This is a genomic window from Actinokineospora diospyrosa (assembly GCF_024171925.1).
In the GTDB taxonomy this organism is placed as follows: Bacteria; Actinomycetota; Actinomycetes; order Mycobacteriales; family Pseudonocardiaceae; genus Actinokineospora; species Actinokineospora diospyrosa.
In genome coordinates this window covers 1-57,671 of the sequence record NZ_JAMTCO010000006.1, presented here as the reverse complement: position 1 = coordinate 57,671, position 57,671 = coordinate 1, and the positions used below count along the sequence as shown (strand labels likewise).

42 protein-coding genes (1 of these 42 running past the window's edge) are annotated in these 57,671 nt (G+C 69.8%); 19 read left to right on the top strand and 23 right to left on the bottom strand.

Annotation, left to right across the window (positions count from 1 at the left end; genetic code table 11):
- Window positions 1-609 carry the final stretch of an FAD-dependent oxidoreductase gene (locus LV75_RS12135; RefSeq protein ID WP_253886951.1) on the top strand. The gene continues 741 nt to the left of window position 1, outside the view, so the window shows 609 of its 1,350 coding nt (coding positions 742-1,350); the start codon falls outside the window, past its left edge; it ends in the stop codon at window positions 607-609.
- A gap of 48 nt (window positions 610-657) precedes the next feature.
- Here the strand turns inward: LV75_RS12135 and LV75_RS12130 are convergent, their stop codons facing one another.
- From LV75_RS12130 to LV75_RS12105, 6 genes are all read right to left on the bottom strand, one after another.
- Window positions 658-1,416 carry a carbohydrate ABC transporter permease gene (locus LV75_RS12130; protein ID WP_253886950.1) on the bottom strand — a complete coding sequence of 253 codons (759 nt, stop codon included), beginning with the start codon at window positions 1,414-1,416 and terminating at the stop codon, window positions 658-660.
- Window positions 1,416-2,309, bottom strand: a complete 894-nt coding sequence (locus tag LV75_RS12125; protein ID WP_253886949.1) for a carbohydrate ABC transporter permease — start codon at window positions 2,307-2,309, stop codon at window positions 1,416-1,418. The genes LV75_RS12130 and LV75_RS12125 overlap by 1 nt, the downstream gene beginning before the upstream one ends.
- A complete protein-coding gene (locus LV75_RS12120; protein WP_253886948.1) occupies window positions 2,306-3,544 on the bottom strand; it encodes an ABC transporter substrate-binding protein in 1,239 nt (412 codons plus the stop codon). Before LV75_RS12120 ends, LV75_RS12125 begins: the two co-directional genes overlap by 4 nt.
- A 117-nt stretch (window positions 3,545-3,661) precedes the next feature.
- Window positions 3,662-3,799 carry a hypothetical protein gene (locus LV75_RS12115; RefSeq protein ID WP_253886947.1) on the bottom strand — a complete coding sequence of 46 codons (138 nt, stop codon included), beginning with the start codon at window positions 3,797-3,799 and terminating at the stop codon, window positions 3,662-3,664.
- Between the two features lie 67 nt (window positions 3,800-3,866).
- Window positions 3,867-4,187 carry a DUF3040 domain-containing protein gene (locus LV75_RS12110; RefSeq protein ID WP_253886946.1) on the bottom strand — a complete coding sequence of 107 codons (321 nt, stop codon included), beginning with the start codon at window positions 4,185-4,187 and terminating at the stop codon, window positions 3,867-3,869.
- 81 nt (window positions 4,188-4,268) lie between these two features.
- Window positions 4,269-4,817 carry a TetR/AcrR family transcriptional regulator gene (locus LV75_RS12105; RefSeq protein WP_253886945.1) on the bottom strand — a complete coding sequence of 183 codons (549 nt, stop codon included), beginning with the start codon at window positions 4,815-4,817 and terminating at the stop codon, window positions 4,269-4,271.
- 125 nt (window positions 4,818-4,942) lie between these two features.
- Between LV75_RS12105 and LV75_RS12100 the strand changes: the two genes are divergently transcribed.
- The 4 genes from LV75_RS12100 to LV75_RS12085 are packed head-to-tail and all read left to right on the top strand — an operon-like array spanning window position 4,943 to window position 8,429.
- A complete protein-coding gene (locus tag LV75_RS12100; RefSeq protein WP_253886944.1) occupies window positions 4,943-5,758 on the top strand; it encodes an ABC transporter permease in 816 nt (271 codons plus the stop codon).
- Window positions 5,759-5,775: 17 nt separating this feature from the next.
- On the top strand, window positions 5,776-6,798 hold the full coding sequence (locus LV75_RS12095) for a taurine ABC transporter substrate-binding protein (RefSeq protein WP_253886943.1): 1,023 nt from the start codon (window positions 5,776-5,778) through the stop codon (window positions 6,796-6,798).
- On the top strand, window positions 6,791-7,561 hold the full coding sequence (locus LV75_RS12090) for an ABC transporter ATP-binding protein (protein WP_253886942.1): 771 nt from the start codon (window positions 6,791-6,793) through the stop codon (window positions 7,559-7,561). Before LV75_RS12095 ends, LV75_RS12090 begins: the two co-directional genes overlap by 8 nt.
- A gap of 10 nt (window positions 7,562-7,571) precedes the next feature.
- Window positions 7,572-8,429, top strand: a complete 858-nt coding sequence (locus tag LV75_RS12085) for a TauD/TfdA dioxygenase family protein (protein ID WP_301319097.1) — start codon at window positions 7,572-7,574, stop codon at window positions 8,427-8,429.
- A gap of 864 nt (window positions 8,430-9,293) precedes the next feature.
- Here the strand turns inward: LV75_RS12085 and LV75_RS12080 are convergent.
- Together LV75_RS12080 and LV75_RS12075 are read right to left on the bottom strand one after the other, a co-directional pair.
- Window positions 9,294-10,547, bottom strand: a complete 1,254-nt coding sequence (locus LV75_RS12080; protein ID WP_253886940.1) for a M20 family metallo-hydrolase — start codon at window positions 10,545-10,547, stop codon at window positions 9,294-9,296.
- Complete coding sequence (locus LV75_RS12075) at window positions 10,544-11,533, bottom strand: pyridoxal-phosphate dependent enzyme (protein WP_253886939.1); 990 nt, start codon at window positions 11,531-11,533, stop codon at window positions 10,544-10,546. Before LV75_RS12075 ends, LV75_RS12080 begins: the two co-directional genes overlap by 4 nt.
- A 92-nt stretch (window positions 11,534-11,625) precedes the next feature.
- Between LV75_RS12075 and LV75_RS12070 the strand changes: the two genes are divergently transcribed.
- Window positions 11,626-12,540, top strand: a complete 915-nt coding sequence (locus LV75_RS12070) for a LysR substrate-binding domain-containing protein (RefSeq protein ID WP_253886938.1) — start codon at window positions 11,626-11,628, stop codon at window positions 12,538-12,540.
- A gap of 78 nt (window positions 12,541-12,618) precedes the next feature.
- Here the strand turns inward: LV75_RS12070 and LV75_RS12065 are convergent, their stop codons facing one another.
- Window positions 12,619-13,914 (bottom strand): hypothetical protein, encoded by a 1,296-nt coding sequence (locus LV75_RS12065; RefSeq protein WP_253886937.1) that lies wholly within the window; start codon window positions 13,912-13,914, stop codon window positions 12,619-12,621.
- A 71-nt stretch (window positions 13,915-13,985) separates the two neighbouring features.
- On the opposite strand from LV75_RS12065, the gene LV75_RS12060 reads away from it, so the two are divergent.
- Window positions 13,986-14,864 (top strand): sugar ABC transporter substrate-binding protein, encoded by an 879-nt coding sequence (locus LV75_RS12060; protein ID WP_253886936.1) that lies wholly within the window; start codon window positions 13,986-13,988, stop codon window positions 14,862-14,864.
- A 571-nt stretch (window positions 14,865-15,435) separates the two neighbouring features.
- Here the strand turns inward: LV75_RS12060 and LV75_RS12055 are convergent.
- Window positions 15,436-18,834 (bottom strand): hypothetical protein, encoded by a 3,399-nt coding sequence (locus tag LV75_RS12055; protein WP_253886935.1) that lies wholly within the window; start codon window positions 18,832-18,834, stop codon window positions 15,436-15,438.
- A 260-nt stretch (window positions 18,835-19,094) separates the two neighbouring features.
- Between LV75_RS12055 and LV75_RS12050 the strand changes: the two genes are divergently transcribed.
- Window positions 19,095-19,643: a hypothetical protein gene (locus LV75_RS12050; protein WP_253886934.1), complete on the top strand. Its 549-nt coding sequence runs from the start codon at window positions 19,095-19,097 to the stop codon at window positions 19,641-19,643.
- A 1,047-nt stretch (window positions 19,644-20,690) separates the two neighbouring features.
- Here the strand turns inward: LV75_RS12050 and LV75_RS35470 are convergent.
- Entirely contained in the window at window positions 20,691-22,385 is a 1,695-nt protein-coding gene (locus LV75_RS35470) for a choice-of-anchor P family protein (protein WP_253886933.1), read from the bottom strand.
- A 335-nt stretch (window positions 22,386-22,720) separates the two neighbouring features.
- On the opposite strand from LV75_RS35470, the gene LV75_RS12040 reads away from it, so the two are divergent.
- Window positions 22,721-24,103 carry a lamin tail domain-containing protein gene (locus LV75_RS12040; protein ID WP_253886932.1) on the top strand — a complete coding sequence of 461 codons (1,383 nt, stop codon included), beginning with the start codon at window positions 22,721-22,723 and terminating at the stop codon, window positions 24,101-24,103.
- Between the two features lie 136 nt (window positions 24,104-24,239).
- The gene (locus tag LV75_RS12035; RefSeq protein ID WP_253886931.1) at window positions 24,240-24,605 is read left to right on the top strand and encodes a nuclear transport factor 2 family protein; all 366 of its coding nucleotides are present in this window, start codon (window positions 24,240-24,242) and stop codon (window positions 24,603-24,605) included.
- A gap of 4 nt (window positions 24,606-24,609) precedes the next feature.
- Here LV75_RS12035 and LV75_RS12030 read toward each other — a convergent pair whose 3' ends face one another.
- A complete protein-coding gene (locus tag LV75_RS12030; protein WP_253886930.1) occupies window positions 24,610-25,410 on the bottom strand; it encodes a helix-turn-helix domain-containing protein in 801 nt (266 codons plus the stop codon).
- An 882-nt stretch (window positions 25,411-26,292) separates the two neighbouring features.
- On the opposite strand from LV75_RS12030, the gene LV75_RS12025 reads away from it, so the two are divergent.
- Window positions 26,293-26,790 (top strand): hypothetical protein, encoded by a 498-nt coding sequence (locus LV75_RS12025; protein ID WP_253886929.1) that lies wholly within the window; start codon window positions 26,293-26,295, stop codon window positions 26,788-26,790.
- Between the two features lie 20 nt (window positions 26,791-26,810).
- Here LV75_RS12025 and LV75_RS12020 read toward each other — a convergent pair whose 3' ends face one another.
- The 3 genes from LV75_RS12020 to LV75_RS12010 form a co-directional block, all read right to left on the bottom strand.
- Window positions 26,811-28,301, bottom strand: coding sequence for a hypothetical protein (locus LV75_RS12020; protein ID WP_253886928.1), 1,491 nt, complete (start codon window positions 28,299-28,301; stop codon window positions 26,811-26,813).
- Between the two features lie 418 nt (window positions 28,302-28,719).
- A complete protein-coding gene (locus LV75_RS12015; protein ID WP_253886927.1) occupies window positions 28,720-30,504 on the bottom strand; it encodes a leucine-rich repeat domain-containing protein in 1,785 nt (594 codons plus the stop codon).
- Between the two features lie 365 nt (window positions 30,505-30,869).
- Complete coding sequence (locus tag LV75_RS12010) at window positions 30,870-34,991, bottom strand: CHAT domain-containing protein (RefSeq protein ID WP_253886926.1); 4,122 nt, start codon at window positions 34,989-34,991, stop codon at window positions 30,870-30,872.
- A gap of 56 nt (window positions 34,992-35,047) precedes the next feature.
- Between LV75_RS12010 and LV75_RS35465 the strand changes: the two genes are divergently transcribed.
- Window positions 35,048-36,181, top strand: a complete 1,134-nt coding sequence (locus tag LV75_RS35465; protein WP_253886925.1) for a toll/interleukin-1 receptor domain-containing protein — start codon at window positions 35,048-35,050, stop codon at window positions 36,179-36,181.
- Window positions 36,182-36,226: 45 nt separating this feature from the next.
- Here LV75_RS35465 and LV75_RS12000 read toward each other — a convergent pair whose 3' ends face one another.
- From LV75_RS12000 to LV75_RS11980, 5 genes are all read right to left on the bottom strand, one after another.
- A complete protein-coding gene (locus LV75_RS12000) occupies window positions 36,227-39,538 on the bottom strand; it encodes a signal peptidase I (protein WP_253886924.1) in 3,312 nt (1,103 codons plus the stop codon).
- A 79-nt stretch (window positions 39,539-39,617) separates the two neighbouring features.
- The gene (locus LV75_RS11995; protein ID WP_253886923.1) at window positions 39,618-39,779 is read right to left on the bottom strand and encodes a hypothetical protein; all 162 of its coding nucleotides are present in this window, start codon (window positions 39,777-39,779) and stop codon (window positions 39,618-39,620) included.
- 123 nt (window positions 39,780-39,902) lie between these two features.
- Complete coding sequence (locus LV75_RS11990) at window positions 39,903-41,060, bottom strand: actin cross-linking domain-containing toxin (protein ID WP_253886922.1); 1,158 nt, start codon at window positions 41,058-41,060, stop codon at window positions 39,903-39,905.
- A 234-nt stretch (window positions 41,061-41,294) separates the two neighbouring features.
- Window positions 41,295-43,304: a N,N-dimethylformamidase beta subunit family domain-containing protein gene (locus LV75_RS11985; RefSeq protein ID WP_253886921.1), complete on the bottom strand. Its 2,010-nt coding sequence runs from the start codon at window positions 43,302-43,304 to the stop codon at window positions 41,295-41,297.
- A 156-nt stretch (window positions 43,305-43,460) separates the two neighbouring features.
- Window positions 43,461-44,240, bottom strand: coding sequence for a CmcJ/NvfI family oxidoreductase (locus tag LV75_RS11980; protein WP_253886920.1), 780 nt, complete (start codon window positions 44,238-44,240; stop codon window positions 43,461-43,463).
- Window positions 44,241-44,340: 100 nt separating this feature from the next.
- On the opposite strand from LV75_RS11980, the gene LV75_RS11975 reads away from it, so the two are divergent.
- Entirely contained in the window at window positions 44,341-45,495 is a 1,155-nt protein-coding gene (locus LV75_RS11975; RefSeq protein ID WP_253886919.1) for a winged helix DNA-binding domain-containing protein, read from the top strand.
- A gap of 1,036 nt (window positions 45,496-46,531) precedes the next feature.
- Here LV75_RS11975 and LV75_RS11970 read toward each other — a convergent pair.
- Both LV75_RS11970 and LV75_RS11965 read right to left on the bottom strand, forming a co-directional pair.
- A complete protein-coding gene (locus LV75_RS11970; RefSeq protein ID WP_253886918.1) occupies window positions 46,532-47,917 on the bottom strand; it encodes a cytochrome P450 in 1,386 nt (461 codons plus the stop codon).
- Between the two features lie 141 nt (window positions 47,918-48,058).
- The gene (locus LV75_RS11965; protein ID WP_372504170.1) at window positions 48,059-49,402 is read right to left on the bottom strand and encodes an MFS transporter; all 1,344 of its coding nucleotides are present in this window, start codon (window positions 49,400-49,402) and stop codon (window positions 48,059-48,061) included.
- Between the two features lie 172 nt (window positions 49,403-49,574).
- Between LV75_RS11965 and LV75_RS11960 the strand changes: the two genes are divergently transcribed.
- Together LV75_RS11960 and LV75_RS11955 are read left to right on the top strand one after the other, a co-directional pair.
- A complete protein-coding gene (locus tag LV75_RS11960; protein WP_253886916.1) occupies window positions 49,575-49,955 on the top strand; it encodes a MarR family winged helix-turn-helix transcriptional regulator in 381 nt (126 codons plus the stop codon).
- Between the two features lie 34 nt (window positions 49,956-49,989).
- Complete coding sequence (locus LV75_RS11955) at window positions 49,990-52,158, top strand: tetratricopeptide repeat protein (protein WP_253886915.1); 2,169 nt, start codon at window positions 49,990-49,992, stop codon at window positions 52,156-52,158.
- Window positions 52,159-52,214: 56 nt separating this feature from the next.
- On the opposite strand, the gene LV75_RS11950 is transcribed toward LV75_RS11955, so the two are convergent.
- Window positions 52,215-53,762, bottom strand: a complete 1,548-nt coding sequence (locus LV75_RS11950) for a fibronectin type III domain-containing protein (RefSeq protein ID WP_253887283.1) — start codon at window positions 53,760-53,762, stop codon at window positions 52,215-52,217.
- Between the two features lie 385 nt (window positions 53,763-54,147).
- Between LV75_RS11950 and LV75_RS11945 the strand changes: the two genes are divergently transcribed.
- From LV75_RS11945 to LV75_RS11930, 4 genes are all read left to right on the top strand, one after another.
- Window positions 54,148-54,885 (top strand): GON domain-containing protein, encoded by a 738-nt coding sequence (locus LV75_RS11945; protein ID WP_253886914.1) that lies wholly within the window; start codon window positions 54,148-54,150, stop codon window positions 54,883-54,885.
- A 272-nt stretch (window positions 54,886-55,157) separates the two neighbouring features.
- Window positions 55,158-55,937: a peptidase M10A gene (locus LV75_RS11940; RefSeq protein WP_253886913.1), complete on the top strand. Its 780-nt coding sequence runs from the start codon at window positions 55,158-55,160 to the stop codon at window positions 55,935-55,937.
- 80 nt (window positions 55,938-56,017) lie between these two features.
- Window positions 56,018-56,365, top strand: a complete 348-nt coding sequence (locus LV75_RS11935; RefSeq protein WP_253886912.1) for a metalloregulator ArsR/SmtB family transcription factor — start codon at window positions 56,018-56,020, stop codon at window positions 56,363-56,365.
- Window positions 56,362-56,850: an SRPBCC family protein gene (locus LV75_RS11930; RefSeq protein WP_253886911.1), complete on the top strand. Its 489-nt coding sequence runs from the start codon at window positions 56,362-56,364 to the stop codon at window positions 56,848-56,850. Before LV75_RS11935 ends, LV75_RS11930 begins: the two co-directional genes overlap by 4 nt.
- Window positions 56,851-57,671: the final 821 nt, after the last annotated feature.

Sequence of the window (57,671 nt, the reverse complement as noted above, 5' to 3'; positions counted from 1 at the left end):
CTGCAGGAGTGGGCGATCCGCGATGTCGGGACCCGGCCGCGCAGGCTGCACCTGCACTTCTTCCACGCCCCGGCCGCGATCCTGGGCGCCGACGGCAAGGTCACCGGTCTGCGCACGGAGCGCACCGAGCTCACCGGCGACGGCACCGTGCGCGGCACCGGGGTCTTCCACGACTGGGACGTGCAGGCGGTGTACCGGGCGGTGGGCTACCTGTCCTCGCACCTGGCGGACCTGCCGTTCGACCACGTGTCCGGCACCGTCCCGCACAACCAGGGCCGGGTCCTGGACCTCGACGACGACCTGGTGCCCGGCGCCTACGTGTCCGGCTGGATCAAGCGCGGCCCGATCGGCCTGATCGGGCACACCAAGGGCTGCTCGTCGGAGACCGTGGCGTCGCTGCTGGCCGACGCCCCGACGCTGCGCCCGGCGCAGCACCCGGACCCGCGCGCGGTCGTGGCCTTCCTCAACGAGCGCGGCATCGAGTTCACCACGTGGCAGGGCTGGAAGAACCTCGACGCCTACGAGCGGGCACTGGGCGCGCCGCACGGCCGCGAGCGCATCAAGGTCGTGGACCGCTCGGAGATGCTGCGGGCCTCGCACCAGGCTTGACCGGTTCGGTGGCCCCGCCCGCGCATCGGCGGGGCCACCGATCACCAGCTATTGGCCGGAGAGCCCGGTTTCCGCCACGCCGCGCACCAGGTAGCGCTGGAGGACGGCGAAGACCAGCACGACCGGCAGCAGGGACACCGCCGCCGCGGCGAACAGCAGCGGGATCCGCGGGTTCTGGGCGGTGAGCAGGCTCGACAGCGTGACCTGCACGGTCCACGTCGACGAGTCCTGCGCGATGACCAGCGGCCACAGGAACTGGTTCCAACTGCCGATGAAGTCGATCACGGCGATCGCGGCGAGCAGACCGGTCGAGTTCGGCACGACCACCCGCCAGTAGACGCCCCACCGGGAGAGCCCGTCGAGCCGGCCCGCCTCCTCCAGCGGCACCGGGAAGTCCAGGAAGTACTGGCGGAACAGGAAGACATTCACGGCGCTGAACAGCCCGGGGACTACCAGTCCGCGCAGGTCCGACAGCCAGCCCAGGCTCGACACGACGACGAAGGTCGGCACGAAGGTGACCGCGGCGGGCACCATCAGCGTGGCGACGACCGCGTAGAGGACCTTCGGCGCGTGCCGGTACGGGATCCGTGCGAGCCCGTAGCCCGCGAGCGAGCACAGCACCACCTGACCCGCGGTCTGGGCCACCGCGACCACCGTCGAGTTCAGCAGGCTGCGCACGAACGGGACGTCCCGGTCGTCGAACACGTCCCCCAGTGCCGACCAGCCCTCGCGGACCAGCACGGCGAACGGCAACAGGAATAGCACCGCGGTCACCACAACGGCCGTCCACCGCGCGAGCGAGCGCATCAGTCCGCCCTCCGCAGCACACGACCGGACAGCAGTGTCACCAGCGCGATCACCAGGGCGAGCACGACCGCCCCCGCGCTCCCCCGCCCCAGGTCTTGGCCGCCGGGGCCGAGCGAGGTGTAGTACAGGTACACCAGGGGCGGCCGGGCGAACGGCGGGTAGCCGCGCGAGTCGCCGAGGATGTTGTAGAACTCGTCGAAGGCCTGGTAGGCGTTGATCAGGTTCAGCGTGAGCACGGCGATCAGCGCGCCGCGCAGGCCGGGCAGGGTGATGTGCCGGAACGTCTGCCACCCCGGCGCGGCGCCGTCGATCCAGGCGGCCTCGTACAAGTGCGCGGGGATCCGTTGCAGCGCGGCGAGGAACAGGATCACGTAGAAGCCCAGCTGCAGCCACAGCCGGGCGGTGATCAGGACGACCCAATACAGCGGTGGATCCACGGTTCCGGTCCAGGCCAGCGGTTCGGCACCGAACCAGCCGAACACGGTGTTCGCGATCCCACTGTCCACACCGGAGAACAGCGACATCTTCCACACGAGCGAGGCGACCACGTAGGAGCACGCGAACGGCAGGAAGTACACCGACCGGAAGAACGCCCGCGCGACCCGGATCTGGTTGACCAGCAACGCGAGCGCCAGCGACAGGACGACGGTGGTGGGGATGATGAACGCGGCGAACACGGTGAACGTGCCGATGCTGTCGAGGAAGGCGCGGTCGGTGAGCACGTCGACGTAGTTGGCCAACCCGACGAACTCCGTTGGCGTCACCGTGTTGCGCGCGTCGAAGACGCTGAGGTAGCCGCTCCAGGCGATCGGCAGGTAGGTGAAAGCCAGCAGCCCGAAGGCGAACGGCCCGACGAACAGCCAGAACGTGAGCGCGGTGCGGCGGGTGGTCACCGGTCCAACCGCGCGATCTCGTCCCGGGCCACCTCCAGCGCCGCGCGCAACTCCCCCACCGGTTCCGCACCTTGCCTGGCGATCCGCGACACCGCGTCCGACAGCGCGGTGTTGGCGCGCGCGGACCAGCGGGCCGGACTGGCGATCCGGCCACCGCGGGTGACGAACTCGACGATTTGCTTGCCCGGCCCGTCGCGCAGCGGCCCCGCCTGAGCGGCCAGACTCGTGCGGGCGGGCAGGTGCGCACCGAAGGCGGTGGCGAACTCGGTCTGGTAGTCGGTCTTCTCCACCCACAGCCACTTGACGTACGCCTTCGCGGCGGCCACATCCGCACTACGGGCGTTGACCATCGCGCTGTAGGCGCCCACCGGCACCGACTCCGCTCCCGAGGCGTCCAGGCGCGGGAACGGGAGCACGCCCACGTCGTCCCCGTGCGCGGCGAGGATCTTCGGCAGGTTCCACAGCCCGGTCCACTGCATCGCGGCAAGACCGTCGACGAACGCGCCGGGGTCGGACCAGTCCGCGGGCGCGCCGAGCAGCAGGGACGGGTTGAGCTCGCGTAGCTTTCCGAACACGGTGGCCGCGCGCGGATCGTCGAACCCGGGCGCCTTGCCGTCCTGGGACAGGAAGTCCAGGCCAGCTGACCACAGCAGCGGCGCCGTGAGCACGCCGACACCACCATCGTTGCCCGCGAACAGGCCTTTCACGCCGCCTGCGGTCAACCGCTTGGCGGCATCGACCAACTCGTCCACCGAGCGGGGCGGGGTGACGCCCGCCTTCTCCAGCAGGCTCCGCCGGTAGTAGAGGACCTGGGTGTCGATGGCCTGCGGTATGCCGTAGAGGTGGCCGTCCACGGTCTGGGACTCCAGCAAGGCGCGCACGAAGTCGTCGCGGGTGTCGCCCAGCACGTCGTCGAGCGGCACGACCTGCTTCTGCCGCACCCAGTCGACCTTGACCTGGGCCTCGAAGACGTCCGGGACCGCGCTGGTCTGCAGCGCCGTGACGATCTTGGAGTCGTAATCACCGGGGTTCCACTGCACCTCGACCTTCGCGCCCGGGTAGGCAGCCGCGTATCGCCGCACGGCGTCCTGGACGCCGTCCTCCCCGTACGCGTGGTACCAGTGCCGCAGCGTGCCGTCGGTGGACCCACCACGGCCGGTGTTGGACCCGCACGCGGCGAGCCCCAACAACCCCGCGACGACAAAGAACGACCGGCGACCGACCTCAACACCCATGCCACCCTCCCCAGATCTCGACCTGAGGGGGATTGTCGAACCCCGGTGATCATCTGTCGACTTTTCCCACCAGGAGGACCCCCGAGGTCCCTCCCAGCGGGAAATGTGCCTAGCCCACTAGCCCTGCGCGGACACCTCGGGCGCGGCGGACTCGGTGGTGGCCTCAGCGGCCTCCGGGGCGGGATCGGGCGCCAGGTCGGCCTGCAGATCGATGAGACGGGTACGACGCGGGTTGGCTACACCAGTGAAAGACATGTCCCTGATGTACCAAGTGCGCCCCGGGACCCAAACGTTGACCCCGGTCACTTTTGATCTTGGTCACTCACCTGGGCAGGCGCGATCCCCACCCGTCCCCGCCATCGCGGCTGGTCCGAGGCGCCGCGACCGGCAGGAGGAGGAACAGCACCGAACCGACCATGGCGCAGATCACCAGCAGCGGGAGTCCCAGCAGCAGCCCGATCGGCGCCAGCAACGCCGTCGCGGCCGCGAACCCGCGCCCACCGCGGATGCTGGGAACACCGCGCCACACCCGCGGCGCGGCTCGCCGGAACTTGAGGACGATGTCCGGGTCGTCCTGACCCAGGCGTTGCTCGATAGCGGCCAACTGGCGCTGTTCGTGAGCGCTCAACCCCCGAGTACCCATGGTCTCCACCACCCTCACCGGACCGGCTTATGCAGCAGAGATGCCCCGGGTCACGACCGGTGAAACGCCCCGTTGATCTGTTCACCCGCTCCGGAGCACCCGTCGCAGCGGATCTTCGAAGTCGGCGCGGGTGGGGCGGGCCGGGGACACCAGCGCTTGGAAGAGCAAGCCGTCGAACATCGCTGTCATGGCGGTCGCGGTGGGGCGGTCCATGTGCGCGCGGAAGACCTCGGTGAGCATCGCGTCCCACGACGTGCTCGCGGCGCGCAGACCGGGGCGGCGCAGCGCGGCGCTGTAGAGCTCGTAGGCCGAGACGCTGGTCGCGCGGTGGCGGGTCGCGAGGGTGACCAGGAACTCGGCGAGCTCGACCGGGAGGTCGGCCCCGGGGGTGAGCGAGTCGGCCCAGCGGCGCAGCCTGCCGACGTTGCGCTCGGCCACCGCCCGCACCGCGGCCTCGAGCAGCTCGTCGAGGTCGGCGAAGTAGTAGGTGGTGGACCCCAGCGGCACCCGCGCCCTGGCCGCGGCGGCGCGGTGGGTCAGGGCGGCCAGCCCGGACTCGGCGATGACCTCGACCGCCGCCTCGACGATCCTGGCCCGGCGCAGCGGGTCGCGCCTGCGCGGCGCTGCCATGAGAACTCCTTCCGCGCAAGGGCTTCCCGGCGGACTGTCCACCCTGCGGAACGCGCCGGGACGCCGAGTGTACTTCTGTACATTCCGCACCGAGATCGAGATCCCCACCGAAACCAGGAGTTCCCATGGCCGAAACCCGTTCAGCGGCCCGCCCGCTGTCCGGAACCCACGCCGTGCTGGTGCGGCTGGCCGCGGTCGCCGTGCTGCTCGCGATCTGGGAATTGTTGGTACTGGCCGAGTTCTGGCCACCGGCGATCCTGCCCGGCCCGGCCAAGGTCTGGGAGCAGCTGCTGGCCACCTCCGACGCGGGCAACGGCCAGGGCGGGTACGCGGGGTCCACTTTGGTCGAACGGCTCGGGGTCAGCCTGCGCCGGGTCGGCTACGGGTCGGCCTACGGCGTGCTGATCGGGATCGGCCTGGGGCTGGTGATGGGGCTCGTGCCGGTGGTGCGGGCGATCACCGAACCGTTCGTCACGTTCCTGCGCGCGCTGCCGCCACTGGCCTACCTCAGCCTGCTGGTCATCTGGTTCGGCATCGACGAGGAACCGAAGGTGTACCTGCTGATGGTCGCCGCCTTCCCACCGGTCGCGGTGGCCACGGCGGCGGCGGTCACCGGGGTGAACAAGCAGTACGTGGAGGCGGCGCACGCCCTCGGCGCCAACCGCGCCAGGGTCGTCACCACCGTGGTGCTGCCCGCGTCCGCACCGGAAATCCTCACCGGGGTGCGACTCGCGGTGGGCATCGCCTACAGCTCGGTGGTCGCCGCCGAGACCGTCAACGGCGCGGACGGCATCGGGGGCATGGTCCTCAACGCCCAGCGCTACAACCAGACCTCGGTGGTCCTGCTCGGGCTCGTCGTCATCGGCGTCACCGGGCTGCTCATCGACTCCGCCATCCTCGCGCTGCAGCGCTCGCTGTCACCGTGGCGAGGACTGGCATGACCACCACAGGAGAACCCATGTCCGTCACCCGTCGATCCGTCTTGTCGCTGTTCGCCGCGGCGCCGCTGCTGGCCGCGTGCGGCGTCGGCGGCTCGTCGTCGGGGTCGGGATCGGGCGAGCGCAAGAAGGTCCGGATCGCCTACCAGAGCTTCGCCGACAGCACCCTGCTGGTGAAGGACCAGCGCACGCTGGAGAAGGCGCTGCCCGGGCACGACATCACCTGGACCTCGTTCGACTCCGGCGCCAGCATCAACACCGCGTTCCTCGGCGGCGCGATCGACCTCGCGGTGATCGGCAGCAGCCCGGCCGCCGCCGCGCTGTGCCCGCCGCTGAGCATCCCGTACCAGGTGATCGAACTGCTCAACGTGATCGGCGACAGCGAGGCCCTCGTGGTGCGCAACGCCAGCGGTATCACCGACATCAAGGGGTTGGTCGGCCGCAAGGTCGCCGCGCCGTTCAGCTCCACCGCGCACTACAGCCTGCTCGCCGCGCTGCAGCAGGCCGGGGTGGACCCGGCGTCGGTGACGCTGGTCGACCTGGAGCCGCAGAACATCCAGGCCGCGTGGCAGCGCGGCGACATCGACGGCGCCTACGTGTGGACGCCCGCGCTGAGCGTGCTGCAGAAGGACGGCAAGACGCTGACCGACAGCGCGAAGCTGGCCGCGGCGGGCAAGCCGACGCTGACGTTCACCGTGGCGCGCAAAGAGTTCATCGACGGCAACGCCGAGGTGGTCGACAAGTGGCTGGCGGCGACCGACGCCGCGATCAAGCAGATCAAGTCCGACCCGAAGCCAGTCGCCGAGGCGGTCGCCCGCCAGATCGGGGCCAGCGTCGAGGACGCGCTCTCGCAGCTGAAGCAGAACATCTACCTCGACCACGCCGAGCAGCGCACACCGGAGTACTTCGGCACCCCGGAGGCGCCCGGCAAGCTGGCCGACCAACTGCTCTCGGCGGCGCAGTTCCTCAAGGAGCAGAAGAAGGTCGACACGGTCCCGGACCTGGCGACCTTCCGCGCCGCGCTGCGGGTGCCCCGTGGGTGAGGCGCTGGCCGAACTGGTCGGCGTCGAGCACAGCTACCGCACCAAAGGCGGTTCCGTCCCGGCGCTCGGGCCGCTGGACCTGCGGGTCGAGGCGGGCGAGTTCGTCGTGGTGGTCGGGCCGTCGGGGTCGGGCAAGAGCACGTTCCTGCGGGTGGTGTCCGGGTTCGAGCACCCGACCAGCGGCACGGTCCGACTCCTGGGCAGGCCCCCGGTCCCCGGTCGCGACATCGGCGTGGTGTTCCAGCAACCCCGGCTGTTCCCGTGGCAGACCGTGGGCGACAACATCGGCACCGCGTTGCGCTGGGCCGGTGTCCCCCGCGCCGACCGTCCACAGCGGATCGTCGAGCTGCTCACCCAGGTCGGGCTCGGCTCACTAGGTCCCCGGCGGACCTGGGAGATCTCCGGCGGGCAGCAGCAGCGGGTCGCGATCGCGCGAGCTCTGGCGGCGCAACCCCGGTTGTTGCTGATGGACGAGCCGTTCGCGGCGCTGGACGCGATGACCCGGGAACGGCTGCAGGAGGACGTGCGGACGCTGACCGACGAGGGCTCACGCGGGGTCGTGTTCGTGACCCACAGCGTGGACGAGGCCGTGTTCCTGGCCAGCCGGATCGTCGTGCTCACCGACCGGCCCGGCCGGATCGCGCTCGACCTCCCGGTGCCACTGCCCCGCTCGGGTATCACGGCCGATGAACTGCGCGGCTCGGCCGAGTACGCCGCCCTGCGCGGCGAGGTGGCCACCGCCGTCCGTTCCGTCGCGGTCTGAGGAGACGCAGATGACGACATCGCTCCCGCCAGTAGTCCTGGACCGGCTGACCCCGGCCCTGGGCGCCCGGGTGGACGGCATCGACCTCAACGAGGTGCGCACCAGGGAGGACGGCGCGCTGCTGCGAGCCGCGCTGGCCGAACACAAGGTCCTCGTGTTCCCCGGCCAGTCCCTCACCCCAACCGCGCACCGCGACTTCGCGGCCGCGCTGGGCGAGATCACTCCGGCGCACCCCATCGTGCCGGGCTTGGACGCGGACCACCCCGAGATCTACGTCCTCGACAGCAGGGACGGCGGCAAATCACCCGTCTGGCACACCGACGTCACGTTCATGCCGCGTCCACCGCTGGGATCGGTGTTGCGCGCCGTTTCGTTGCCTCCCAACGGGGGTGACACGTTGTGGACCGATCTGGAGGCCGCTTATCGGTCGTTGTCGCCGGTGTTGCGAGAGTTGGCTGACAAGTTGACTGCGCTTCACGATGGTCGGGCGGACTTTGAGTCGTACTTGCGGGATCGGCTTGGTGGGGAGGGGAGCACTTGGGAGGGAGAGCGGGTTCGGTCGCTGGAGCCGGTGGTCCATCCGGTGGTGCGGGTACATCCGGAAACGGGGCGGCGGAGTCTGTTCGTGAACCCGGGGTTCACCACGCGGTTGCTGGAGGTCAGTGAGTCGGAGAGCCGGTCGTTGTTGGGGATCTTTTTCGCTGCGATTGGTCGGCCGGAGTTCACTGTTCGCCATCGGTGGGCGGATGGGGATGTGGTGGTGTGGGACAACCGGAGTACGGCGCATTATGCGGTGGATGATTATGGGGATGTGGAGCGGGTGATGCATCGGGTTACGTTGCGGGGGGATGTGCCGGTGGGGGTGTGAGGGGTTGCTGGAGTGTGGGCCTTCGGGTCGGCCTCGTCGCCTGGCGGCGACCTCGGCCACCGGATCGGACGCCTCGTTGCCTGGCGGCAACATCGGGCCCGATCCGCGACAATGCGAAAAGCTCGATGGGGTGGACCTGTTTTGCGCGGGGCCCCTACGACACCCGTGGCAGGACCGCAAAGCAGGGGCCCAAAAGCAGGCCCTGCCGCTGAACGACGCTACGGGTGCCGTCCCCCCACACAAAACAGATCCACCCCATCGAGCACCTGGCACCAGCGACTCCGACTGTCCACGCGCTGAGAAAGTGGGCTGAGGCGGACCTGACGGCAGCTGGGTTGGCACCGTCGGGTCCGAGTGTCCACGAGCCGATGAAGTGGGCTGGGCCCGGCCTGACGGCAGTCGGGATGACACCGCTGCGTCCGTGGGTCCAGGGGGCTGGGTTGGGTGGGCTGATAGGTGGTTGTCCACAACGTGCTCTGCTGTCCACAGGCCCCAATCACCGCCCCGGTTTTGTCGGGTTTCCTCGGTAGGCTGTATATCGGGGGCTCTTGCGGCAGATGATCTTGTGCGGGGCGGGCAGTCCCAGCGGCTTCCGGGTGTCCAGTGGTCAACTAGGTCTCCCACCCGCTCTTCGGAGCCGTCGGTGCCAACTGCTCGATGGGGCGGACTTCCTTTGCGCGGGGGGGACGACACCCGTAGCGTTTCCTCGCGGCAGGGCCAGTCTTTTCGGCCCCTGCTTTGCGGACCTGCCACGGGTGTCGTAGGGGCCCCGCGCAAAACAAGTCCGCCCCATCGAGCCCACCGCACCACCAGGACCGGGCCGCGAGGTTGCCGCCAGGCAACGAGCAGGCCCCCTCGCTCGGGTCAGGGTTGATTTGCCAGGTGCAGAACGGCGTTGGCCAAGACGTCTGTCCCGTCGGCGCATGCGGCTGGGGTTGAGTGTTCTCGTGGCGTGTGGCTGATTCCGCCGTTCTCGCCTGCTACGAACACCATCGCGGTTGGGCAGAGGGCGGCGATTTCTTGGGCGTCGTGCCCTGCGCCGGACATGGTTCGGACATAGGGCAGGTCTAGGTCGTCGGCTGTGCTCGCGAGGAGGTTTTGGATGGCTGGGTCGAACGGGACCACGGGGGTCTTGGCCATTCGTTCCCAGGTGGCGGTTACGCCGTGTTGGGTGGACAGGGTGTGGACGTAGGTGGCTAGGTGGGATTCGGCGGCGGTCATGTGGGTGTTGTTGGGGTTTCGGAGGTCGATGGTGATCGTCGCCGTGTGGGGGATGACGTTGGTTTGGCCATCGCTGACAACAAAGTTTCCTACTGTGGCGCGGAGCTGACCGAATTCGCCGCTGTCGCACATGCGGCGGGCTTCGACCACGACGGAGGCGGCGACCAGGCCTGCGTCGTGGCGGGCGGGGATGGGGGTGGTGCCCGCGTGGGCGGCCTCGCCGTGGAGGGTTAGGCGTTGCCAGGAGATGGATTGGACGCCTTCGACTATGCCGATGGTGACGCCCGCGGTGGACAGGATGGGGCCTTGTTCGATGTGGCACTCGATGTAGGCGTGCGGGATGGGGCGGCGTTCGTGGGCTTCGCCGTCGAAGCCGATGCGGATGAGTTCCTCTTCGACTGTCTTGCCGTCGTTGTCGGTGAGTTTGTGGGCGTGCTCGAGTGGGATGCGCCCGGCGGTCACGGCCGAGCCGAGCATGTCCGTGCCGAAGCGGACGCCTTCTTCCTCGGTGAAGAAGCCGACCTCGATGTCGCGCAGGGTTTCGATGCCCGCGTCGTCGAGGGTGCGCATCACCTCGATGCCGCCCAGGACGCCGAGGGTGCCGTCGAAGGCGCCGCCGGTGGCGACGGTGTCGATGTGGGAGCCCATCAACACGCAGGGCAGGGACCGGTCGCGGCCTGGTCGGGTGGCGTAGACGTTGCCGATGCGGTCGACGCGGACTTCCAGTCCGGCCTCGACCATCCACGCCACGCACCGGCGGCGGGCCTCGGCGTCCGCGTCGGTCAGCGCCAGGCGCCGGACGCCGCGCAGGCCGGTGGCCTCGTCGTCGTAGGCGCCGATCTCCTTGAGTTCCATCAGGGTGGCCCAGAGCCGGTCCCGGTCGATGCGGATGGTCATCGGGTGCGTCCTTCCGTGCTGAGCAGGACAACGACGGCGTCCGGTGCGAGGTCCACCCGCCGGGCGCCCGCGAGGGACGCCGCGCCGCTGGGTCCCGAGGAGACGCCGAGCCTTTCAAGGTCGTCGACAGCGCGCAGTGCTTCGGCATCGCTGACGGCGACAGCCAAGTCGCATCCGGCGCGCAGCACCGGCCACGCGGAGCCGGAGACGGTGCCGCAGTTGAGCCCGGCCATCACCGTCGTGCCGGTCGGCACGGTCACAGGGCGGCCCGTGCTCAGGCTCGTGAGCAGGCACGCGGCGGTGTCGGGCTCGACGGCCAGCACGCCGGGGTGCGCGGTGCCCGGCCGCCGGTAGTGCCGCACGACGGCCTCGGCCAGCGAGCCGACGCCGACCGGGACGACCACCAGGTCCGGTGGTGCCGCCAGTTGGGCGTCGACCTCGCGCACCAGGGTCTGGTAGCCCTCGACGATCCACGCGGGCACCTGCTCGTAGCCGTCCCAGGCGGTGTCCTGGACCAGCGCGCGGTCGGACCGCTCGGCGAACTCGGCGGCGCGGCGGACCGCGGTGTCGTAGTTGCCGTCCACCCGCACGACGTCCGCGCCCTCCCCGGTGATCCGGGCGGCAGTCGCCTCGGACACCACTCCCGGCACGAACACCGTCGCGCCGACCCCCAGGTCAGCCGCCACCCGCGCGACCGCGCGGCCGTGGTTGCCCTCGGTCGCGGTCACCAGTCCCACACCCGGCCGCTGCCGCAGGACCTGCGAGCACGCCCAGGAGGCGCCGAGGACCTTGAACGCGGGCAGCCCCAGCCGTGACGACTCGTCCTTCACCCACACCTGCGCGACGCCGAGTTCGGCCGCGAGCGCGGGAAGGGGCACCAGCGGTGTGGGGGCGTACCCGAGCAGCGACCGGTGGAACGCGTGCGCCGCGCCGGACACCTCCGGGCCGGTCCAGTCCCGGGCTCTCGGCGAGTGGTACCAGGTCATACCGACCATCGTCGCCCCGCGGACTCAACAGGTCCAGCGCGGAAACCAGGACGATAATGTTAAGTGAACCTGATGCTTCCCGAGGAGGTGCGGTGCTCGACCTTCGACGCCTGCGGTTGCTGCGCGACCTCGCCCGGTTGGGCACCATCACGGCCGTGGCCGAGGCCCGGTCCTACAGCGCGTCCGCGGTCTCCCAGCAGCTGTCCGCGCTGGAGAAGGAGACCGGAGTGCGGCTGCTGGAGGCGGCGGGCAGGCGGGTCCGGCTGACGGCGCAGGCCGAGGTGCTCGTCGCGCACGCCGAGGTGCTGTTGGCCGAGGTCGAGCGGGCCGAGGCGGCGCTGGCCCGCTCGCGGCACGAGACCGTCGGCACGCTCCGGGTCGCCGCGTTCCAGACCGCGGTCCTCGCGCTGGTGCCCACCGCGCTCACCCGGTTGCGGCGGCGGCACCCGGGGTTGCGGGTCGAGGTGACGGAACTGGAGTCCGAGGTCGCCCTGCCCGCGCTCGTGGCGGGCGAGTTCGACCTGGTGCTGGGCGAGGAGTACCCCGGCCACCCGCTCCCCCGCCCGCGCGAGACCGAACGCCAAGACCTGCTCACCGACGAACTCCGCCTGGTCGTCCCGCCCGGTTGGCGCGAACGCTCCCTGCCCCGCCTGGCGTCGCGGCCGTTCGTGCTGGAACCCGCGGGCACCATCGCCCGCGAGTGGGCCACCGCAGCCTGCCGCCAAGCGGGCTTCGAACCCGACGTCCGCTACACCTCGACCGACCTGCTGATCCACCTGCGCTTCGTCGAGCACGGCCTCGCCGCCGCCCTCCTGCCCGACCTCGCAGGCGCCACCCACCACGCGGCCGTCACGACCCGCCGCCTCCCCGGCCGCCCAGAGCGCGCGATCTTCGCCACCACCCGCCAAGGCGCATCCGGCCACCCCGGTGTCGAGGCCTTCACCGCCGCCATCCGCACCCCCGCGGACGCGACCAGCAGCCCCGAACCCGGGACAGCACGCCACTGAGCCCACGACGGCTACCGGCGCCGTTCTACCACCAGCAGCCGATTCCCGACGGCATGTCTATCGTCCACATCGGACGATCTAGCCGCACGCCTTCCCGGGGCGGCACCAGGTCAGCTCGGCGCCCAGCTGGGAGTGCGCCGCGATCCCGTCGGCGAAGTAGAAGAGGGACAACCGCTCGCCCGCGGCGATCTCCGGGGTCGTGCTGGCGGTGACGTCGGCGGTGGCTCGCTGGTTGAGGATCGACAGCAAGCGGATCCGGGCCTCGCCGGTGCCGGTGGTCCACACGGCTGTGCCGTCGTCGGCGACGCGCAGAGTGCCGCGCCCTTCCCACGTTCCGGTCAACCCGGCCTCGGCGGCGGAGCGCAACGGACCGCACCGCGCGCTCGAGTCAGCCGGGTGCCACGTCCCCGCGTTCAGGTCGGCGCAGTACAAGGCGCTGACGGCTGTGGTGCCGGTGGTGCGGAACGGGCGGCCGTTGTCGTCGATCACCGTTTCGCCGCGGCGGGTGCCGGAGGTCCAGGTGACGCGCAGGCGCCACTCCACGTCGTCGGTGGACACGTTCGGGGTGATGAGGAACTGCTCGACCTCGGACTCGTTGACCTGGAACGGGAAGCTCGGCGCAGGAACTTTCTCCCCGCCATCCGCACCGGGCAGGCCCACCGCGGCCGCGCTCGGCTTGTTCAGGTCGACACCGAAGCTGCGCGGTGTGACATCACCACCGCACGGGGTTTCCAGCCACACCCCCGTCGACGCGGGCCGCCGCGACACCACTTCCGCGCGCATGGACTGCAACACGACCGCGGCGGGCAGAGAACCCTGCAGCGTCACCGAGACCAGACCCTGGTCGGCCTGCGTGGCACCCTCCGGTCGGTCGCTCACCGGCACCGGCCCCGCGGGGGTCGGCACCACCCAGCCGCCCGCGCACTTGCTGCCGGCACCAACCGTGACCACCGCGCGCAACTCCGGCTCCTCGGCCCGCGTCAGCACCACCACGGCCAGCGTCGCCACCCCGGCCACCACGACCACGACACCGGCCACCGCCAGCCGCACCCACACCGGCAGGGCGACCGCGGTGGAGTTCATGGTGACCGGCCCGGTGATCGTGCCCGCCTGCAGCACCTGCCCGTCGACCCGGCCCGTCACCGTGTTGCGCACCGAGCCGCCACCCCCGGGCGCGCGCGTCGAGGCCACCAGCGCCCCGATCGCGACCAGCAGCCCGGCGATGCCCGCGACCCAGCTCAACGCCTCCAGCACCGGCCGCAACGGGTGATCGCGGTTGGTGAGCCACACCGGCACCCCGAACCGCACCACCGCCCAGGTGGCGCCCCCGACGACCAGCGCGCCAACCCCGACCCGAACCGCCCGACCAGCCACCCGACCCCCTCCGACCGGCTAGATGATCGCACCCGGCCACCCGCCCCCGCCGCCACGGGCATACTCGACCGATGACCGGTGCACCGCGGCGCGCGTTCCTCGTGGTGTCGGCGCTGCGCGGCAAGTCCTGGCTGTGGACCCTCGTCGGCCACCTGCACGACGTGCTCGACCGCGACGGCACCGACCTGGTCTTCAAGGCCCCGCACCGCGACTACGACGTGCTGGGCACCCGCAGGCTGCTGCGCGGCATCACCCACCGCGGCGACGACCGGTGCGGGTTCATCATGGTGACCGACCCCGCGCGACTGGAGCCCGCCCTGCACGAGTTCAGCGCCGACCTCGACGGCCCGGTGGTCTACCTCGACGTCGAACCGTTCACCCGCGAGGACGACTACCCACCCCGCACCGGCTTCGTCGGCTACTCGGCCCGCGAGATCTGCCAGACCGCGGGCCGGTGGCTGGCCCGCACCCTGCCCCACCCCGAGCCGTCGGTGCACGTGGTCGCCAGCCGCGAGCACCGGGGCAGGCAGGACGGGTTCGTCGAGGCCCTCCGATCAGCCCGGCCCGCCGCCCGCCTCTCCCTCGACGACACCTGCGCCTTCACCCGCGCGCTCGCCCAGGACTCGGTCCGCGCCCGCCTGCGCGCAGGCCCCCTCGACGCCGTGTTCTGCACCAATGACGACATGGCCCTCGGCGCCGTCGACGCCCTGCGCTGGGCCAACCACGACCACACCACCGTCACCGGCGTCGACGGCGCGGCCGACGCCCTCGCCCTGATCGACGCGGCTGACAGCCCCCTGCGCGCGACCGTGGTCCAGGACTCCTACGCCATCGCCGAGGCCGCGGTGGACCTCATGCACCGCCTCCTGGACGGCCGCCCCGCGCGGACCCGCACCTACCTCGAGCCCTTCATCCACCTCAACCGCACCCGCGAATCCACCCCGGCCTGACTCACCAGCGTGCCGCTCGCTCTCGACCCGAGTTGTCCACAACGGCTTCAGCTGTCCACAGCTTCCCCGGATGCCTCTTGACAAGGCCCAACAACCGATATGCTGTATGTGGGTGGCCCCCCGGGTGGGCGGGGGTCTGCCGTCCGGGGGGTGGGGGTTCGAGCAGGGATTTCGGCGGGCTTGCAGTCGCTTGTCTGTGACGGCTGCCGTCGCCTTCCAGCCAAAGGGCTCGAGTACTGAACGGTGTCGTGCCCGGCTGGCTGATCAAGAGGCCCGCGGCATGCCGTGTCGCCGAGGGCGGCGGCTAATTCGAGTTCGCCTTCGCCGAGTTCAGCACTGCGGAACCCGCCTGCCGGGTCGTCAGAGGGGTCGTCGCCCTGGGCCTCGACGCGGAGTTCGGCGCGAGCGTCCAGAAGACCGAAGGCCATTGGGCCAATCGCACTGAAGGCCGTCGTGGTCAGCGATGGCGCGCTTGCGACTCAACAGGAGGTCGTGCACCTACCGGGCCGCGACCGGAGGCGCTCGTGGGGCAGGACGTGTCGCTGCGGGTGGAGGGTGGGCATCGCCCGGGTCAGGGGTTTGGTTCGGCGCTGCGGGAGTCGAGGAACACCAGGGTGCCGTTGGGTTCCACGGCCATGATGGGGAGCTTGCGGCCGACGGCGTTGCCGGTGGTTCCGTCGATGGTGAAGGTGCCGCCCGCGCCCCGCACGGCGTTGCGTTCGCGGTCCGAGCGCCCCAGTTCGGCACGGATGGACTTGCGGTTCGGCAGTTCGCCCGCCGCCAGGCCGTTCATCGAGCGGCTGATGGACTCCGCGGCGGCGAGGGTCGCGTCGTGCATCATCACGCCCCAGCCGTCGTCGAGGTCGGTGGGGTCGAAGCCGAGGCGGTCGAAGTCGGCGGTCAGGGTGTCGAACTCCTTGATGCCCGCCTTGCGCGCGGCCTCGGGGTCCACGTGCGGGGTGTAGCGGATGGCCAGGCCCGGTTCACCGGCCTTGGGGCGCAGGTCGGGCCTGGTCCGCAGCATGGACGCGTCGGAGCCGGTGGCCAGGGTGATGGTCCGGTCCAGGGCGCAGCCGCGGGTGCGCAGGTTGGCGATCAGGTCGTCGAGCAGCACGGCCCGGCCCGCGTAGAGCACGGTGTCGGGGGCGCCGTCGCCGCACAGGTCGCGCATGATCTCGCGGAACTGGGTGTCCAGCGACGCCTCGGTGTCGAACCGGCTCTTGACCGAGATCGACACCTTGCCGCGCGCGGCCGCCGCCTCGAACTCCTCGCGCAGCGACGAGGTGTAGAGGTCGCTCTCATCGCTGTCGTAGACCAGCATCGCCTTGCGCACAACGGGTTGCGCGAGGTGTTCGGCCAGGACCGTTACCTGGTCGCGGGTCGTGGTGCTGACTCGGGTGAACCCCTTGATGTAGCCGGGTGTCCCGCCGTTCTCCGACGGCGACAGCTCGGCGAAGCGCGCCGCGGTCACCACCGAGGCGACCATCGGGATGTCCACACGGGACAGTTCGACCGCGGTGTCCCTGGCGTTCTTCGTGCTCTGCCCGACCCCGACGACGCCGACCAGGTGCTCGTCGTCGGCCAGCTCGACCAGCTGCTCGACCACCGCGCGCCATTCCTGCTGCCTGCTACCCGGGTTGGCCAGTAGCAGCCGCACCTTGGGTTCGCGCTTGTCCTTGTTCGCCGCCACCTGAGCGGCGTGCGCACCCTCCAGCTGGGCCCGGATACGGCCCCAGGTAACACTTCCGCCGACCGGGTTGGGCAGCAACGGGGTCAGCACGGCGAGCGTCACGTACGGTGAGCCCGCCACGCGCTCGTTCTCCGCGAAGATCTTGTCCTGCACGGTCCGCAACTGCTCGTCGAACACATAGGACCCGTCCGTCACCCCCACGCATTCGCCGTCAACCTGGTAAACACCCTCCGCGCAACGGGAAATCCGATCCCAGGCGAAGAGACCACCCGCGGCGACCAGGGCCAGCGCCACGGCCGCGGCCACCACCCGCAGCCGCAGCCGCGACCGCTTGGTGGCCGGGGGCAACGGCGGGACGAACGCCACCGGGCTGTCCGCGTAGCGCGTGGTCCGCGCTCCCCTGCTCTCCGACCGGGCCCGGTTCGCCACCCGGTCGACCGCCTCATCGAAGTCGCCCCGGACCACGCGCCGGTCGGCGGCGAGCTCCCGCAACTTCTTGAGCCCGCTCTCGCGCATCGCCACGCGTGCGGTCGTCGAGTACTCCTCGGCCAGCCACAGCGCGACCACCGCCTCGGCGATCAGCCGCCGCGAGCCGTTGGCCTCGTCGGTCCAGCCGACCGCGTCCAGCAGGCGGTAGCGGTTCACCTGGCCGCCGTCGAGGTCGCACGGCGCCGCCACGACGGTGTCCAGTTCGGCGAACCACGCCTTGGTCGCCCGCAGCTTGGGCTCGAACCAGCCCACGACCGAGGTCAGGTCGTGCGCGGCGAGCGCGTGGTAGCGGCGGTGCGTGGTGGCGCCGTTGTCGCGCAGCCAGGTGTGCACCGCGGTCCACCGCCGCGGTGTCTGTGCGAGCCGGTACAGCAGCAGATTGCGCAACGCGGGCAGCATCACCTGGCGGCCTGCGGCGTCCTTGACCTGCAACTCCTGGGCGACGGCCGCGCCGTCGGGCGCCGCGTCGGCGAACCGGGTCAACACGGCGGCCGCGTCGATGTGCGGGGCGGCCGCGCACAGCTCCAACCAGGCGACGAGCTCGTCGGGCGGCGACTCGCCGAGGAAGTCGCGCAGCATCCGCTCCGCGAGGGTGATCTGCGCGGCGCCGACCGGTCCCCGCCACCGCTCACCGAGCAGGTCGCGCGGCGAGGTGGCCTGGCGCAGGTGCCCGGTCGCGCCTACCAGCAACGCGGTCGCGCCGGGGTGGCCGCGGGTGAAGCGGTGCACCGACTCGGCCACGTCGCGGCGCGCGTTCAGCATCGGGTTGCCCACCTCGGAGACCAGCTGGGTGACCTCCTCCAGCGTCAGGTCGCGCAGGGCGATCGGGTACGCGTCGGCGTAGCGGGCATCGGTGGCGCGCTGCTCGTAGTCCGCGCGCCCGGCCTCCTCGGCGGTCGGCAGCGGGTCCTCCCCCGCGATGTGCTGGGCGACGGTGCCCGAACTGGTCGCGACCACGGTGAGCGGGTCGGCGTCGCGCCGCCGCGCGTCGGCCAGCGCGTTGTAGAGCAGGCGACCGGACTCGGTGTCGATGTTGTCCAGCAGCACGACGCAGTTGAGCGACCAGGTGCGCACGCCCCGGTGCGAGGCGAACGCCGCGCGCAGGTCGGCCAGGAACGCCGACCACAGCAGCTCCGCGGCCTCGGTGCGGTCGCCCTCGCCCGCCTCCGCCCTGGTCAGCCGGTGCAGGCGGATCAGCTCGTCGTAGGCCCGGTCGCCCTCGCCGTAAAACTCCAGCCCGTCCCCGAGCACGACCCGCCTGCCGCGGCGCCAGCGGACCAGCCCGCGCAGCAGCAGGTCCGGCATCAACCGGACGACCCCCTCCGGCACGCCGGACAGCCCCGCAGCGACCTGACCCACCTGGTCCTGCAGGAACGCCCGCAGCACGTCGATGTGGCGCAACCGCTCGAGCGCGCGGCGGATCGAGGTCCGGTCGGCCGCCAGGTTCGTCAGCGTCAACGGCTCGGCGATCGCGGCCTGCGCGGTGACGAAGCGGGGGAAGGGGATCGTGCCGTAGCCCGCGGCCGTCCGGTTGAACTCGAAGGTGAGGAAGGACAGCACCTCCCACGGGACCGCGTCGAGCAGCTCCCCGCAGTCGATGCGCGCGTAGGGCACGTTGCCCTCGAGCTCGGCCCGGACCGCGTCGAGCAGGCCCGTCTTGCCGCTGCCCTTGGGCCCGGCGAACACCACGATCGGCGAGCGCCGGGTGCTCGGCCGCCCCTTCACCAGCGGCCGCTCCACGAACTCCCGCACCAGCGCGATCGCCCGTGTCCTGCCCGCGAGCTCACCCATGTGCCACAACCCTCCACCGCAGACCGGGTGGACATGGTCCCGACCGCGCGCCACCCCTGTCCGGACCTTGGCGCACGGCCACCTGAACGGCCCAATCCGGCCGCCGCGCCAGACATTCGTCCACTAGGGATGGTGGTCAACTCCCGGCCAGATGCCGCCACACCCGGTTAAGGCGCCCGTTGCGCTCTGGATGAACACACCGCCGCCGGTGGCGTCACGTGATTAGGCTGGGTGGCCTCAACGGGGGTGGAGGACAGCGGATGCGGCCGGTGTGGGCGGAACGACTCGACGAGGGCTTTGACCAGCACCTGAGGACGCACCACGAGAGCCTGGCGACAACTCTCGGCGACATCAGCCCGGTGGCGTTCGCATGCGCGGTGTGGCGACTGGCGGGGCCGCCCACCGCCGACCCCGGGTACCTCCACCGGCATCCCCGCGTGCTGACAGCCGTGTTCACGCCGAGCGCGTGGGACGGCACCCTGACCGCCTCCGCCACCCTCGCCGCACCCTGGCCCGCCGCGATCGCCTGGCCCCGGGACTGGGTCGCCGACCGAGGCTGGCGAGACTGGCCCTCGCTGTTCGGCCAATACGTCGACCCAACCGCGCGCGACATAGCCGCCGTCCCACACCTGCGGTCGACCCTCCTGGTGGAAGCACCGGTACCGTTCACCGACCTCCCACCAGCCCCCGAGTCCGCCGCCGCCGTACCGGAAGCGGCGAGGTTGGCGTTGGCGGTGCTGGTGCGCGAGGCAAGCGCCCTACTCACCCCAATCCTCACCCGACTCGACGCGGCGACCAGGCCGGGCTAGCACCCTTCTGTCCGAATAGGACGAAAGCACCGAGACGGCGTGTCCGGCAAACGCTTGCTGAGCGGTCAAGAGCTGATCGTCCCAGACAGCCGCGTGGTTGTGTCACCACCTAGCCAGCCCCTGCCGCCGATGCCAACCCCCGGCGTACCCAAGATCATCTGCCACAAGAGCCCCCGATATACAGCCTACCGAGGGAACCCGACAAAACCGGGGCAGTGATTGGGGCCTGTGGACAACAGAGCACGTTGTGGACAACCACCCGCCAGCCCACTCAACCCAACGCCTGGACACTCGGAAGGTCCGGTGCCAGCTCGCCTGCCGTCAGGACCGCCCCAACTCACCTGATCAACCCCTGGACACTCGGACCCAGTGGTGCCATCCCAGCTCCCGCCAGGTCTGCCCCAACCCACCTGGCCAGCCCTTGGACACTCGGAACAGCCGGTGCCAACCCAGCCCGCCCTCGGCTGCCCTGCCAACCCAGCGCATGGACACTCGGACCCGTCGGTGCCAACTGGCCTGCCGTCAGGTCCGCCCCAGCCCACCTGCTCAGCGCCTGGACAGTCGGACTCGCTGGTGCCAACTGCTCGATGGGGTGGACCTGTTTTGTGTGGGGGAGCGGCAGCCGTAGCGTCGGTAGCGGACAGGGCCATGCTTTTCGGCCCCTGCTTTGCGGTCCTGCCACGGGTGTCGTAGGGGCCCCGCGCAAAACAGGTCCACCGCATCGAGCAGAGCTCGAAAAGTCGCGGATCGGGCCCGAGGTCGCCGCCAGGCGACGAGGCCGTCCACCGGAGCCGAAGGCGGAGGCCCCGAAGTTCTTGCCCCGCATCCCCAGCCACGGCCTACGCCAAGATCAACCTGATCGAAAGCCCCCAAATACACAGCCTACCGAGACCCACCGACACAACGGGAGCATCAACCAGCGCCCTGTGGACAGCAGAAGGCGTTGTGGACAACCAACCCCACACACCTGCCGCCACAACCCAACCACGCAAGATCAACCCGATTGATCACGAGCGGTGGCGAGAATCCCCCGCCACCGCTCGTCCATCAGATCCCGCAAGGCGATCCAAGACCCGCCCGCGCGTGACCAACCACAATATCCGTCCCCGCGATCAGTCTAATATGGAGCGCGTTCACCGTGATGCCATTCGCCCGGCGGACTTGCTCATTGGTCGTAACCGTCCCCACCAACGGGATGCTGATGTTGACCGACGTAGTGGGAACGACGAGCCTGCCCGCGACCCGAAGGTTGGACAGCGCACTGGAGCCGGACACCGCGATCGCACCCGTGGGCGTCGTAGTCGCGACAGCCTCAGCGCGGAGTTCGTCGGCGGTGATCAGGCCGCTGAGGAGGTTGAGCGCCGCTGTGTGCGTGGTGGCGCGAGCAGTGCGCAGGCCGTCGGGGCCGACGGAAGCGACCGCGTCGTTGGCGATCACGGCCGTGGTGCCGATCGGCGGCAGAGGTGCGTCAGCCAGGGTCGCGCTGTCCGAGCCGGGCGTGGTGGTGCAGGTCAGGTCGGCCGGAGCGATCGGCGGTAGCGGGCCGAGCAGGGTGGACACGCGGGTCGCGTGTGCGTGGGCGTCGAAGGTGTACGCCGGGCCGACGACCCGCAGGGTGGAGCACGACGGCGGGTCGAGGCCGACGAGCGGGGTGACGTCGCCCGCGCAAGTCGTATAGGTGCCAACGGTTTGCGGGCGGACCGGGACGGTGATGGTGCACGACGCGGCGCCTGCTGGGAGTGTGGCGGTGGTGTACAGGTTGGTGGCGCCGCTGGTGCCGAACACCGGGTCGGCGCAGGTCGTGTCAGCCGCGGTCGTCGAGGCGTTGAGGCCCGGCGGCAGGCTCAGCCGCAACGACCAACCCGCCTTAGCGCTCAGCTCACTGGTGTTGGTCACGGTGAGGGTCAACGTGGACGTGCTCCCGACCACCACCGGGGTGGTCGCGTAGGCGAGGTCCAGCCGAGGGGTCACGTCCAGGACGCGGATGTTGTCGAACGCGCCGTCGTTGCCGTTGCCGCTGGGCTGGTCGTTCACCAGGCGCAAACCGACCGACGTACCGGAGAACAGCACGGGCGCGTCGCTGTGGAAGGTGCCGACCGACGTGCCGTTGACCACGGTCGTCGCGTCAACGCAGGGCACGATCGGCCGCTCGAACGCGGGCACCGCCGTGCCGCCGTCGAGCAGGTAGAAGGCGTAGCGGGCGTTGTCGGCGTAGCAGTTCTGCTCGGCGACGTCCACGGAGAACGCCACGAACCGGTTCGTCGCCGACAGCGGGATCGGGGTGACGCTCTGCAGTTGCGTCTTGCCCGCGCCAGGGTCGCTGTGCGTGTACGCGGTCACCGCGTGGTTGGTCGCCCCGGTGCCGTCCGACCAGTCCCCCAGCACCCTGGCCAGGTCCTTCACCCGCGGCCACCACCCGCCGCACCCGGCGCCCGGCGGATCGTTGAGCTGGTTGAGCGGCGAGGCGATGATGCCGTTGCACGAGGTCAACCACGCGGGATCGGCGGTGTAGGTCTGCCCCAGCGGCGCGGGCCCGGTGTAGTCGTCCACCCACGTGACCGCGGCACCCTGGCCGTTCTCAAACCCCTCTTCGAACACCACCGTCGGCGCCAACGGAACCCCCGGCGCCGCAGCGGACGCAGCGGGCACAGCGACGGCGGGCGTGGCCACCACAACCAGGCCGGGCAGGCTCAACAGGGCCGCAGCGACCACAGCACCCCATCGACGACGAGAGACGTCCACGACCGAACCTCCCAAAGCATCGGCGCGAACCGGGTACACCCGGCCCGACGGTTCATCGCGCCGCGCCGGGCGCTGGTTGCACCAGGTGGACGGTCCTCACCCCACCGGGTCGGACGTTCACCCGGGCCCGCAGGCCGCCACCACCGCAACGCCTGTGGAACCCGGGTGCGTTGCTCTCTTCGAGTCCCCGGTCGGGTGGTGCCGCGCGATCACGTCACCGCCGCCGCACCAGTTCGCGGTCCGTTCACACGACGATCATGTGCGGGAGAGGGGCTGTTGGGTCGGTGTCGGGAAGGTCGGGAGGCCCTGTCGGATCGACTTCGAGGACGGCTCTCGTGACTGACGTTCGCGTTTCCCGGCCGCGCCTGCGGGCGATCGCCGCGGCGTGCGCCGCGGTGGTGCTCGGTGCGCTCGCCGCGCCCCAGGCGCAGGCCGCCCCCGCCGACGACATCCGGATCAACGAGGTGGTGACCACCGGCGACGTCAACGACTCGATCGAGCTCTACAACAAGGGCGCCGCCACCGTCGACATCTCCGGCTGGGTGCTCAAGGACGACAACAACAGCTCGTCCTACAAGATCCCCGCGGGGACGACGCTCGCACCGGGCGCCGCGCGGGCCTTCGACGTGCACGACAAGTTCGGCCTCGGGTCCGACGACGACGCCCGGCTCTACCTCGCCAACGGCACCACGCTGGTCGACAGCGTCAACTGGAGCAGCCACTCCGACCCGTCCTGGTCGCGTTGCGCCGACGGCACGGGCACCCTGCGCGCGGCCGCGCTCACCCTCGGCGGCCTCAACGACTGCGTCGCCGCGACCGCGTGGCCCGGCAGCGGCTCGGTGTCCAACGCCGACGCGGCGAACGTGTTCGGGTCCGACCTCAGCGGCCTCTACCAGGAGGGCGGCGTGCTGTGGGGCGCGCAGAACTCCGGCAAGCTGTGGCGGCTGGTCCCCAACGGCACCGGCGGCTGGACACCGGCCACCGGCTGGCTCTCCGGCAAGGCGCTGCGGTTCCCCGGCGGGACCGGCACCCCGGACAGCGAGGGCGTGACCGTCACCGGCTCCGGCTCGGCGGGCGGGGTCTACGTCGCCAGTGAGCGCAACGGGTCGGGGTCGAGCAGGCTGTCGGTGCTCAAGTACGACGTGAGCGGGTCGGGCAGCTCGCTGACCGCCACCAAGGAGTGGAACCTGACCTCCGGCCTGCCCGCGGTCGGCGGCAACCTCGGCTTCGAGGGGATCACCTGGATCCCCGACGCCACGCTGACCGCGGCCGGGTTCCGCGACGAGTCCACCGGCGCGGCCTACAACCCGGGCCTCTACGGCGCGCACACCGGCGGCGTGTTCTTCGTCGGCGTCGAGGGCACCGCCCTGGTCTACGGCTACGTCCTGCAGGACTCCGGCACCGCGACCCGCGTCGCGTCCATCGCCACCGGCCTCGACGGCGTCATGGAACTCCAGTGGGAGCCCCAGTCCGCCCGGCTCTGGGTCGTCTGCGACGACACCTGCGACGGCGAACACCGGACCCTGGCGATCAACCCTTCCGGTGTGTTCGCCACCACCGCCGTCCACAACCGCCCCAGCGGCATGTCGAACCTGAACAACGAGGGCTTCACCCTGGCGGGCTCCAGCGAGTGCGTCGGCGGGTCGAAGCCGGTGTACTGGGCCGACGACAGCAACACCGGCGGCCACGCACTGCGCAAGGGCACCATCAACTGCTGACCGATCCGGCGCGCGGCGAACTCCCTTTCGCCGCGCGCCGGGTATTACCTCCGGGGTAATCGACGTCGAGTCTTCCTTCGACAAGACTTCGTGAAGACACCGGCACCGGGCCGGGATTCGAGTCGGGAGAATTGCCGTGAGCGACCTCAACGCGATTGTCGACGCCTACCTGGCCGTGTGGAACCGCACGGACGCGACAGCGCGGCGGGAGATGATCGAGGCCCTGTGGGCCGAGGACGGCGCGTACGTCGACCCGCTGGTGTCGGTCACCGGCTGGGCGGGCATCGACCAGGTCGTCGCCTCGGCGCAGGCGCAGTTCACCGGGATGCGCTTCGTCCTGGGCGACGTCTTCGACGAACACCACAACGTCGTGCGGTTCACCTGGGAGCTCGTGCCGACCGCGGGGGCCGAGGCGATCGTGGTCGGGTTCGACGTGGCTGTCGTCAACGCGGACGGGCGGATCCAGAGCGTGTACGGCTTCCTGGACAAGGTACCGTCGTAATCGCTCACCGGCTCCGCAGGTACTTCTCGGTGGCCTCGTCCGCGGGGTAGAAGTTCTCGACGTGCAATTCGTCCACGGTGATATCGCGCGGCGTGCCGAAGGTCGTGACCGTGCTGAACAACGACAATTCCTGACCGTCGAAAAGCAGCCGCAACGGCACGAACACATCCGACGTGTCGTCCAACGCCGACCCGCCGAGCTGGTTGGTCGCCGGGTAGCCGATCAACTCCCGGTACAGCGCCGCGAGCTCACCGTTGCCGCTCGGCCCCGCCTTCAGCTGGCGCTCAACCCTGGTCAACACGTACTCCCGCCACTGCGCCAGGTTCAGCATCCGAGCCGCCAGCCCCTGCGGGTGCAGGCTGTACCGCAACACGTTGAACGGCGCCGCGAGCAGGCTGTCCGGGGCACCCCGGGTCAGCAGCGCGACGCTCGCGTTCGCGTCGACCATGGTCCAGCAGGCGTCCACAGCGAAGGCGGGGAACGGGTCGTGGCCGTCCAGCACCCGGCGGATGGCGGCCCGCACCATCTGGAGGCGGGGTGTGTCGAGGGGGGTCTCGGCGTAGGCGGGTGCGTAACCCGCGGCGAGCAACAACCGGTTCCGGTCGCGCAGGGGGACGTCGAGGTGCTCAGCCAGCCGCAACACCATGTCACGGCTGGGCGCGGACCGGCCGGTCTCCACGAAACTGAGGTGCCGCGCAGAGACGTCGGCTTTGGCGGCGAGGTCCAGTTGGCTCAAGTTGCGGTCTTTGCGCCAGTCCCGGATCAACTCGCCGATGGCGGAGACGCGTGCGGCCTGCTGTGTCATCCCGGCCAAGCCTACGGTCCGACCGCTCCGGTCGCCCAAGCACTCGCACGAGGTCACACCCCCGCCCCCTTTGCCCACACCGCCCTGATCGCAGCCGCCTAGGCGCTTGCCCACTCGCAAAGTCTGATGACTCACTTCCCTTGCTCGCCCTGTCCCCTAGGCGCCCTCACTGGCCCACAGATCCTGCAGCCCGCTCTCCCATCCCTCCGCCCCTAGGTGCCGTCACTGACCCGCAAGTCCCACAGCCCACCCTCCTACCCCCGGCCCTAGGCGCCCACACTGACCCACAAGTCCCGCGACCCGCTTCCCTATCCCCCGGGCTCTAGGCATCCTTGCTGGTCCACAAGCCCCGCAGCCTTCTCTCCCATCCCTCGACCCTAGGCGCCCACACTGGTCTACAAGTCCCGCAGCCCGCTCTCCTATCCTCGGCCTTAGGCGCCCTCACTGGTGCACATGTCCCGCAGGCCGCTCCCCCACCTCTCGTCCTAGGTGCCGTCACTAACCCGCAGGTCCCACAGCCATCTCTCCCACCCCTCGCCCCTCTAGGCGCCTTGCTGGTTCACAAGTCCTGCGGCCGGTTCCCCTGTCCCCGGCCCTAGGCATCCCTGCTGGTCCACAAGTCCCGCAGCCTGCTCTCCCCTCGGCCCTAGGCGTACTCACTAGCCCAGAAGTCCCGCAGCAGCTTCTTTCTCCCTCGCCCCTCTAGGCGCTCTTGCTCGCCCGCAGATCTGACGACCCACTCCCCTGTCTCCCCGGCCAACTCCGCGCCCCCTCAGACCCCTACCAGTTATCTTGATAGCTAATAGCGGATAGCAGTTCCCGAACTCCCGACCCACCGCCCTGGTGCGGCGCCACCGGGCAAGCGCGAACTAGCCTGGCGCGGTGGCTGAGAACGACATGCCCGCCGCCGAGCGGGTGGCGCGGCTCAAGGAGCGGGTGTACCTGACGTTCACCGCGTTGGCGGTGGTGTTGGCGCTGCGGTCGCACGCCGAGCACGCGGGAGAGGCCGCCGTGCTCCTGTTGATCACGGTGACCGGCACGCTGCTGGCGGTGCTGGTGGCCGATGTCGTGTCGCACATCGCGGTGCACGCGGCGCTGCCGGACCGCGGGGAGCTGGGGCGGATGCTGCGGATCAGCTTCGGGGCGCTCGGCGCGGTCACCCTGCCGTTCATCTTCATCGGGCTGGCCGGGCTCGGGGTCTGGCGGGTGGAGGTGGCGCTGCGGGCGTCGACGATCGCCCTGGTGGCGTCGCTGGGGGCGATCGGGTACATCGCGGTCCGCCGGGTGCGGTTGCCCCCGTGGCAGCGGCTGATCGTGCTGTTCGCCGAGCTGGCACTGGGCGCGGCGGTCGTCGGCCTCGAACTGCTCGCGCACGGCTGACCGGGAAGAGGGCTGGCAGATCAGCGGGGCCGCAGTTTGTAAGCGCGGATCAGGGTCACCGCCACCGTGCCCCCTTCGGGAGTCGTGGCAGTGGTACGCAGGGAGACAGAAGCCGCACTAGCCGGGTGGCGCAGGAGGATCGCGCGATTGCCCACCGCCGTTGCCTTCTGCCAGGTTTGACCTTCGTCGTAGGAGACGCTGGTGACCTGATGGCGGGGGTGGGTCAGTGTGTCCGTGGATTGGGCCTGCAGAGCAATGGGGATGAGGAACGACACGCCCGCTGGAGCGGTGTTAGCGGCATCCAGTGCTGGGAAGTACCTGATGGCGGACAACGGAAGCGCGACTTCACGGTCGGTGTGAGTGGACCGGAATGTCCATTCGGCACTGACTTGGGTGGAGAGGTCGTAGGGGGCGGACCTGCTCACTCGCGCGGTCAAGTGGTAGTCAGCGGCCCCTGGCGGAACCTGGAGGGCAGCCGACGGCGTGTCCTTCCAGTGCCCGATTGCACTGCCGTTGCGGGATAGTTCGATGTCCAGGGAGTTCCAAGAGGAGATCCCGGCGTTCGCGGCCGAATCGCTGAGGAGGGGGAGGAAGAAGTCGATCGTGTCACCATCGCGGACTGCCCACGGGCGTTGCTCGGCGGGAAACGCGGGGCCGAAAGGCGCGTGGTTGAAGGGAAGCCGGTAGGTGCGGCCAGGTAAGAACGTGCGGACGCCGCCCATGAACATGGCTCTAGCGGGCCAGGGATTGGCCGGGTCGACCTCGTACAAGACGGTCAACCATTCAGTGTCGTCGAAGTTGTAGTACTCCGTGCGGGTGGTCGGCAGCGGCAGGTCGAGCACCGCCCCCGCCGTCAGCAAGTCCTCCGATCGCACGTTCGGGGATGCCTGCCGGATGCCCGCATCGCCCGGTACCTGGAGGTTGAGGTCCGCATGAACCGTCGCTAAATCTTCGCGCCGCACGACCTTCGTGAACCCGGTCGGCACAGTGCCCCGGGGAAACCAGGCCAGGCCGTAGAAGTCACCCGCGGGGGTGGTCCATTGCGTGTTCACGGTGGTGATGAGCGCATCTGGCGGCAGCGACGGTCCGAGTTGCGCGAGCGACACCGCACTCAGATCGGCGGTCAGGTGTGAGGCCGCGGTCGGGTAATGCGCCATGACGACGTTGAAGCCGATCTCGCCGAGCGCAAGTTCGGCGCGGGGATCCGGCGGGGTCACCCGGATCGGCCTGCTGGCGACCGCTGGGGTGTCGACGGTGGTATCGCGGTCCAGGACCAGGTTGGGGCGCGGCAGAATGTGCGCGTGGCGGGTGCCGTCAGCTGCGGTGGTGTTGATGACGCTGTCGATGAAGTAGCGGCCCTTGGGTAGCCGGATGGTGAGACTACCGTCGGAGTCGTATGGCAGGTGGATCTGGTTGTTGTCCAGCCCCACGATCGCCACCGAGTAGTCACCGGTCAGACGTCCCGCCGTGTCGCGCAGCGTGATCGTGAGATCGGCGAGGTCACCCGGCACTGGAGGCGTGGACGCGGGCGCGAGGTCGAAGCGGCGAAGGTCTAGGTCGGCGGTCGTCCGCCGGAGGACGTCCTCGGGTATCACGTAGAAGTGGTCTTTGGTGCGGTAACTGTGGAACATGAGCTTCTCGCGGCCAGGAGCGGGATCGACCGACAGCGTGGTTCGCGGTCCGCCGACCACCGTCACCTTGTCCCCGGTGGGCAGAAATGTGGTGCGCCCGATCAGCGGTGTGGCAGTGGAGATGCCGGCCGCGGCGGGCTGGGGGAATGCGGCGAGGGCGAGTACCACTCCCCCGATAGCGAATCGTCGACTGGCGCGCACGGGCACCTCCGAAGGAAGTCACGAGGCGCCAGCATGGCACGACGTCGAGCCCGGCAGTACCGACGTTCGACAGGCGGGAGCCCGCCACACGGACAAATTACTCCACTGTGGACTCTTTGACGATCTGAATGAACTCCCGGGCCTTCTCGACCCTCGAGTAGTAGGCGGCCAAATGGTCGGCGCGGGTGCGGCTGGAGCGCAAAACGCCTCCCTCTTCCGGCCCCGTGTCGCTCAACTCGGACTCGTCGAGGTGGGCGAGGAAGGCGAGGAGTTCGGTTCGAGTGCTGGGATCCGCGGCGAGTTGCTCGCGAACAAGCGCGGGAAAGCCCGCGTAGTACCGCCCGCCGTGGTATTCGTCGACGATACCGAGGTACATCGCGTCCAGGCTGGGGAACGACGACCGTGCGATGACCTCGGTGGGCAACTGGCGCCCGTGCCGCGCGTGCGGGTTCGAGCAGTCCTGTTCCAGATCCAGTTCGAGTAGCGACTGCGCGGCCTGTGATGCGGCGAGGGCGACCAGCCCGTCGTCACCGATGACGGTGTCGTGCAGGTCCAGTTCCCACAGCTGGGGCAGCGGCGCCCACCGGGCAAGCGCTCGCGCGGCATCGGAGCCGATTGGGTTGTAGGCCAACGAGATGCCGCGGAGCTCTGGCGCTTCGCCCACCAGTGTGAGGTTCTCGACTTCGGCGTCCTCGAAGCCGGTCCCAGCGAGGTCCAGGGTGCGCAGCGTGCGCCAGACCGGGGCGTCCCGCAACGCCGCGGGCCACCCGTCGCACGGGTTGCACGACAAGTTGAGCGTGGCGAGGGCGGCCAACTGGTCGGACATCATCAACGCGGTGAACCCGTCGACACCGAGCCCGCAGCACGACATGTTGAGGTGAGTCAGGTTCTTGGCGTTGCGCGAGGTCGCCCACGCGCTTGCGCCCGCGTCACCGATTGGTTGCACAGCGTTCTGGTAGTAGCCCTGGATCGCCCCGACGCGTCCGCCGAGGTCGAGGTGTTCCAGGACCGGCAGGTCGACCTCGGCCGCCAACCGGCTCGCACCGGGCGCGTCGAGGTGGTTGCGGCTCAGGTCGAGGTGGCGCAGTCGTGGGAACGAGCCCGCGGCGAACGCGGCGGTCGTCTGGTCGGTGGCGACGAGGTCGGCGAGCGCCAGGTGTTCGACGCGCTCGTGGTCGAGGGCGTCGACGACCCGCGTGATGGTCGCGTCACCGATGGGCAGCAGTTCCAGGGTCAACGCGGTCAACCGGCCGAGCACGCCGCTGGCGATGATGGCGTCGACCCCGCGAGCGCCGAGCCCGTGTCTGCCGAGGACGAGTTCGACGCCCAGCACGGTGAGCTCACGCAGGCCGGAGAGGTCGGCGGTGGCGAAGAACGCCTCGCACGCGTCGTTGTCCTGCTCGATCACGTTGCCCGCGAACAGGTCCATCAGCGTCGAGTGGCCGTTCCACCCGCAGCGGAACCCGATCCCGAGCCGTTCGAGTCGGGCGAGTTCCGGGCAGGCGGCCAGTTCCGCGGCTTCGTCGAGGTCGCGCACCAGGACGTCGGCGGACCGCAGGTCCGGCGCGAGGCCCGACCGCAGCAGGTGCGCGAGGTCCGAGCCGGACACGGCCACGTGCCGCAGGCGCCACGGCCGCCCGGCGGGCGGGCGGAAGGTGGGCAGGCCCGAGTGCAGGAGGGAGTCGCCGAGGGTGATCAGGCTCAACGACTCGATGCGGGGCGCGGACTCGTGCTCGGCGAACCTGGCCAGCATCTCGTCGTCGTGTTCGCTGAGGTACTCGACACGGACTTCCCGCAAGTCCGGCCAGTGCGCCAAGGAGTCGGTGAACGAGTCGAGGACGCGCCGGTCGCTCATCATCCACCCGACCGTCACGGTGGTCATCTGGCGCACTTCGGGCCGCGTCCGGGGATCCGGGAAGGCGACGTCGAGCAACTGGCAATGTTTCACAGAGACGTCCAGTGCGTGAACAAGTGGCCAAGTCGCTTTGGAATGCCCGATCGCGAGCGCGGCGTACCAGGACCAGGGGGCTTCGCGCGCCGAATCCGGCCACGCGGCAAGGCCTTGAGCGCACTTGGCGATCAGCTCTGGCGGGTTCCCCGCACGGTCTATCGCGGCGCAAAGCGCTCGAAAGGCGATTTTGCTCGGCGGCCCAGCAAGGATCCGGTCGATGCCGTCGTTGTCCACGGCCGCAGTCTAACCACGAGTCTTCTGTGGACAAGCTCGAATCCTTTGAGGATCTTCAGCGACTATGGTCCACTGTGCACAAAGGAAGCCCACGACAGCGGAGCGTGGGGGAACTGGGCGCGCAGCCGTTGGACCGCGTCGCGCAGGGCGCGGGCGGACCGGTCGGCGTCCGGCACTCCCCCGGCGGTGAGCGCGCTGTAGACGTCGGCGGCCAGGGTCATCGAGAGGTCGTCGGGGATGGTCCAGAGGGTGGCGATGACGTGCCGGAAGCCCGCGACCTGGAAGGCGGCGGACAGGTGCATCGCCTCGTCGAGGACGCGGACGCCACCGGTGGAGGTCTCGCAGGCGGACAGGTAGGCCAACTGGCCAGCGGGGAAGCGGTGGCGGGCGATCTCGACGACGCTCAGCGGGCGGTCGTAGAGGTAGAGCGCGCTCGTCGCGGGTTCGATCGGGTGTTGGGCGCCGTGGCAGCTGAGGTGGGCCCAGGGGTGGGTGGCGAGGGCGGCGAGAACGGCGTCAGCGGTCGCGGCGTCGGCGGTGAGCGTGGTGCCCACGGGCAGGTGCGCACGGACCCGGCCGGTCTCCGCGGCGGCGAAGGGCAGCGGGGGCAGTCCGTGCCTGGCGCTCGACTGGTCCACCACGAGGGCGCGGGCCTCAGCCGAGGACGGCTCGGCGCGGGCTCGGCGCAGGGTGCTGATAGTGGGCAGGTAGGACGACACAACGTCGTCGAGGGCGGACACGGTCCGTTCCGGCGTGTAGTGGCCCGCGGCGTGCAGCGGCAGCATGGTGAGCGGACCCGTCGGGCACCACCAGAGGCGGGGTGCCCCGCACCGGGCGAGGACCGGTTCGACGATCGTGTCGTAGGTCCAGGCCAGAACGTCAAGAAGCGCTTTGTGGGCGGCTCGGAGGTTCGCGAAGGTCCGGTCGTCCTCCGCCGCGCCCCGGGTCCGCAGCAGCAGGTTCGCCCGCTCGACGGCGGCGGCGTGGGACAGGTCGGGCAGGTCGACCACGACGGGTTCGTCGTGGGTCACCACGATCGCGGCGCACCCGTGACGGCTGAGGTTGACGATCACCACCGGACCGGCGGCCGCCTGCGCGGCGAGGTCCTCGTAGGGTTCGGCGGCCAGGAACGAGGCGAAGCCGTCGAGGGCGCGGACCCGGTCGACGACCTCGTCCCACTCCTCGGCGAGGCGGCGGCGGGCCTGGGCCAGCCGCTCGCGGTCGAGCACGGCCAGTTCCGGGAGCGGTTCCGGGGCGTCCAGCGCGGCGCGCAGTTCGTCGAGCCGGTCGACGAGCGCAGGCGCGGCCGCGCGCGCCGCGGTCAGGTCGGCGCGGGTCTGCGTGACCTGGTTCCAGGTGACCGAGCGACCCTGCTCCAGCACCTCGACCGCACGGCGTGGGTCGCCCGCGCGCAGGGCCAGCGCGCAGGCGTCGCTCGCCAGCCCGGACCAGTGCCAGAGGTGCCGTTCACGGGCCGACTGGTCGAGGCCGCGCCAAGCCAGCACGGGCAGCAGCGAGACAGCGAGGGCGAACGCCTCTGCGGCGTCGGCAGGGTCACCGAGGCTTGCGGCGGTGTCTCCCCATATCCACGCGGCGCGGAGGCGGATGTCTGGCGCTCCTATAGGACTGCGTGCCGCGGTACGCCACTCTTCGGGAATCCCGGTGGTTGGGTTGGCGGTGTGCCGGGCGTGACCCGCTGCGAAGAGGAAGCCGACGTGGTCCGGGTCGTCGACAGGGGTCACGCGGACTGCGGCCGCCGTTACCTCTACCGCCCTGGCGAGGTCGTCGGGCTTGCCGCGGGTGATGAGTGCGTTGCCGAGGTTGGCCAGGTAGCGGCCGCGCTCCACGTGGTCGGCTGGCGCTGTGTCGACAGCTTCAGCGGCAGCTGCGACCATCGCGTCGATGTATTCCAGTGCCTCAGGGTTGTACTCGAACGCGCTTAGCAGCACCCCGGAGAGGTTGGACAAGTACTGCGCGCGGTTCGCCCCGGCCTCGGTGAGCTCAACGGCCTGTGAGGAAGCCTCTATCGCTGCCTCGAGATCGGCGGGGTCCTCGCGAGCTTCGAAGCGGCTGCGTAGTGCGATGCCGAGGTTGGATAGGTACCCACCTCGTGCTGAATGCGCCTCCGGCATAGCCGCTACTGCCGCGCGTCCGACCTCCACAGCTTCGTCGAGGTCAGCAAGGACTGCGGTGCGGCGGAATCGGACTCGTAAGACGGCGGCGAGATTGCCTAGGTGCGAAGATCGCTCGGGATGGTCGCCGGGAGTCATGGCGACCGCGCGGCGGGCGAGAACTACGGCTTCGTCGACGTCGGCGAGCCGCCCGGTGCGCTCGAAGCGTAGAGACAGGACCAGGCCGAGAAGGTTCAGCAGCCCGGGCACGTCGGCGTGGTCGTCTGGGAGTTGGGTGAGTGCTTCTCGCGACCGGCCGACGGCGGCGTGGAGGTCGGTAGTTCTGCCTGTGCGAAGGAACCGCGCCGCTAACGCGGACGACAGGTTCACGAGGAATCCGGCACGACCTTGCTGGCCAGGAGGCATGGAGTCGACGGCTGCTTGGCCGGCGGTGACAGCGTCGTCGAGGTCGCTCGTGTCGTCGGTGACCTCCGCACGCAGGCGCAGTGTGTAGGCAAGGTTAGACAAGAGGCGGGCTAGATCTGGCGTGCCGCTTGCGGCGGTGACGGCGTCTCGCCCTGTCTGGACCGCCGCGTCGAGATCGGCTCTATCGCCTCGGGTGACGTACCGCTGCAGGAGTGCCGAAGACAGCTCGGACAGCCTGGACCCGCGGTCGTCGACGTACTCGGTCTCGACGGCCGTGGTAGCGGCGACGATGGCGGCATCGAGGTCCGCTGGATCGCCGACTCGTTCGAAGCGGAGGAGGAGCGCCGCGGCGTAGGTGGCGAACACCGTTGGCCTGTTCGGCCCACCTGGTTCGGCTTCCGCTGCCTCTCGTGCCGCCGCCACGGCTTCGTCGATGTCGGTGACAGTGCCGGTGCGTGCCGCTTTGGTACGCAATAGTCCGGCGAGGTTCGACAACATGGCTGAGCGGCTGGAGTGGCGCGGCGGAGCTTCCGCGACAGCCTCACGTGCGGCGGCGATACCTGCGGTGAGGTCGTCGAGGGAGCCAGTGCGCACGTACTGCTCGCGAAGCGCGTTGCCCAGGTTCGACAGATACTTAAGTCGCTCGGGAGCGCCTATAGGTGTCTGCTGGACCGCCGCTCGCCCCGCAGCGATCGCAAGGTCCAGGTCGGCCACATCTCGGTACCAGTCGTAGCGGGTGAAGCCGCAGTTGGAGAGGCTGCTGAGGTAAGAGGGCCGCTCGGCATCGTCAGGTGGCGCAGTGTCGAGTGCTCGTTGAGCCGTGGCAAGGGCTTCGTCGATGTCGGCGCGTTGGTGGCTGCGCTCGAATCGGGTCCGCAGCGTGGTCGCGAGGCTCGACAGGTACCCGTTAACGTGCGGGTGCCCGGCTGGGAGGGCGCCGATCGCTGCTCTTATCGCATCGATCGCAGCCTCTAGGTCTTCCAGCGCACCAGCGACTTCGTGACGTGTCCGCAGGGCTATGGCGTAGTTGCTCATCGCCGCAGCACGGTTCTCATCCGCACCAGGCGCTGCGGCGGCTTGGGCGCCGAACCCGATGGCGGTATCGAGGTCGGCAGGGTCGCCTGCCACGTCGAACCGGCTGAGGTGCGCGCCCGACGCGTTGGACAGGTACCAGCCGCGGTTAGGAGCGTCGGCCGGGCACGCGGCCAGCGCTTTGGTGAACATGGTGATCGCGTCGTCGAGCGCGGCCCCGTCGCCGGTTTCCTCGAACAGGCCGTAGAGCCGGGCACCGCTGTCGTTGTACGCCGACCCCGGGTCGTCCTCCATGCTGCGCAGCAGGTCGAGGATCGGCGGCGGCACGGCGTCGGGGTCGATCCGCCGGAGTTCGGTGAACAACTCCACGGCGACGGAGAAGTCGCGCTGGTCGTGGCCGTCGGGCAGGGCGATGTAGCGACACCAGTGGAAACGCGCGAGGACGAAAGCGGTCCATGCGCTGATCTCGGTGCTGCGGGCAAGCTCCCAGGCATGCGCGAGGAGCTCGCTGCCCGCCTCGTCCAGCACCGTGGCTGGGTCGCTGTCGCGGCCGAAGTCGCCGACCCGCCGATCGAGTTCGTCGATCACCGCGTCCAGATCCCTGGCGTCGCTCACACCACCAGGATGCCCGATGGCGGCGCGCTATTCTCCGGTCGAACGAGGGGAGATCCGTGACCACCGACAGCACCGGCGTCGACCTCGTCCTGGTCAACGCCGCCACCCGGCACGTCTCCACGGCGCCCGCGGCGGTGGAGATCGGCGCCGTCCGGCTCGGCGGCTGGCAGGTCCACCCGGTGGCGCCCACGCGGTTCCCCGGCCGCGCGGCGCACGTCGTGAAAATCAACTTCGACCTGTGGCTGGCCCCCGACGTGCCGGTGCCGCCGTGGCTGGAGGTCGGGTTCGACTTCGGCGCGGACGCCGTGGTCGTGGACGCCGTGCCGCGCGCTTCCTCGTCTCCCGGCCCGGGACGCACCTACGCCGTCGACCAGCACTTATCGCTGGTCGAGGCGAACACCGGCGTCCACCTGCCTGAGGTCTCCTCGACGGTGCAGGTCTTCGGCATCGGCGGTCGGGAGATCCGGTGGCGGCACCGGGATCCGCGGCCCGGCTCGCACGCCGCGTGGATCGTCCTGCTGACCCCGCAGGACGCCACCCACGTGCCGGTGACCGCGTCGGCCCGCTACGACCTCCCGCCGGAGGAGACGTTCGGGTACGCGCCCGCCACGCGCCCGCACACCTTCGACCTCGACCTGGCTCCTGGAATCCCTGTGGCGCAAGTCGAGGCGCCCGCGCTCGCCGCGCCGACGGTTTCGCCGCGCGTGTTCGTGTCGTACGCGCACGAGGACCACGAGCACATCTCGAAGGTGGTCGCGCTGGCGGAGTTCCTCGTGTCCCGCGGGCTGGACGTGCACATGGACCGCTGGGACCTAGAGGTCTCGCGAGACTGGTACCTGTGGGCGATCGGCCAGATCAAAGCCGCCGACTTCATCCTTGTAGTGGCCTCCCCGGCGTGTAAGGCAGCGGGCGAGGGTGAGGTCAGCGATGAGGTCAACCGCGGGTTGCAGTCGGAGATGGGGCTACTCCGGGAGGCCTTGCACGCCAGGCGCTCGGTGAACCGGACAAGGATCCTGCCGGTCGTGCTGCCCGGCCGCAGCATCGAGGAGATCCCCGTGTTCCTGCAGCCGCACACGGTGGACCATTTCATCATCTCCGACTTCACTGTCGCGGGTACTGAGGACCTATTGCGCATCTTGACTGCGCAGCCGCCTTACGTGCGCCCGCTTCCCCCTATAGGCGATGCCTGACCTCCACCACGACGTGTGTCGATGCCTCGGCTAAACCGCTACCGGTCAGTGGTTAGCGTGGTAGTGACGACGGACCTGGGCGTCGGTGAGCTGGCTGCCGAAGACGGCGACCTCGTCGATGGTGCCGACGAGGTAGTCGCTCAGCGGGCGGTTGGGGTAGCTGGGCAACCCGCCACCGCCCCAGCGCCAGTAGCCGGTGAAGTTCTGGGCGGTCGTGGTGGTCGCGTCCTGGGCGACCAGGTTGCCGTCGACGTAGAGCTTCATTCCCGCCGCGCCGAGGCTGGCGGCCACGTGGTGCCAGGCCCCGTCGTTGTAGGACGAGGTGGAGCTGATCGACTTGATCGTGGACGGGTTGACCGCGAACACGAGCTTGCCGGTGCTGTCGAGGTAGACGACGCGGTCGCGGCTCGTGCTGCTCGCGCTGACCGTGCTGTAGAAGCCGGTGATCAGGCCACCCCACGGACTCGCCGTCCTGAACCAAGCTTCCGTCGTGAACGTCGACGGGTTGCTGAAGCTCGTTAGGTTGGCGGCGTTGGCAGTGCCGTTGAACGCGACCGCGGTGCTAGAGGTCTGCCCCTGCTGAGTCCCCTGAAGCGCGCCCGGCTGCCCTGCCGTCATCGGGGACAGTGCACCGGCTACCGGCAAGGTGGGTGGCGGCGGCGAGCCCTCGCTGTAGAGGTCCTGCACTTGAGCGGTCGACAGAGCGGCCTGGATCGTCCGAACCTTGTCGAGGTAGCCGAAGAAGTAGTCCATCTGTGAGCTGCTGCGAAGTGCGCGTCCAACCTGGACAGTGCCAGTGGCGTTCCACGGGGTGCCACCGCGCGTGGTGCTGTTCTGCAACACACCGTTGACGTACAGGCGCAAGATCTCTGATCCAGCCTGATACACACCGACGATGTGGTACCAGCCGTTCTGCTGAGCGATGGCCTGGCTATAGACCGCGTCGTAGGTGGGGGAACTGGTGTCGGTGCGGGGGATGCGGAAGCACCACCGCGTCGAGGCAATGTCAGCACCCAGCAGGTAGCCGCTACCGACGCTGCCCTGCTGGGCGACGATGCTGCGGTCGCCGTTGGGCGTGGTCAGGTAGGCCCACCCGGACACGGTAAAGCTCTCGTCGGTGCGCAGTGATGCCGCCTGGCTGACCGTCCAGCTGCTAGAGCCGTCGAAGTAGCCTGACGTGCCCGAGACCGAGGTGTCGGACCACTGCACGTTGTTCAAGGCGCCGGAGTTGCCGTTGCCGGAAGAGTCGGACACGGTCACAGCGAGGTTGTCGTCGTATTGCCAGTCCAGGCTGGGCCGCGTGTAGATGTCATCGATCTCGGCGGCGGTCAGCACACGGTTGTAGAGCTGCACCTCGTCGACGCGGCCGGGCCAGTACTGCACGCCCGCGCCGCCGCTGAAGCCGCGGCCGATCGACAGCTGCCCGGTGCCGTTCCAGCCACCGCCGCGGCTGGTCGTGCCCTCCAGGGTGCCGTTGAGGTAGATCTTCATCTGCCCGTTGACCGCGTCCCACACCCCGACGACGTAGGTCCACGCGTTGGAGATGGCACTCGAACTGGAGGACACGCGGACCGTGGCCGCGCCGGTCGAGTCGGAGGCGGGCATGGTGAAGGCGTACTTCGTCGTGGCCGGGATGTAGGACAACGCGAAGGAGTTGACGTTCGTGCCGTCCTTGGCGAGCAGAGTCCGGTCGACCCCACCCGCGCTGCTGATGTAGACCCACGCCGCCGCAGTGAAGCTGGTGTCGGTGCGCACGGTGAAGGTGGAGGCGCTGACGTAGTCGTCGACGCCGTCGAGGGTGAGCGACCGTCCCGTGCGACCGGTGGTGTTCCAGGTGGCGCCGTTCTGGAGAGTGCCGTTGTAGCCGTAAGGGCCGCTGTCAGTGGCAGATGTGCCTGACTGCTCCAGGTTGTACTGGGCATTCGGGGCGGTGGCAGCGTCATAGATCCCGCTGATCTCGCTTGCGCCAAGAGCACGCTGGTAGACCCGGGCGTCGTCGAGCTGACCGGACCACGGGTAGAGCCAACTGCCGCCTCGGTAGATGCCGCCCGCGACCAGCGAGCCGGTCGCTTTCCACTCGTAGGCGTCGGCGCGGGTCGTGGAGGTCTCTAGGGAGCCGTTCACGTAGAGCCGGATGGCGTTGCCCGGGTCGTCGTAGACGCCGACAAGGTGGACCCAGGTGCTTGCGGCGGTGGACGTCGTCGACTGGGCGTAGTCCTCGGTACCGCTAGAGGCATCGCTTCGGGGCATGCCGAAACGCCACTTGCCGCCCTGCTGATACAGGTACCAGGCGCCGGTGTTGCTGCCTTGCTGGGTGAAGGCGACTGCGGTTCCGCTCGCAGAGGTCGTCTTCACCCACATCGAGGCAGTGAAGCTGGTGTCCGTCGCGACCGAACTGTTCGCGCTGACGACCCTGTCGTTGACGCCGTCCATCGTCACAGCAGCGCCCATGACCCCGGTCGACCACGTTGGCCCGTTAGTCAATGCACCGGTGTTGACCCCGCCGGAGGAGTCACCGGCATTGAGGCCACCGCCCTCGTCAAAGCGCCAGTGGGTGAAGGGACCATTGGTGGGCATGTTGAACTGCCCCGGCCTGTTGTTGGTCGAGGAGTCTGCCGCGGTGCTGGTAGCCGAAGAGGACGCCGCCTCCTCAGAGCGGTGATAAAGCTGCGGGCTATCACCGGTGACGGACGCGGAGTACGTGGGGAACGTCGCGGACGACCCCAGCGCGTTGCCCGAGGTAGTCGAAGAGGCAGTCCAACCAGCAAAGCCGCCGTTCGTCGAAACGAACAGCAGCATGCCCACAGCCGCGACGGTCACGACTCGGCGCCTGGTCCGGCCAGGGCCCGCCGCGTGTCGAGGTCCGCTCGGGGGTGGTCGCCGGGGTGGTTGCTGGCCGGGCCGCCACCACGCGAGCGCGGCGAGCCCGACCAGGACCAGCACGGCCCCGCCGAGGGAGATCCAGTCCCCCACCCGCGCCCAGTGCGCTGGCAGGCCGACCCACGGCACCCGCAGGCGCCCCTGGCCGTGCACCGCCTCGACGGTGACCGGGGTGCTGTCGGCGTCGGCGTTGGCGTCGCCCTTGGTGACCAGGGTGGCGTCGTCGTTGACCTTGATGACCCGGTGCATCAGGACCTTGCCCTGGTGCGCGGGGTCGTCGAACGCGACGACGGCGCCGGGCACGGGGTGGTCGGTGAGCAGGTCGCCGACCACGACCACGTCGCCGGTGCGGATCGCCGGGGCCATCGACCCGGACAGCACGACGTAGGAGTGCCAGGACAGGACCGCGGGCAGCACGCACCAGGCGACCAGCCAGAACAGGCTCGAGAGCACCGAGCCCGCGAGGAACCCGGGCACGGACCGCACCCAGCCCCACCGTCGACGCGCGCCCGGCCTCATCCCGCCACCGCCACCACCTCACCCACGACGGAGCCCGTCAGGGGTGCGGCACTTCCCGGCCGAGGCCGACGCTGGTGGTGTGGACCTCGACCGGGGTCGCCTCGGTGGCGCTCACCAGGACGAGGAGCGCGCTGGTGACCAGTCCCAGCACGATCAGCACGGCAGAGGTGAAGGAAAGTCGCCTCTTTGTCGTCCGCATCAGGTCACCCCGTCTCCATCCGGCTATACCAACACCCGACAAGTTCGGACGTGACCGGGGCAACACGAGGCGGGCGCCGGGTGCGAACCGAGTGCGGACCGGGTGCGCCGACGGCGTGTCGGCTCAGTCGGAGGACTCCTCCTCCTCGTCGTCGGAGTCGTCCGAGCCCGGCGGGCGCAGGGCCTTGATCTTGGACTGCAGGTCGTCGTCGACCGGCTTCTTGGTCTTGGCCTCTTGGACCTCACCAGCGAAGCCACCGGCCTCGCCCTCAATGAGGACGAACGCGTGCTTAAAGGCGACGGGGATGCCGGAGCGGAACTCGAAGAGGGTGCCTGGCTTGCTGGTGGCGTAGGTGGGTTGCGCGGGTGTGTGTCCCGCCAGGGTCAGGCTCTGGAAGATGTGCCAGACCACCGCGGTCCATACCTGGGTGTCCGTGACCGAGCCGGGACGAGCGCGCAAGGCAGTCTTCACGCGCTCACGGTCGCCTTCCGGCAAGAGACCGATCGCCAAGAGGGGTGCGGTCCTGGGCAAGGTGCCCCAGGCGTTCTTGACGGGGCTGTCATAGAGGTTGCCGGTGTTGCCCTTGAGCTCGCCGAGGTTGTGCACAGCCAAGGAGTACCTAGTGGTGAGCTCGGCGAGCTGGATGAGAACCGAGCGCAGGTAGTTGTAGGTGGCGAGGGCGCGGTCGCGGGCCACCCAGGTGCCGGTGATGAGGTCGAACTCCTCAGACCAGTCCCGGTACCAGTGGGCTTTCTGGACCAGCTGCGCGCCGGGGGCGGTGGTGCCCAGGTCGGCGAAGGGCAGGCCGTAGGTGGCGTGCCTACTGCTGCTGGTGACCCCGCTCGACCAGGAGTCCGTCTTGTAGAACACGTGCTCGGCATTGTGGACAACCAGGTCGAAGTCGTCGAGCTTGCCGCTGGTGAGCGACCGCGTGTCCGAACCGGACTTCACCAGCTCCGCGATCGCCGCGAGGACCGACCGGATCGCGGTGGTCCGCAACCCCCACCCGTCCTCGTCCCCCACCTCGGTCGGACTCGTCTTGATCTCCATCGTGTACCCCAGGTACCCCTCCGGCGCGTCCTCCCCACCCCCGATGTCGGTGGTGATCTGCACCAACAGGGCCCCGTCGCTGACGACCTCCGCGATCAGCGAACCCCCCAACCGCGCCTTGCCGAGGCGGACGCCGAGGAACTCCTGCTCGGTGCCGACCGAGGGGCCCGCGAACGAGGTCCGGTAGTCCAATGGGGACGGGCGCGAGCCGGTCGACAGCGATGAGGTCATGGGGTGCTCCACGGGTGAAAGGGGTACGGCACCTTCCCGATCGCACGGCGGGCTCCGGGCATGTCGGCCCCGAGTAGTTGATCACTCGAATGGACGCCGGAGCCCGCTGAACAATCGCCACTCAACGCGGCGACCGGCACCCCGCAATGGGCGGGGAACCAGGTGCGCGGCGGACCGGGCACCCGATCCGAACGACCTCCTCCGGGTCGTTGCCACTGACGAGCTCGGGCGAGGTCAACGGCCGAGGCTCTCGTCCAGGACGTTGCGGACGATCCGTTGCAGCGCCGGGTCGACGGCGAGGCTGCCGCCGAAGCTCAGGGAGCCCGCGCTGAACACGATGCCGCCCGCGGGGGTGTCCCGGAACGTCATGTCCGCGCCGTACCCCGGGTTGGTCCCGCGCGCCAGGACGACGGTGCCGCTCGGCGGGGTGCCGCGGTCGTCGGCTTGGGAGGCGGCGAACACCATGACGCCGTCGGGGGCGGTCCCGGGGATCGCGGTGTCCATCTCCCAGCCGCTCGCCGGTCCGTTGTGGCCGGTCAGGCCGATGCGGGCGCCCCGGGCGAGACCGGTTCCGCGCAGCGCCCGGTGCGCCGGTTCGAGCACCTCGTACGGGGCGAAGGTCATGTAGTTGTCGAACCGGTACCCCACGCCGAGGACCGCGCGTTCGGAGCGCGGCGGGTTCAGGTTGCGCAAGTAGGTCTGCTGTCGCGGATTGCTTGCGTTGCCACCGAGAACGGTCATGGTGGTGCCGGTGGCGTCGAGGGTCACGGCCTCGAAGACGCCGTTGCCGCCGAGGTACAGAACGCTGCCGCCGTCGGCGATGTAGGCGATGAGGCGGTCGAGCATGGTGGTGGTCCAGTACTCCGGGTGCGTGTTGAGCACCAGCGCCGGGTACTTGGCGAAATCGGGAATCCCGCGGTGGAAGTCGGCGTCGGAGTAGAAGTCCAGCGGGTAACCCGCGGACTCCAGCCACGCGGTCACCCACAGCTCGGCCCGCGTGAGGTGGTTCAGCTCGCCGTCGTCCACCGGGGAGGTCCACGGGTTGGGGCGCTCCGCGCTGAGCCGCGGCCCGGGCGGGGTCGTGTACTTGGAGCGACCGCCCCAGTCGTTGTAGGCGTTCCACGTGTTCGTGCTCGCCAGCACCGCCACCCGACCTGTGCGGGCCGTGCGCGGGCGGACCACGAAGACGAGGTGACTGTCCACACCGGAGGCACCTCGGCAGCGTGCGGAATAGATACCGGACGTCCAACTCGTTGGCACCGTGAGAGAGAACGACGACTGCCAACCGCACCCGTCGCCCCAAGCGTCCGCGCGCGGCGTCTGCACCTGGCCGCGCACGGCTTTCAGCTCGCCGACCACTTTGCCGTCACCCTGCCCGAGCCGCAGGTAGGTCACGTCGTAGTCGACGCGGCTGGAGACGTGGAACTGCACCCGGTCCCCCGGCGCGACCGACAGCGGCCTCGGGTAGCCCTGGGTGGTGAGCGCGGCCCCGGTGAGCAGCCAGCCCGCGCCGATCGAGCTCCCGATGCCGTTGTTGGCCCATTGCATGCTGCCATCACGGGCCAGGTCCCGGTAGAACAGCAGGAAGCCGTCGGGGGTGATCGCGTAGATCACCCCGTTGCCGCCACCCACGGCCAGGGCGAAGTTGGACCACCCCTGCCCGATGGTGTTGCCAAGACCGCCCCGGTCCACAGCGGGCGTGCCGTCGCGGAACTGGTCGCGGAAGAACAGCAGCGCGCCGGTGTTGGCGAGCCCGTAGACGACCCCGTCGCCGCCGTCGATCAGCCTGCGGACGGTGCCCCAGCCCGTCCGGATCCGCTGCCCGGTCAACGACCACGACACACCACCGGTCCGGTCGGCGTCCCGGTAGATCAGGACATCGCCCGCCTCGGTGAGCGCGTAGATGATCCCGCCGCCACCGCCCACGACGTCGCGGAACCCCTGCCACGCGGTCGCGACCTGCCGCCCGGCCCCCCCGTTGGCCCACTGCGCCGTGCCGTCGCGCGCGAGGTCGCGGTAGAACCAGAGGCCACCGTCCTCGGTGATGCCGTAGAGGACGCCGTCGCCACCGTTGATGATCTTCGTGAACCGACCCCAGCCGGTCCCGATCAGCTTGCCGACTCCCCCGTTGGCCCAACGGGGCGTGCCGGTTCGGTCCAGATCGCGGTAGAACAGCAGGTCACCCGTATCGGTGACCGCATACAGAACCCCGTCGCCGCCGGGAACAACGCAGGTGAACCCCATCGCAGCACTGTGACACCTGGCCATCAGCCGCCACAAGGCATACCCAGCGTGATCACTCCAACGGATCAGCGTCCGTTAGTGGGTCACCCGAATGACCTATCCCAAGACTCCTTCCGTCTGCACTCCCGGAGCAATCGCGCACCGGATATTCCAGACTTATGCGGCGAACACGCACATCCAGCGGACCTCGATGCTGCGCCGCAACGGGGTCTCGGCCGGGACCGGCGCGTCGATCGCCGAGTGCAGGCAGGTGGGGGTGCGCCCCGGTCTGGTCTCGAGCTGCTTGAACAGGACCAGTTCGTCGGTGTCGAGGTCGGGGAAGTAGTAGAAGCGGTGGGCCTGGGCGCGCAGGGGCACGGTTTCCAGGTTCCGCTCACCCGCGCCGTCGTAGCTGTAGAGGCGGAGGTCGTCGGGGGTGACGGTGCCCGCGTCGATGAAGGTGAGCGGGTTGCGGATCGCGGGCCGGTCTACGGGCTGCCACGTGTTGTACCAGGCGAAGTCCCAGCCCTGGTCGCGGTCGATGGCGAGGCCGAGCCGGTCGACGCGGTCCCAGGAGTAGCCCGCCGGGTCGATGAGCGGCTTGTCCCCGTGGAGGAATCCGGCGTAGCCCGCCTCGAAGTCCTCCGGGTCGCCCCAGCGGATGAAGTGATGGGTGGCGACGACGCGGTCGGCGCCGGTGTGCCGCTGGACCAGACCGGCCACTTCGGACAGGTAGCCGCGCTCGACGGCGAACCGGTCGCGGAAGTCGGTCGCCGTGGTGTGCGCGATCCGTTGGAACCCGGTGGTTTCCACGTCGCACTCGGCGTCACGGGCGTTGTGCACCTGGACCGGGTGCGCCTCGGTGTTGGCGGCCATCGTCGCCCAATCGGCGATGACCGGGATCTCGTCGGTGTGCCGCCAGGCAGGCGCGAGGTAGCGCACAGTCGCCGTTGTCATGCCGAACCCCCGATCGTCCCCTCCCTCTCTACGCGCCCCACCCCGCCGCGACAACCTCCCTTAGTCGGTCCAACCCCACCCGACCTGCCACGATGACCCCATGCAGCACGTCTCCGACGACCACCGCCGCGCCCGCCTGGCCCACCGCCACGCCCTCACCCCGACCTCGCGGGTGAGCACCCCGGAAGCCGTCACCACCGCGATGACGGTGCTGCACGCCACCGAACCCGCGACCGTCTACCTCTCCTGCTGGGCCCGCATGCCCGAGATGCACATCGCCGACGTGGACCGCGCCCTGCACACCGACCGCACCCTCATCAAACAACTAGCCATGCGCCGCACCCTTTTCGTGTTCCCCCGCGCTTTGCTCCCGGCGGCTTGGTCCAGCGCATCAGCCAGAGTTGCAGGCACCGAACGCGCCCGAATGGCCAAAGACGTAGTCGCCACCGGCCTCACCCCCGACGGCAACGCCTGGCTCGACCAAGCACGCGCCGAAGTCCTCGCCCACCTGGCCGACCTCCCCGATGGCCGCACAGCCCTGGAAATCCGCCGAGCAATCCCGCTGATCGACGTCAAAGTAGCGGGAAGCGAGACGTGGTCGGCCTCACGGGTGCTCACCCACCTGGGCGCGACCGCCGACATCGTTCGCGGCACCAACACCGGCCGCTGGAACACCTCCCGCCCAAAGTGGACACTGATGCGCCACTGGCTGGGCTCCATCCCTGACCCTCTTGACGCAGCCGAGGGATACCGCGAACTCGTCCGCAACTGGCTGCGAACCTTCGGCCCAGGAACAGAAGACGACATCGTCTGGTGGCTGGGTTCGACCAAAGCCGCTGTGCGCATGGCACTCTCGGCCCTCGACGCGGTCACGGTCTCACTGGACAGCGGCGAAGTGGGGTGGCTACTACCGGACGACCTCGAGGAGGTGGCCGACCCGGGGTTGTGGGTGGCCCTGCTCCCGGTACTGGACCCAACGGTCATGGGCTGGCGAGGCCGGGACTTCTACCTCGGAACCCACCGGTCACAACTGTTCGACACCCGGGGAAACGCCGGAACCACCGCCTGGGTAAACGGCCGAATAGTGGGCTGCTGGATACAGGACAGCGCAGGCGTGGTCGAGATTCGCTTGCTGGAAAAGATCTCACCACAAGCCCACCGCGCCCTAACCGACGAAGCCCACCGACTCACAACCTGGCTAGCCGGCCACCGCATAGAAACCGGCTACGTTTCACCCGCCGTACGCCAGGGCTGATCCCTGGGAGATGCATCATCCACTCCGAGGCGCCACTGACCACTGGACACCCAGAAGCTGGGGTGCCAGCCCAACTCCCGGCAGGACCGGCCTACTGATCAACCACGGAACACCCGACCCCAGCGGTGCCATCCCCACCCCCTTCAGGTCCGCCCCAACCCACCTACTTAGCCCCTGGACACTCGGACCCAGCGGTGCCAGCCCGCCCCCGCCAGGTCCGCCCCAACCCACCTACCTAACCCGTAGACAGTCGGAACGGCCGGTGCCAACCCAGCCCACTCTCGGCTGCCCTGCCAACCCAGCACCTGGACAGTCGGACTCGCTGGTGCCAACTGCTCGATGGGGTGGACCTGTTTTGTGTGGGGGGACGGCAGCCGTAGCGTCGGTAGCGGACAGGGCCATGCTTTTCGGCCCCTGCTTTGCGGTCCTGCCACGGGTGCCGTAGGGGCCCCGCACAAAACAGGTCCACCCCATCGAGCTTTCCGCATTGTCGCGGATCGGGCCCGATGTTGCCGCCAGGCAACGAGGCGTCCGATCCCGGGTCGCCGAGCTCGCCGCCAGGCGACGAGGCCGACCCCCGGAGCCGAAGGCGGAGGCCCGAATCCCTTGCCCCGCACCCCCAACCCCGGCCTACGCCAAGATCAACCTGATCGAAAGCCCCCAAATACACAGCCTACCGAGACGCACCGACACAGCGGCAGTAGCGAACGGCGCCCTGTGGACAACCAGAACCGTTGTGGACAACCACAACCAGGCCGCAAAGATCATCTGCCACGAGCGCCCCCGATATACAGCTTACCGAGGAACCCCAACAATCCGGAACCAGCAGCCGAAGCCTGTGCACAACCCAAGCCGTTGTGGACAACCAACCACCACAGCGGCACCCCGCACAAGATCATCCGCCACAAGCGCCCCCAATACACAGCCTACCGAGGAACCCCAACAAACCAGCAGCAGCAAGCACAGCCTGTGGACCACTCAAGGCGTTGTGGACAACCATCCACCCCCGCCACCAACAACCAAACGCAGCGCGCCCCTAAGGCCCCTTCGGCTCCACCACCGGCGCCGCACTCCCCCGCCGCTGCACCGGAAGCGATGCCCCCGTGCCCCGATCCACAACTCGCAACCGCAATCCCCGCGGCCGCAACGTAGCCGCGGGAGCTACACGAACGCCGCTCTCCGGCAAAGCCTCCACCCGCCACCGACCCACCACTGTCGCCAGCGCGATAGCGATTTCCGTCAACGCGTACTGGTTCCCCACGCACTTCCGGGGCCCCGCGCTGAACGGCAAGTACGGTGTCCGCGGCGTGGGTTCGACCAGCCAGCGGTCGGGGTCGAACTCCTCGGGGTGCGGGTACACGTCTGCGCGGTGGTGGATCAGCTGTGGGCTGACGATCACCGCTGTGTCGGCGGGGATGTGGTGGCCGCCCAGTTCGGTGTCCATCGTCGTGGTGCGGGTGAACATCCAGACCGGTGGCCACATCCGCAGCGACTCGGTGATCACCCGGCCGGTGGTGGTGTCGACGCCTGCGGCGGTCTTGGCGGACAGGATGTGCGCGGCCTCCGCGTGCACCTGCTCCTGCAGGTCGGGTCGGGTGGCCAGCAGGTGCAGGGTCCAGGACAGGCAACTCGCGGCGGTCTCGGAGCCCGCGATGAAGAAGGTGATCAGCTGGTCGGTCAGTTCCGCGTCGGTCGAGCCGCCCCTGGTCTGCGGGTCTTGGGCGGCGAGCAGCGCCGAGAGCAGGTCGCCGTGGTCGGCGCGGAGGGCTCGGCGGTCGACGACGATGCGGTAGAGGGTTTCGCGCAGTCGCAACGTTGAGCGGCGGTAGGCGCGGTTGCCGGGGGTGGGGATGTTGTCCAGCAACGGTGGGGTCATCATCCGGCGGTAGAGGCCGGTCATCAGCACAGTGGTGTCGTCGAGGGCTTGGGCGAACTCGGCTTCCGGCAGGGCGTCGGAGAACATCGTCACCGCGACGATGCGGGATGTCAGGTCCAGCATGCGGGGCAACACATCCAGCTCCGCACCGTCTTGCCAGGCCTGCATCGTCGCGGCCGCTTCCCTGGCCATCACGGCGGCGTACGCGGGCAGGCGGCTGGGGTGGAAGGCCGGTTGCACCAGCCGTCGCTGGCGGCGGTGGAGGTGGTGCGGGCAGGAGGACAGGCCGTCGCCCGCGAACTCGCGGACCCGGTCCCAGAACGGGCCGCCCTTGTCGAAGACGTGGTCGTCGCGCAGCACGGTCGCGGTCAACTCGGCGGTGCACACCACAACGGCGCGCAGCGGGCCGAGCCGGACCCGCACCAGGTCGCCGTGGGCGGGCAACGAGTCGAGGAAGGCCAACGGATCGCGCATCAGCCCGGGCGCGTGGCCCACCAGCGGGAACGCGCCGGGAGCGGACGGGATCGCGGTGAACGGGTTCGCCATGGGCTGCTTTCGGTCCGAGGGAGACCGCGCGGTCGGTCGAGTCGCGACCACGCTAGGCGCGACCAAGAGCAACTTCCAAGGCCGATCACCCGACCCGGTGAACCCGGGCCACCTCCCCCAAGGTGGCCCGGGTCCGCCGGTTCACCCCCGGCGCGCGCGGCGGGCCAACGGGACGAGGTTGAGCACCAACCCCGCGACCGCGACCGCCGTGACGAAGTTCAGGCCGGGGCGGAAACCGCTGAGGTCGACCGGCGTCGCGGAGCCCGCGAGCACCGCGGTCACCACGGCGAGGACCAGCGCGGAGCCGACCTGCCCCGAGGTCTGCAGCAGCCCGGCCGCCAAGCCCTGCTCGGCGTCGTCGATGCCGTCGGTGCCCTGGGCCATGATCGCGCTGAAGCCGAAGCCGAAACCGCCGCCGAGCAGCAGCATCGCGGGCAGGATCGCCAGCGGGTAGTCCGGCGTGCTGCCCGCGGTGACCAGGAACCACACGTACCCCAGGCTCAACGACACCATCGAGGCCAGGATCAGCCGCTCGGTGCCGTAGCGGTCGATGAGCTTGCCCACCAGCGGTGAGCCGACCACCACCACGATGCCCGCGGGCAACAGCGCGAGGGCCATCGTCATCGGCGACCAGCCGAGCACGTTCTGCAGGTAGATCGTCATGATGAACTGGAAGCTGATGTAGGAGCCCATCAGCGCGACCACGCTCAGGTTGGCCCGCACGACGGTGCCCACGCGCAGGATCCCCAGGCGGATCAACGGGTGCGCGATGCGGGTCTCGATCAGCACGAACGCGGTGAGCAGCGCGGCGACCACCACCGCCGACGCCAGCGTCAGCGGTGCCAGCCAACCGCGTTCGGGCGCGGTGACGACGGTGTAGACCGCCAGCAGCATGCCGCCGGTGAGGGTGACCGCGCCCCAGATGTCGTGGCCGCCCTCGGCGCGGGCGTTGTCGCGCGGGATCAGCTTGATGCCGACCAGCAGCGCGCCGATCGCGACCGGCACCGGGGTGAGGAACGTCCAGCGCCAGCCCGCGCTGGTGAGCAGGCCGCCGAGGATCAGCCCGGAGGAGTACCCGCTCGCGCCGAACACGGTGAAGATCGACAGGGCCCGGTTGCGGGCGGGGCCCTCGGCGAAGGTCGTGGTGAGGATGGACATGGCGGTCGGCGCGGTGAACGCGGCGGCCAGCCCCTTGGTGAAGCGGGTGAGCACGAGCAGCACGCCGTCGTCGACCAGGCCGCCGACCAGCGAGGCGACGGCGAACGCGCCGAGGGCGATGAGGAAGACCCGGCGGCGGCCGAGCAGGTCGGCGGTGCGCCCGCCGAGCAGCAGCAGGCCGCCGTAGCCGAGCACGTAGCCGTTGACCAGCCACTGCAGCGAGGACTCCGACATGCCCAGTTCGGCGCCGATCGAGGGCAGGGCCACGCCGACCATCGACACGTCCATGCCGTCGAGGAACAGCACGACGCAGAGCACGGCCAGCACCCCCCAGAGCCGGCCGGACCAGGCGGGGGCGCGCGACGGGGCGGGCGCCAGGGGCGTTTCGGTGAGAGACACGTCGGCGAAACTACATGCGCTCGCATCTAATGCGCCAACATAATATGCCACTACATAAGATGCTTTGACATTAAATGTGCGCGCATGATAGGGTGCCGCCATGCCCCGGCAGACGCCCCTCGTGGACCAGTGGCGGTCGTTGACGCTGCGCTACAACGAGATCGCTTGCAGGCTCGACCGCGAACTGGGCGAGGCGCACGGGATCAGCATGAACGAGTTCGAGACCCTCGACCGGCTCGTCGCGCACGAGTGCGAGAGCCTGCGCATGCTCGACCTCGCCGCCGCCATGTACCTGAGCCAGAGCGCCCTGTCCCGCACCGTCGCGCGCCTCGAGCGCGCGGGGCTGGTCGAGCGCGCGCTCTGCGAGGCCGATCGGCGCGGCGTGTTCGTGCACATCACCGCCGCGGGCCGCGCCCGGCACGGCGACGCCGCCCGCACCCACCTGGCGATCCTCGGCGAACACCTCGAAACAGCCGACTGACCCCCGGGGTAGCGCGTACGCCAAACTGGTGCCCATGAGCGAGTTCGGGGACGTGCGCACCCAGGCGGGCGACATCTCCGGCACCGCGGTCCAGGCCGCCTCCGTCCGCGACGTGTACTTCGCCGCCGCGCCACGCAGGCCCTCGTTGCCGCACCGGTCCCGCGCCGTGCCCGAGGTGGTGAACGGGTTCCAGCGGCGGTCGGTGCCGGACCTGGACGGGCTGACCGCGGGCGGGGTTGTGCTGTCCGGGCTGGGCGGGGTGGGCAAGACCCAGACGGCGGCGGACTACGTGGAGCGGGTCTGGCGCGCGGGCGAGGTGGAGCTCGTCGGGTGGGTGACGGCGGCCGAGCGGACCGCCGTCGTGGCGGGTCTGACCGAACTGGGCCAGGTCGTCACGGGTGAGCCGGTGCCGGACGAGACCCGGTTCCTGGATTGGTGCGCGAGCACGACCACGCGGTGGCTACTGGTGTTCGACGACGTGGACGACCCGGCGGAGCTGACCGGGTTGTGGCCGCACACCGGCACCTCCGGTCGACTGGTCGTGACCACCCGCCGCAACGAGCCCTGGCTGCAGACCGCGAGGCGTCGTTTGGTGCCACTGGACGAGTTCAGCGCGGCGGAGTCGGTGGCGTACCTGCGCGAGGTGCTGGGTGACGCCGAAGGCTTGGCGGACTTGAGTTCGCTGCTGGGCCACCTTCCGCTGGCACTGGGCCAAGCCTCGGCCTACATCAAGATGATCCCCGGCATGACCTGCGACGCGTACATCCGGAAATGGCGCGATGAACGCACAGCCCTGGCACGGATGTTCCCCGAAGACTGGGCTGACACAGTGGCCACCACGTGGTCGATCTCCATCGAAGCCGCCGACCGGCTCGCACCCGCGGGCTTGGCGCGCCCCATGCTGGAACTACTGTCCTTATTGGACCCCAACGGCATCCCGCTGCCAGTACTCACTTCCCCACCGATCTGCGACCACCTGTCCACCGACACCGCCGCCAGAGCCCTTGGCTGCCTGCAACGACTCAACCTGATCGCCACCGACGACTCGAACGTGGTGCGGGTGCACGCCTTGGTCCAACACGCCACCCGCGATCAACTACCCGATGACCGCCAAGCCCTACTCGCCGCCGTGGCCGCCGACGCGCTGCTGGAGAGCTGGCCCACGATCGAGCGCGACACCCGGTTCGCGGCGATGCTCCGCGCCAACACAGCGACGTTGGCGACACACGCGGGACCACACCTGTGGCGGTCCGACGGCCACCTGGTTCTCTTCCGGGCGGGCAGGAGTCTCGGTGAAGCGGGCCAACTCGACGCCGCCACCGCCTACCACGAGGTCCTCCGCGCCAGCGCCGCCCGCCACCTCGGCTCGCAACACCCCAGCACACTCGCCGCCCGCCACAACTCGGCCCGCTGGCAGGGAGCCGCGGGACACTCGGCCGAAGCGGCGCGAGCATTCGCCGACCTGCTCGTCGATTGCTTGCGGGTACTCGGACCCGACAACCCCGATACCCTCACCACTCGCGGCAACCTGGCCTACTGGCAAGGAATGGCGGGAGACGCCGCCAAGGCGGCGAACTCCTTCGCGGAACTGCTCGCCGATCACCTGCGGGTGCTCGGACCAGACCACAACCACACCCTCGCCACCCGCAGCAGCCTGGCCACGTGGCGGGGCGAGGCGGGAGACCCCGCCGGGGCGGCACAAGCGTTCGCCGAGGTGCTCGCCGACCGCCTCCGGGTGTTCGAGCCCGACCACCACAACACCCTCACCACCCGCGGCAACCTGGCGCGGTGGCAAGGAGAGGCAGGCGACGCGGCCACAGCGGTTCGCGCCTACAGCGAACTGCTCGTCGACTGCTTGCGCGTACTCGGCCCCGAGCACCCGGACACGCTCATGACCCGGGGCAGCCTGGCCCGCTGGCGCGGAGAGGCCGGGGATCCGCACGGGGCGGTCCAGGCGTCCACCGAGCTCTTGGCCGATCTCTTGCGGGTGCTGGGCCCCGATCACCCCTACACCCTCACCACCCGGAGCAACCTGGCCCACTTCCGGGGAAAGGCCGGGGACCCGGCCGCGGCGGTGGCCGCGCACGAGGAACTGCTCGCTGATCGCGTGCGGGTACAAGGCTCCGACCACCCCGCCACCCGTTCGACCCGCCTCAACCTGGCTCGTTGGCGGGAACTCGCCGAGACCGGCGATCTGGGCTGAGAGACGACGCTGCTCGGACCCGCGGGTGGCGGATCCGAGCAGCGTCAACGGGAAACTCAGCCGGTGAAGCCCGCCGTGATGGCGGTGAACTCCCAGTTCGGCCGGTCGCGGTTGACCGCCCAGAAGGAGAAGCGGCCGATGTGGTTGGCGTTGGACCAGTCGCGGATGCGAGTCCAGATCTGCGGGGTGGTGTTCTCCCCCGCGTCGCTGGCGTTGTTCATGCCGGAGATGCCCACGTGCGCGAACGCCTCGGCGTCGGTCCAGCCGAAGGTGGACTTGAGCTTGTTCTTCAGGCCGGTGGTCGAGTTCACCGTCGCGGCGTACATGTCCGCGGCGCCGCCGAAGTTGAACGGCATGATGGTGAAGTTGTCGATGTTGGCGTTGAGCGCCTTGGCCTGCTCGATGAGCCGGTTGCCCCAGGAGTTGGGGCCGGTGTTGAGGGTGGGGAAGGTGAGGATCGTGCGCAGGCCGGGGTTGTTGGCCTTGACGATCTTCAGCGCGGTCAGGATGCGGTCCTGCACGGCCGCGCTCTCGAACTCGTCGGTGTTCTCGATGTCGACGTCGATCGCCTTGAGGCCGTAGGCGTCGATCACCTTCTGGTACGCGCCCGCCAGCAGTTCCGCGGTGGCGCAGTTCGGGCCGAGCTTGTTGCCGCTCCAGCCGCCGATCGACGGGACGATGTCGCCGCCCGCCGCGCGGATCGCCTTGACGTTGTTCTCGTCGACGCCGCCCTTGAGCGGGCGCTGGCTGTCCCAGGTCGGGTTGCAGCCGTTCTGGGCGAGGATGAACGCCATGGTGAACCACTTGACGCCGGTGGCGCGCATGACGTCGGCCGCCGCGGGCGGGTTGCCCCAGCCCAGGTAGAGGTACGGCGCGGCCTGGATGAAGCGCGGGCCCGGGCCGGGGCCGTCGTCCTTGCCGGTCGTGGCGGTCACCGGGACCGACGCGGGCGAGGTGTTGCCCGCGGCGTCCTTGGCCCGCACCGTGAAGGTGTAGGCGGTGCTGGCGGTGAGCCCGCCGACGGTGGCGCTGGTGCCGGTCGCGGGGGTGACCTGGCCGTCGCGCACGACCTCGTAGCCGGTGACGCCCACGTTGTCGGTCGAGGCGTCCCAGCTCAGCGACACGCTGGTCGCGGTGACGCCGGTGGCGCGGGGGTTGCCAGGCGCGGTCGGCGCCTGGGTGTCGTTGCCGCCGCCACCGGGGCCGTCGAGGCTGATGTCGTCGGCGTTGTAGGTGCCCTGGCCGTACCACCCGTGCAGGTAGACCTCGGCACTGGTCTGGCTCGCCCCGGTGGTGAAGGTGAGGGTGAGCAGGCTGTAACCGGTGGCGGAGCTGGTCCAGCGGGCGGTGCCGCCGGTGACCCCGAGGTGCACGTAGTTGCCGCGCACCCAACCGGTCAGGGTGTAGGCGGTGCTCGGCTTGACGGTGACGGTCTGCGCGCAGCGGGCGTTGTCGCTGGCGCTGGCGGCGCCCGCGAGCGCCTTGGTCCCGCCGTGCACGGGGCTGGCGACCACGGAACCGGTGCTGCCCGAGCAGGTCCAGCCGGACAGCGACCCGGTCTCGAAACCGGGGTTGGACAACAGGTTGGCGGCGTTGGCGGTCATCGGCGAGAGCACTAGGCCCGCGCCGGTGAGCACGGCCGCGCTCAGGCCTGCGAGCAGGCGGTGTCGGGTACGCACGGGACCTCCCGGGTGAGGTGGGACTGCGGCCCAGCACCCAAATTGGTCTGGACCATAGCTCGGATTGAAGTGCCTCCCGGCGGGCGAAGTCAATACCGCGCGGTCAAGACTCCCCGTCATCGAGCAACACATCGCCACTTTTTCCCAGTTCTGGCCCCGGCGGGCGGTCACACGACGGGTCCGCGGCGGGCCAAACCCAGGTACACCCGACCGGGGCGCACATCCACCCGAGCGTGTAGCGGGTTACCTGGATATTAACTGCTAGCGTCCGAAATGCCCCAACCGCTGAATGGGAGAATGTGAGTCGGACATGACGAAAAGCGGTAAACGTTTCCTGGCGACCTGCGCGGCCACCCTCGTGGCGATGGGGTTGAGCACCGCCACTGCGACCGCCACACCCGTTGCCACACAAGGACTCCTCGACAGTTGCGCCGCCGTGCGCGCGGTGGTCCCGGTGGCCCCGGACGGCAACTACGTCCTGTCGACGGACCGGTACCTGGTCGGTGTTTATTGCCACGACATGGCCGGAAATCCACGCGAGTACCTGAATCTCTCTTTTACCGGACCGTCGCTGAACTATTCTCAGTACACCGCGGGCGGGGCATCACCGGGCACGAATGTCCGGACCGCGTTCACCAAGCTGCGGGTGGACCCCAAGACGCTCACGGTCGACATCAACGACACCACCTTCGCCACCTCCTCGGGCACCCTCACCCACGGCGGTGACCGGGTGACCTCGGTGGCCTACGCCGTGGCGATGGCGTGCAACGGCTCGGCGGGCGTCGGCCAGGCCAACCTCGACCTGCGCGGCACGGCCTTCACCGTCGCGAGCACCTTCGCCCCCGGCGGGTTCACCCCGTTCGGCACCGCCACGCCCAGCTCCGACGGCCAGGTCGTGGCCCTCACCGGCGGCGGGTACTGCGGGTGGAACGCCCCGTCGGCCGGGGTCTACAACCCGTACAACCCGCAGGGGCCCAAGTTCATCCTGGGCCTGAGCTGCGCCAAGGACGGCCTGTTCCGGCCGCAGATCTGCCTCGACCTGCGCTGAGGCGCTGAAGCGACGACGTGGGGCCCGGTCACCTGGTGACCGGGCCCCACCGCTGTACCCGGCCCCCTGCTGTACCCGGCCCCGCTGGTGAACCCGGCCGCAGCGCTGTACCCGGCCTCACACTGCGACCCGCTCAACCGGCCTGACCTGGGGCCGAATCATCCCCGTACCGACCAGACGCGCTGCACCCGAAACACACTCGACCGGCGACCCGTTCCGCTCCCCCTGCGGCTGAATCTTGTGTCATCAAGCCAGAGCCGAAGGGGAAGCAAATGCGCCGCAACGGGATCACCGCTCTCATCGCCACCGTCGTCGCCGCCAGCGCGGTGGTCGTGGCGGAGCTGCCGATCTCGTCCTCGGCCACCACCGGCGAGCAGGTGTTCGTGGTCAGCGAGGCGTTCACCTTCGACGAGCCCACCGGCGAGGCGAACACCTCCGCCACCGCCGCCGCTGCCGCCGAGACCTCCTGCACCGACTCCACCTACGCGCTGAAGTCCTGGAAGGTCGGCACGCTGACCTGGCTCTACAACGGCGCGGGCGTCCCGGCCAACATCGCCTCGACCGCCCTGGCCACCATCACCACCTCGACGAACACCGTCGCCAAGGGCACCAACCGCTGCGGCCAGGCGAACCTCACCACCTCGACCTACACCTACGGCGGCACCACCACCGTCCAGCCGCAGGTCAGCTCGACCGGCACCTGCACCGGCAACGACGGCAAGTCCGTCACCGGCTGGGGCGCCCTGCCGAGCAAGGTCCTCGCCTACACCTGCACCTACTACAACGCCCGCGGCGTGGTCGTGGCCTCCGACACCCTGATCGACAACGTCGCCTACACCTGGTTCACCACCAAGCCCGCGACCTGCTCCGGCCAGTACGACCTGGAGACCACCCTGACCCACGAGCGCCTGCACACCGCGGGCCTGGGCCACGTCGACCAGGCGAAGAACGCCGCGCAGACCATGACCCCGGCCAGCTCCCCCTGCGACACCTCCCGCCGCCTGCTCGGCGCCGGTGACTACGCGGGTCTCAAGGCCCTGGCCACCAAGTAAGTCCCCCTCCCCCTGCGTTTGGCCCCCGCGTCCTCGGACCCGGGGGCCAAACGCGTAACTCACCAGTTACACTTCCCGCCGTGAACGAGGTGGCGGGCGCGATCGCGGACCCGGTGCGGCGGGAGATCCTGCTGCTCCTGCGCGACGGCAGGCTGTCAGCCGGGTCGATCGCCGGGCGGTTCGCGATCAGCCGCCCCGCGGTGAGCAGGCACCTGCGGGTGCTGCGGACCGCGGGCCTGGTGCACAGCGAGGTGGTGGGCAGGCAGCGGCTCTACGAGCTGCGGACCGAGCCGCTCGGCGACCTGGCCCGCTGGTTGCGCGGCTTCGACCGGGATTCGGCCTGGTCGGCGCGCATGGCGGCACTGGACACCGAGGTGCGCAGGGCCAGGCGGGACCGCCAGGCCAGGAGGACGGAGGACACGGCGTGAGTGGCGAATTGTTCCGAACCGCAACGGGCGGCGACCTGGTACTCGGACGGACGTTCCGGGGTACCCCCGAGGACGTGTGGGCGAGCGTCACCGAGCCGGAGCGCACCGCGCGCTGGTTCGGCCGGTGGGAGGGCACAGGTGCCCCGGGCTCGACCATCCGCGTGCAGATGGCGTTCGAAGAGGGCGAGCCTTGGTTCGACGCCCGGATCGAGGTCTGCGAGCCCCACCGACGCCTAGGGCTGTCCACGTCCGACGAGGCCGGAAACTGGCACCTGGAACTCCTGCTATCCGAAGTCGCAGACGGAACCCTGCTGCGCCTGGTCCACCACCTCACCACCCTCAACACCCTCGGCGAAGTAGGCCCCGGCTGGGACTACTACCTAGACCTCCTGGTAGCCGCCCGCACAAACAACCCCCCAGTCAACTGGGACGACTACTACCCCCGCCTAAAGCCCTACTACGACGGCCTCACCCCAATCGACTGAACCAACACCCAGTCGAGTCTTTCGCCAACTCTCGACACCGCCACCTCCACCGACCCCTACCCAGCCCCCGGACACGAGGACCCAGCTGGCGCCGTCCCAACTGCCGCCAGGTCCGCTCCAACCCTGGCCACCTGAACATTCGGCCCTGCGGTGCCAACCCGCCCCCATCAGGTCCGCCCCAACCACCTGCTCAGCCCCTGGACACTCGGAAGCAGCGGTGCCATCCCAGCTGCCGTCAGGTCCGCCCCAACCCTCCAACCCAGCCCGTGGACACTCGGACCCCGACGGCGCCAGCCCGGCTGCCGTCAGGTCGGCCTCAGCCAACCTGCTCAGCCCCTGGACACTCGGACCGTGCGGTGCCAACCTGCCCCCCGTCAGGTCCGCCCCAGCCCACCTACTCAGCGCCTGGACACTCGGAACGGCCGGTGCCATCCCAGCCCGCTCTCGGCTGCCCTGCCAACCCAGCCCGGCGGCCGTCGGAGTCGCTGGTGCCAGGTGCTCGATGGGGTGGACCTGTTTTGTGTGGGGGGACGGCACCCGTAGCGTTGTTCGCGCGGCAGGGCCATGCTTTTCGGCCCCTGCTGTGCGGTTCTGCGTCGGGTGTCGTAGGGGCCCCGCGCAAAACAGGTCCACCCCATCGAGCAAAGCTCGAAAATCGCGGATCGGGCCCGATGTTGCCGCCAGGCAACGAGGCGTCCGACCCCGGGTCGCCGAGCTCGCCGCCAGGCGACGAGGCCGACCCCATCCCTTCCCCCGCACCCCCAGCAACGGCTCACGCCAAGATCAACCTGACCGAAAGCCCCCAAATACACAGCCTACCG

Coding starts and splice junctions, on each gene's coding strand:
- LV75_RS11975 (WP_253886919.1), top strand. CDS start 44,341: ATGCAGCACGTCTCCGACGACCACCGCCGCGCCCGCCTGGCCCACCGC.
- LV75_RS12120 (WP_253886948.1), bottom strand. CDS start 3,544: ATGGGTGTTGAGGTCGGTCGCCGGTCGTTCTTTGTCGTCGCGGGGTTG.
- LV75_RS12105 (WP_253886945.1), bottom strand. CDS start 4,817: ATGGCAGCGCCGCGCAGGCGCGACCCGCTGCGCCGGGCCAGGATCGTC.
- LV75_RS12115 (WP_253886947.1), bottom strand. CDS start 3,799: ATGTCTTTCACTGGTGTAGCCAACCCGCGTCGTACCCGTCTCATCGAT.
- LV75_RS12095 (WP_253886943.1), top strand. CDS start 5,776: ATGTCCGTCACCCGTCGATCCGTCTTGTCGCTGTTCGCCGCGGCGCCG.
- LV75_RS11940 (WP_253886913.1), top strand. CDS start 55,158: ATGCGCCGCAACGGGATCACCGCTCTCATCGCCACCGTCGTCGCCGCC.
- LV75_RS11945 (WP_253886914.1), top strand. CDS start 54,148: ATGACGAAAAGCGGTAAACGTTTCCTGGCGACCTGCGCGGCCACCCTC.
- LV75_RS12080 (WP_253886940.1), bottom strand. CDS start 10,547: ATGACCATCCGCATCGACCGGGACCGGCTCTGGGCCACCCTGATGGAA.
- LV75_RS12055 (WP_253886935.1), bottom strand. CDS start 18,834: ATGGGTGAGCTCGCGGGCAGGACACGGGCGATCGCGCTGGTGCGGGAG.
- LV75_RS12110 (WP_253886946.1), bottom strand. CDS start 4,187: ATGGGTACTCGGGGGTTGAGCGCTCACGAACAGCGCCAGTTGGCCGCT.
- LV75_RS12130 (WP_253886950.1), bottom strand. CDS start 1,416: ATGCGCTCGCTCGCGCGGTGGACGGCCGTTGTGGTGACCGCGGTGCTA.
- LV75_RS12060 (WP_253886936.1), top strand. CDS start 13,986: ATGACCGGTGCACCGCGGCGCGCGTTCCTCGTGGTGTCGGCGCTGCGC.
- LV75_RS11970 (WP_253886918.1), bottom strand. CDS start 47,917: ATGGCGAACCCGTTCACCGCGATCCCGTCCGCTCCCGGCGCGTTCCCG.
- LV75_RS11995 (WP_253886923.1), bottom strand. CDS start 39,779: ATGCGGACGACAAAGAGGCGACTTTCCTTCACCTCTGCCGTGCTGATC.
- LV75_RS11980 (WP_253886920.1), bottom strand. CDS start 44,240: ATGACAACGGCGACTGTGCGCTACCTCGCGCCTGCCTGGCGGCACACC.
- LV75_RS11950 (WP_253887283.1), bottom strand. CDS start 53,762: ATGACCGCCAACGCCGCCAACCTGTTGTCCAACCCCGGTTTCGAGACC.
- LV75_RS12075 (WP_253886939.1), bottom strand. CDS start 11,533: ATGACCTGGTACCACTCGCCGAGAGCCCGGGACTGGACCGGCCCGGAG.
- LV75_RS12100 (WP_253886944.1), top strand. CDS start 4,943: ATGGCCGAAACCCGTTCAGCGGCCCGCCCGCTGTCCGGAACCCACGCC.
- LV75_RS12030 (WP_253886930.1), bottom strand. CDS start 25,410: ATGACACAGCAGGCCGCACGCGTCTCCGCCATCGGCGAGTTGATCCGG.
- LV75_RS11955 (WP_253886915.1), top strand. CDS start 49,990: ATGAGCGAGTTCGGGGACGTGCGCACCCAGGCGGGCGACATCTCCGGC.
- LV75_RS11985 (WP_253886921.1), bottom strand. CDS start 43,304: ATGGGGTTCACCTGCGTTGTTCCCGGCGGCGACGGGGTTCTGTATGCG.
- LV75_RS11960 (WP_253886916.1), top strand. CDS start 49,575: ATGCCCCGGCAGACGCCCCTCGTGGACCAGTGGCGGTCGTTGACGCTG.
- LV75_RS12050 (WP_253886934.1), top strand. CDS start 19,095: ATGCGGCCGGTGTGGGCGGAACGACTCGACGAGGGCTTTGACCAGCAC.
- LV75_RS11990 (WP_253886922.1), bottom strand. CDS start 41,060: ATGACCTCATCGCTGTCGACCGGCTCGCGCCCGTCCCCATTGGACTAC.
- LV75_RS12015 (WP_253886927.1), bottom strand. CDS start 30,504: ATGACCACCGTGACGGTCGGGTGGATGATGAGCGACCGGCGCGTCCTC.
- LV75_RS12085 (WP_301319097.1), top strand. CDS start 7,572: ATGACGACATCGCTCCCGCCAGTAGTCCTGGACCGGCTGACCCCGGCC.